The following is a 44,168-nucleotide window of genomic DNA, read 5'->3' on the forward strand; positions in this document are numbered from 1 at the left end:
TGTCGCCCTCCCACCCGAAACGCACGCCCAGGGCCTGACCTTTTGCAGGCTCCCCATGACATGGAATATCCCGGCAATCTCTTCGTCGTCGCCGCGCCCAGCGGCGCGGGCAAATCGAGCCTCGTCAAGGCCCTGCTGGAACTGGACGCCAAGCTGGCCGTCTCGATCTCCCACACCTCGCGCGCGCCGCGCGGCCAGGAGCAGCATGGCCGCGAGTACTGGTTCATCTCGCCAGACGAGTTCCGAGCCATGGCCGGGCGCAGCGAGTTCTTCGAGTGGGCCGAGGTGCACGGCAACCTCTATGGCACCTCACGCGCCGGCATCGAGGAGCGTTTGCAGCGGGGCGAGGACGTCGTGCTGGAGATCGACTACCAAGGCGCGCTGCAGATCAAGCAGCTCTTCCCCTATGCCGTGCTGATCTTCATCCTGCCGCCCAGTTGGGACGAGTTGCGCCTGCGCCTGAACCGGCGCGGCGACACCGAGCCCGAGGTCATCGCCAAGCGCATGAACAACGCGCGCATCGAGGTAGCCCAGGCCCGGCACTTCGATTTCGTGGTCGTGAATGCGGTGTTCGACACGGCCGTCTTCGACCTGAAAACCATCGTCCACGCGCAACGGCTAAAATACGCGGCTCAGCGCCGAAACCGCTCGGCCGTCTTTCAGGCGCTCGATCTGCCCTGATCGCGCACATCACAAGGAACACCATGGCCCGCATCACCGTCGAAGACTGCCTGACCAAGATCCCGAACCGCTTCCAGCTCGTGCTGGCTGCGACCTACCGCGCCCGCATGCTGAGCCAGGGTCACAGCCCGCGCATCGAGAGCAAGAACAAGCCCGGCGTGACCGCACTGCGCGAGATCGCTGCTGGCGAAGTCGGCGTCGAGATGCTGCGCAAGGTCCCGGTCTAAGCGACCAGACCTTCCCTGCTGACGGGCGCCACGCGGCGCCCGTTTGCATTTCGGGCCTCAACCCCGAGCCTCGGGCCGGCCCTGTGACATGCGCGGCAGCCCGGCCCGCAGACCAGCCAAGGTACTTCTTGAGCGAGGAGCGCCGACGACGGCATCGGATAAATTCGGGCCATATGGCCCAACGCTCTCTCACTGCCTGGTTCACGCTGCCCGGTCTGCGCCCGGCGGCTCCGCCGACGCCGGCGGAGGCAGCCTCCTTCGACGCGCTCGCCCCCAAGCTCGGCTATCTCAGCAAGGCCGAGGTCAAGCGCGTGCGCGAGGCCTACAAGTTCGCGGACGAAGCCCACCTGGGCCAGAAGCGCGCCACTGGCGAGCCCTACATCACCCACCCCATCGCCGTCGCCGGCATCTGCGCCGAATGGCGGCTGGATGCCCAGGCCCTGATGGCGGCGCTGATGCACGACGTCGTGGAGGACTGCGGTGTCTCCAAGACCGAGCTGATCGAGAAGTTCGACGCGACGACGGCCGACCTCGTGGACGGTCTGACCAAGCTGGACAAGCTGCAGTTCTCCACCAAGGAGGAATCGCAGGCAGAGTCCTTTCGCAAGATGCTGCTGGCGATGGCGCGCGACCTGCGCGTCATCCTCATCAAGCTCGCCGACCGCCTGCACAACATGCGCACCATGGGCGCCATGGCACCGCACAAGGCCCGCCGCATCGCTCGCGAGACCTTCGACATCTACGCCCCGATAGCGCACCGCCTGGGCCTGAACCAGACCTTCCGGGAGCTGCAGGACCTGTCCTTCCAGTACTTTCACCCCTGGCGTTACTCGGCCCTCAGCAAGGCGGTCGCCAAGGCCCGCGGCAACCGGCGCGACCTGGTGTCGCGCATCGAGGGTGAGATCCGTGCGGCCTTCGCCAAGGCCAGCCTGCGCGTCGAGGTGCAAGGGCGCGAGAAGACCGTCTATTCCATCTACAAGAAGATGCGTGAGAAGGGGGGGCTGTCCTTCGCCCAGGTCAGCGACATCTTCGGCTTTCGCATCCTGACGGAGGAGCCGCTGCAGTGCTACACCGCACTGGGCGTGCTGCACCAGCTCTACAAGCCGCAGGCAGGCCGCTTCAAGGACTACATCGCCACGCCCAAGGACAACGGCTACCAGTCCCTGCACACCACGCTGATGGGGCCGCTGGCCACGCCGCTGGAATTCCAGCTACGCACCGAAGGCATGCACCAGATCGCCGAGCAGGGCGTGGCCGCGCACTGGATCTACAAGAGTCGCGGCAAGCAGGCCTCGTCGCTGATTGCCCAGCAGGCCAACGCACGCTGGCTGCAGAGCCTCATCGACATCCAGGACGAGACACGGGACGCCAACGAGTTCCTGGAGCACGTCCGGATCGACCTGTTCCCGGACTCGATCTACGTCTTCACGCCCAAGTCCAAGATCATGGCCCTGCCCAAGGGTGCGACCCCGGTGGATTTCGCCTATGCCATCCACTCCGACGTCGGCGACCACTGCGTCGCCGCGCAGGTCAACGGCGAGGCCGTTCCGCTGCGCGCTGAGCTGAAGAGCGGCGACATCGTCGAGGTCATCACCGCCCCCGGCGCCAGCCCCAACCCGGCCTGGCTGAGCTTCGTCCGCACGGGCCGCGCCCGCTCCAAGATCCGCCACTACCTCAAGGACCTGGAGCAGGAGGAGTCGCGCGAACTGGGCGAGAAGATGCTGGCCCAGGCCATGCGCGGCGAGGGCCTTGCCCTGCCCAGCCTGGAGCTGGACGATCCGGCCGCGCCGATCTGGCACGAGCTGGCCACCTGGGCCGGCAGCGCCAACACCGAGCAGCTGCTCATCGACATCGGTGCCGGCCGCAAGATCGCCGCCATCATCGCCAAAAAGCTGGCCAGGCTGATGGCCGAGCAAGGCCAGAGACCCGACGCGCTGGCGCTGACGCTGGGCCGCTTCGCGGCGGCCCCCGTCGAGCAGCGCGGCATCACTATCGACGGCAGCGAAGGCGCCTCGATTCAATTGGCCAGTTGCTGCCGCCCCATCCCCGGCGACGAGGTGCGCGGCTACCTGGGCCGCGGAGAGGGCCTGGTCGTGCACACCTGCGAATGCGCGGTGGGCCGGCGTCTGTTCCAACGCGATCCCGAGCACTGGATCCCCGTCGAATGGGCCGAGGAACTGGCGCGCAGTTTCGAGGCCGGCATCGCACTGCTCATGAGCAACGGCAAGGGCGTGCTCGCCCAGGTCGCGCAGGCGGTGGCCCAGGCCGAAGCCGACATCACCCACATCTCGATGAGTGACGAGGCGCAACTGCGCGAGACGGCCGAGATGACACTGCTCATCGCCGTGCGCGATCGCCTGCATCTCGCCGAGGTGCTGCGGGTGCTGCGTCGCACCGCGCCGGTGCAACGCGTCTGGCGCGTCAAACCCTAGCGCCTTCGTCAGCGGACAGTCGCTCGGCCGATCACGGCCGTGATTGTTTCTGCGCGCATCCGCGGGTTAACCAGTGTTTCTGGGCCCGATATTTCTTTTCGGGATAGCAAACAGGCCAAAACGAATTTCTCCCGGTTACGGCGGCTGCTTAAGGTCGCGCCGCGGCTCGGGAAGGGGCTCCCAACCACCCCTTCCAGGCCATTGGCGACCGACCCACAACAAGCCCGGAATTCCACCGGAGCGCGGAGAGACACGTGAACAAGTTCAGCAAGCCGGCGGTGGCAACCGCCGTTTCCATGGCCCTGGCCCTGTGGGCCCAGCAGGCCGCGATGGCCCAGGACGGCCCCCCCGCCGCGACGCCCGAAGCGGCCAAGGCCGAGGGCCCCCAACCCGACGAGGCCAAGGCGGCCGCACGCAAGCCGGCCGCCCCTGTGCAGGAACTCGAGACCGTGCTGGTCATCGGCACGCGCAAATCCCAGCAATCCGCCATCGACCGCAAGAAGCGCGCTGCAACCACCCAGGATTCCATCGTCGCCGAGGACGTCGGCGCCTTCCCCGACCGCAACATCGGCGAAGCCATCTCCCGTGTTGCCGGCGTAGCACTGGACCGAGGCGACTTCGGCGAGGGCGTGAACGTCTCCATCCGCGGCAACGGCCCGGAACTGACCCGCGTCGAGATGGACGGCATGGCCGTGCGATCCGGCGCCGGCACCGACCTGCTGGGCGGCGGCGATGGCCGCGGCACGGAATTCCGCGAGTTGTCCTCCGACCTCATCAAGAGCGTCGACATCGTCAAGGGCTCCACAGCGGCCATGGTGGAGGGTTCGCTGGGCGGCGGCGTCATCATCACCACTCGCACCGGCCTGGACTTCGACAAGCCCTACTACTCGTTCAAGACGGAGCTCACCCGGAGCGATCTGAACAAGAAGACGACGCCCAACTTCAATCTCGTGGTGGCCGACAAGTTCCTGGACAAGCGCCTGGGCGTCATCGCCAACCTGAACCGGTCGTACTACAAGAACGAGCAGCACGGCATCGCGCAGGGCGGCAGCAACAGCTGGGAGGGCCTGTCGCGCTCGGCGGACTTCGACAACTCGCCCGAAAAGACCTTCACCTTCAACCCGTCGACGCTGTTCGGTGACACCATCAACACGCCGATCAACTCCGTCGCGCTGACCGGCGGCGGCGTCTTCAACTCAGCCACGCCAGTGGAGCTGCTGACCAAGTCGGCCTCCGCCCAGTCCAAGGCGGACTGCTTCACCCTGTTCCCGAATCTGACCCAGGCGCAGACCGACGCCATCAGCGGGACGACCAACCGCACGAATGCCTACACGGCACGCCAGAACGAGCAACTGACCTGCCTAAACCAGTGGAACGACTACTCTCCCTCGAAGACGGTCGGCTTCCGCTACACCGTCAAGAGCCAGGACGACAAACGCCGCGGCGGTGACATCCGCCTGGACTTCAAGGTCAACGACAAGCTCACTGTCTTCGGCAAGTTCGCGCGCAGCGAACGACATGTCGACGACACCGTCGGCTTCCTGGGGGTGGGCAGCACGCCGACCTTCAACGCAGCGGGCAGCTTCACCGACAACACCGCAGCCAATCAGCGCTCGCTGGCTAATGGCGTCAGCGGCTCCTTGCTGCCCAGCTACTCCTGGCGCGCCAGCAATGCACCGCTGGTCTACGGCACGACGACCAACATCCTGCCCGGCTACACGGTCGACGCCAAGCACCACCTGACAAGCTACACGACGGACGGCGGCATCCTCACGACCGACACCATCTTCAGCTCCATCGACACGACCAACAAGACGCTGACCGCGGGAGGCGAATACCGGGATGGCCGCTTCAGCGCCAACTTCATGGCCGGCTCGACCAAGTCGACGGCGCTGCGCTATGACCGCCGCGCGTCCTACAGCTACAACTACGGCAAGGCCACCTACTCGCTGCAGGACAACGGTCTGTGGGCGTTCACGCTGCCCGACGGCACGAACAACATCAACCAGTTCAACTATGCCGCCTACTCGACGCTGAACCCCGCGGTTCTGCAGGCCGCGACCTCTGCGTCCGCAACCCAGTTGGTGGGAACGCCGGCCTACTCGGCCGCCCAGCGTGCGCAATACACCAACAACTTGCTGCTGCAGGTCATCCGCTCGTTCGACAGCGAAAGCTCCGAACGCACCGCCAAGGCCGACTTCGCCTACAACCTCGTGGACAAGGTGCCCTTCCTGACCTCGCTGAAGGCAGGCTTCAACTTCCGCGACACCGGCGGCAAGACCTGGTCGGGCGCGGGGGGCACGCTGCAGGAGCCCGTCGGCACCTTTGGTGCGGCGGGCTTCAAGTACGGCGTCTACATGCCGCAGGTCAACACGCGCTGGAACGTCATCGGCTGCGAGAACACGGCCGGTTCTGTAGCCCCTGGCGGCCAGCCCTGCGCCTACGGCTACGTGCCCAACGGCAACGTGCTCAACGCCGGCATTGGCGGCACACCGGCCGGCACCACGACACTGACCCAGTCGCAGTACCAGCAACTGATCCAATCGACATTGACGCTGAATCCGGCGGCCCAGTTCTACGGCGGCTCCAAGGACCGCCCGGCCACGCTGCTCAACGGCTGGAACCAGATCGACATCGACAAGCTGTTCCAGCTGGCCGGCATCCCGGTGCGCTTGGACTGCTTCCGCCATTGCACGGCCACGGACGGCAAGGTCTACGACATGCCCTACTCCAGCTTCCGTGAGAAGTCCACGGCGGCGTACCTGATGGAGGAGTTCGAGATCCCGCTGTGGCGCGGCATGGAACTGGCCGGCAACGTAGGCGCTCGCGTCGTCAGGACCGAAGTGGAGGCGAGCGGCTTCATGGCCTTCCGCTCGATTCGAAAGAACCCGGACTGGCACCCCATCGACAATCCCAACGCCGTCTCAAGCTACGTGGTCAGCCAGAACACGGCGATCAAGGACAGCGCCACGGACGTGATGCCCTCGCTGAACCTGGCCCTCTGGCCGATCGAGGACAAGCTCGCGCTGCGCTACGCCATCGGCCGCACCGTCGCACGGCCTCCCATCTCCCGGCTGTTGCCCAGCGGCACCTGCACGATCAGCCAGGTCGTCGAGGAAACCGAGCCTGACGACCAGGGCAACTCGCCCAACCAGACCTGTTCGGGCACGATGGGCAACCCGGCGCTGAAGCCGCAGACCAACACCAACCAGAACCTGTCGCTGGAGTGGTATGCCAATCGCGACACCAGCATGTCGGTCAACGTCTTCCGCCAGCGCGGCCTGATCGGCGCACCCACCATCGGCGTGGTGCGCAACAACCAGCAGGTGTTCAAGAACAGCAACACGGTCGACCCGCAGACCGGGACGGCGCTGAAGGACTACGAGTTCTCGTACACCCAATGGGACAACGCCCCCCCGTCGACCCGCCGCGGCATCGAGTTTGGTGTGAAGACGGCGCTGACGTTTCTGCCGTCCGTCCTGCGCTACACGGGCATCGACGCCAACTACAGCCGCCTGCGATCCAGCCAGGGCATGCCGACGCTGGATCTGATCAGCGGCGACGTGCTGCCGGTGGTCAACGAGCCAAAGTACTCCTGGAACGCCTCGCTCTGGTATGACGACGGTGCCTTCCAGGCCCGCGTTGCGATGCAGGTCGTGGCCCCGCGCTACTACGTGTTCTCGCCGAACACAACCAGCAACCTGGGCGTGAACAACTATCCCTCGGTGGGCACCACCAGCTGGCGCACGGCCTACAACCCGGGCTACCCGCAATTCGGCAACAAGACCGCCTACGTCGACGCCAAGATGTCCTACCGCTTCAAGAACGGCTTGGAGATCTTCGCCGACGTGCGCAACCTGACGGGCGAACGCACGCAGAACTCGACAGGCGGCTATGAGGACTACGCCAACGGCATTCCGAATATCTACTCGGATGGCTACAACGGTCGCCGCTACACGATCGGCATGACGATCCGCAGCCCGCGCTAAGTCCGTACCGACAGGGAGAAACCCATGACCGGCTGCATCCGTCCTTTCTTCAACCGAAACTGGGCGGCGCAAGCCGGTCTGGCGCTCATCTGGGCCTTGCCACCCGCACATGCCCAGCAGGCCGCCAGTGCGCCTGCCGGGACATCCAACACGCTGGAGGCCGTCAAGGTGACGGGCCAGCGCAAGAACGGCGTCGACCCATCGGTGGTCACGGCCGCCAAGAGCAAGATCCTGTCGCGCAACTACGCCTCGTCCTGCGCCTTCATGAGCGGCTATTCCGCGGCCGAAGACGACGTCACGCTGGCCTACATGCGCGACTTCAACATGCTGGACAACCCGTCCAACGAGGCAGATCGCTTCAGCGACCTCAGCCCCGACGGGAACGCCAAGACCAACGACGTCGGCAGCGCCCTGGGCAACAGCACCGATACCGCTTCCGGCCTCGAGGCGCGGACTCCGGGCGTGGCGTGCTCGGGCGCTGACAGGCACTTCGCGGCCGGCCGCAATTGGATCGCCCGCAAGGACAAGTCGCTGGAGCAGGCCTTCGAGGCCTACGAGGCCGGCAACTACACCGAGGCGCGCACGCGGTTTGAGGAAGGCTGGCGCAAGCTCGGCTACGAAGAGGCGGCCATGATGCTGGGCCGCATCCACCTGCTGGGCTTGGGCACGCCGGCCAGCACCCCCAAGGCCATCGAATGGCTGCGCGAGGTCATCGACGCGCGCTACGACCCGGTCAGGGACCGCCTGAAGTTCGACCCGCAAATACCCGACAACATCAACACGCGCATCGAGGCGTCGCTGCTGCTGGCCCGCATCCACCTCACCGGCCAGGGCATCCAACGTGACCCCGTGCAGGCCTACAGATGGTGGAGCAAGGCGCTGGACTACGGGTTCGAGCCTGCCGGCACGCTGCTGGGCCAGGCTCACCTGAGCGGCATCGGCACCAAAGTCGACGTCAAGCCTGCGCTGGCCTACCTGGAGGCTGCCGGCGAAGCCGGCGACACGACGGCCCTCTACATGCTGGGCCAGCTCTATCGCCATCAATTGCCCAAGCAGCCGGCCGGCGTGCCCCTGGACCTCAACCGGGCCGGCGCCTACTTCGGTGCAGCCGCCAAGGCCGGTCATCTGCAAGCCACTTACGAGGCGGCCCGGATGATGGACCTGGGCGAAGGGACGGCCGCGCCGGCGCCCGAACGCGCCATCGTGCTCTACAAGGATGCCGCACTCAAGGGGCACCCCGACGCGCAGAACGCGCTGGCCACCTACTTCTACCGCGGCGAGGCAGTCGCCCAGAACTTCAACACGGCCCGCCAGCTTTTCCAGGCTGCGGCCCAGCGTCGCCAGCCGGACGCCATGTTCAACCTCGCCGTCATGCTGGCCCAGGGCCAGGGCGGAGCCAAGGACATGGCCGCCGCCTATGCCTGGTGCAGCCTCAGCAAGGGCCTGGGCCACGAGCAGGCCGCCGCCGCGCTGCCCGTGCTGGCCGCCCAGCTCACACCCGAGGAAAGAGCCCGCGCCGACGCGATGCTGAGGCCCACGCCGAAGAAGCCATCCTGAGCCTCGACACCGACGGCCCGGGCGGGTCGCCAGTCATCCGCCGGCCGGCGCCGGGTACGTGACCTCAACGACCTCGATCTTCTCCACGCCCACTGGCGTCACGAGGTTGAGCTCGTCGCCGACTCGTGCTTTCAGCAGCGTGCGCGCAATCGGCGAGACCCAGCTAACCTCACCGGCCAGGCTGTCGGCCTCGTCCAGTCCCAGGATGGTGATGGTCTTCTCCTCGCCTCTGGCGTTGGCATAGGTCACCGTCGCGCCGAAGTAGATCTGTTCGCTGCCGTGGTGGACGCTGGGATCAACGACCTCTGCGATGTCCAGCCGCTTGGTCAGGAAGCGCAGGCGACGGTCGATCTCGCGCAGCCGCTTCTTGCCGTAGAGGTAGTCGCCATTCTCCGAACGGTCGCCGTTCTTGGCAGCCCAGGACACCGTCTCCACCATCTTGGGCCGCTCCACGTCGATGAGCTGCATGAACTCCGCACGCAGCCGCGCGTAGCCTGCTGGCGTCATGTAGTTGCGCGTCCCGGCCGGCAGGCTCGGCAGCGAAGGGCCGTCGCCGTCGTCATCGTCGGCCGCGTCGGATTCCTTGGTGAAGGCCTTGTTCATGAGAGCATTGTCCAATGCAAGCCCCCTCCCCTGCCGGGCCGCTGACAGGCCTGCGCGTCATCGAAATGGCCGGCATCGGCCCCTGCCCGCTGGCCGGCATGCTGCTGGCCGATCACGGCGCGGACGTCCTCGTCATCGAGCGTCCGGGAGGCCAGGTGCTGGACACCGGCACCGCGCTGGAGCGCGGCAAACGGCGTTCCAGCCTGGATCTCAAGACGACCGAAGGTCTGGCCGAGGCGCGCCGGCTCATCTCGGGGGCGGACGCCCTCATCGAAGGCTTCCGCCCCGGCGTCATGGAACGCCTGGGCCTCGGCCCGGAGACCTTCGCCACCAGCCATCCCCGCCTCGTCTACGGTCGCGTGACGGGCTGGGGCCAGACCGGGCCACTGGCCCACGCGGCGGGGCACGACATCAACTACGTCGCGCTGACCGGGGTGCTGTCGGTAGCGGGTCGCGAGGGGGGCGTACCCAGCATTCCGGCCACGCTGATCGGCGACATGGGTGGCGGCGCGATGTTCCTTGCATTCGGGCTGATGGCGGCGCTGTGGGAAGCCCAGCGCAGTGGTCGCGGCCAAGTGGTGGACGCGGCCATGGTGGACGGCGTGGGCCTGATGTCGAGCCTGCTGCATTCGCTGCGCGCAGCGGGCCGCTGGAGCGACGCACCGTCACAGAATTTCTTCCTGCACAGCTCGCCCTTCTACGACTGCTTCGAATGCGCCGACGGCGGTCACGTGTCGCTGGGCGCGCTGGAACCGCAGTTCTATGCCGAACTGCTGCAACGCCTGGACCTCACCAACGTGGATCCCGCCACCCAACAGGACCACCGCCAATGGCCCGCACTGCGCGCCCAGGTGGCCGCGCGCATCCGTGAGAAAACCCGCGCCGAATGGACTGCCTTGCTGGAAGGCACGAATGTCTGCTTTGCGCCCGTGCTGACGCTGGCCGAGGCGCCGCTGCACCCCCATGCCCAGGCCCGGGGCAGCTTCACGAAGACCGACGCGGGCCACTGGCAGCCAGCCGCAGCGCCGCGGTTTTCCCGCGGCGGCTGAGAGGCTTCAGTTCACCCGGACTTTGTAGAGCAGCTTCGTGGTGCCCGCCAGGAAGTACAAGGTCTTGCCGGTGGTCAGCGCATCGGCAGCAGACACGTTACCCTCGACCGCGACAAAGGACTGGGTCTGCTGAGCATCCCAGCAATAGGTCTTGCCGCCAGCGCCGTAGAAGACGCGACCCGCCTCGTTGCCCAAGGGCCGGAAGCTGGCGCTCGTCGACAAGGTGCTGGTCCCGGTCGCCGTTGAAGCCTTGATGGAGAAGGAGTTCCCCGCCATGGCCTCCATCCATACCAGCACGCCATCCCTCAACGAGAAGTACGAGGCCAGGTTGGTCGTCACCACCGACACGGCGCCACCAGCGGCCGGTACCGACACGAGGGTGCCCTTGTCGCCGTCGTTCAGCGGACTCTGCATCCACGCCACCCGGGTGCCATCCGACGCGACATAGATGTCTTTGCGACTTCCGCTCGACAGGGTGACGGCGCTGCCCGTCGCCGCCGACCAGCGATAAACATCGAACGACTTGTACGCGTCACCCGAGTCCCCCCAATAGAACACGTTGAGCACCCCCCCGACCATCGCCATGTCGAAACGCAAATTGCCGACGGATGCGGCAGGGTCCGGCTTGATCTGTCTGTAGGTACCCGCGGCCACGTCATACAGCGTGAAGCTGAAAGCCCCGTTGGCCCAAAGGACGTAACCCGAACGCGCGATCGGGCTCTGTGGCGACTGGAACTGCGACCATGGATTGCCCGCGGCGAGGTCCTTGACGGAGCCGTCGCTGTCCCACTGATAGAGGCAGCCGTACGGGCACTTGCCGTCCGCGGTGTTCACGTAAATGCGCCCGTCGCTGATCAGCCCTTGCCCGCCTGGAACGTTGAGCCCACCGACCTGCAAGGTCAGGTCGGTGCCCACCGCCGTGTCGAGCAGATGCATGCTCTTGTCGCCGGCCATGTAGAGCACGCGATCACCCTCAACAGCCAGTAGTCGCGCATCCGCACCCAGCGACTTCACAGGCATGTACGCCAGTGCGGCGCTGGACGCCTTGATGATCTGCCGCTGCTCGGTCGTGGACACCCCAACGCTGTCGGTGGCCTTGACCGTCACCGTGTAAGCGCCAGGCGACAGCCCCGACACGTCGTAGCTGCCGCTGAAGGCCGGTCCCGTGCCCTGGATGATGGACAGGTCGCCCAGCCTGACGTCCACGGCGACGGCGCCGGCCCGGTCGGACGAGACCTGTCCCGACACGCTCAACTTGTCGTAGACGAAGCTGCCATCCAGCGGACCGTTGATCGTGAGCAGCGGCGTGTTGGCGACGGGCAGATTGACGCTCAACTCCTTGCTCAGGCCTTGGCCGTCCACCGCCACCACCTTCATGGTGTGTGCACCTGAACCCAGCGAGCGCCCGTCGACGATGAACTGGTAGTCGCGATAGGGTGGAGAGCAGCCGAAGCAGGCATTGGGGGCCGTCAGCGTGCCGAGCAACGCACCATCGACGCTGGCGGTGACGCTCGCGGTGCCGATCGGTGATTGGGCGAAGACTGTGACGGTGATCGCTCCCGATGTGCCCGAGACGTTGGCGGCCAAGGTCGTGAAGCTGGCATTCGCCACCGAGAGGTTGCGCTTCACGTCGACGGTACGGGTCCCGGCCAGCTGCAGGCGCGCCACCACCTGGCTCGTGCCGTTGGTGGCAGTGCCGGTGTCCCAGGCCACGCTGGCGCCGGTGCCGATCTGCTTCAGGTCGGCGTACCAGGTCACCTGCAGGCCTGCCACGGGGCCGGTAAGCGAGAGCGTGGTGGTGCCGGCCAGCGGCTCGGCCTTGTCGGCACTGATGCCGAGGCTGTCGACCCCCTGGGCCGTGACGGTCACGAGCGCCGGAGTGCTGCTCAGCCGGCCATCGCTGACGACGAGGCTGAGCACGTAGGCGCCTGCAACGTCGGGCACGAAGCTGGCCTTGTCCGTCGTGGACGTGGTCAGCGAGGCGGCGTTGACTGCGCTGCCCTCCGGCTTCGACGCCACGCTCCAGGCGTAGGTGATCGGATCGCCGTCGGCGTCTGCGCCGGTACCACTGACCTGGACGGTGGCACCTGCCAGCACCGTCTGAGCGGCCCCCACCGTGGCGGTGGGGGCGGTGTTGGGCCTGGTGGCTACGCCATCGCCGCCGCCGCCGCAAGCCGTCAGCGCAGTCATGACCAGAACGCCGGCAATCGCCCTGAAACCAATCCAATTCATAGGCATATACGCCCTCCCTCATGCGGCGCTATTTTGCAGGCCTGACTCACCAACTGCATGAACAAGCCACCGATGCACGTCGCTGGCGTGCAAGGAGCTGCACCGGCCAGAGAACGATGCATCGGTGGCGCCTCGTTGTGCAGATCGCCCCAGTGCTGGCATGGTCCCGTTCGCACGCCCGACCGAGCAGCCCCCCACTGCTCGCGTCGCGGCCGCAGGTTCACTTTCTGGAATACTGACCCTATCAACCCCTGGAGATCCATCCGATGAGCTCTCTTCGCGCCATCGTCACGGCAACCGATTTCTCGGCACATTCGAGGCATGCAGCGCAGCGGGCCGCCTTGCTGGCCCGGGCGACTGGTGCCGCCGTGACACTGGTGCACACGGTCGGCGGTTCGGCCCTGGAGGATCTGCGCCGCTGGCTCGCCGACGACAGCCAGGCCGCCAGCGCCATCGAGGCCGACGCAAGCACGCGCCTTCAGGAGCTGGCGGCGGAACTGGGGCAGGCCCAAGGCCTGAAAGTCGGCACCCACCTGAGCATCGGCCATCCGGTGGAACAGGTCACCCGACATGCGGACGACATCGATGCAGACCTGCTTGTCACCGGGACCCGCGGCGCCGGGTTCTTCCGCGGCGTGGTCGTCGGGTCCACCGCCGAGCGTATCGCCAAGCGCTCCGCGCGGCCGGTGCTGATGGTGCGCCAGCTGCCCCACGAACCCTACCGCCGCATCCTGGTGCCGGTGGACTTCTCCGACTGGAGCCTGGCCGCGATCCGGCAGGCACAACGGCTGGCTCCCCAGGCCACGCTCGTGTTGATGCATGCCGTGGAGGTGCCCTTCGAAGGCAAGATGCGTCTGGCCGGCGTGAGCGGTGACATCGTCACGCACTATCAGGACGCCGCGCGTCGCGAGGCGCAACAGCGGCTCAGCGCGCTGGCCGCCGAAGCCGGGTTGGGCGCCGACCGTGTGTGCCTGAGCACCCCCAGCGGCGGCGACCCCTGGATGTTGATCGTTCAGGAGGAGCAGGAACGCGACTGCGATCTCGTCGTCATCGGCCGCCAGGGCCGGCATGCACTGGACGAGTTCCTGCTCGGCAGCACCACGCGCATGGTCATTGCCGATGGCGCCGCTGACGTGCTGATCTCCTGCCGCCGTCCCGACTGATTCCGGCTTCCTGCGCCTTGCCGCGAGGGAGCGAAAGTAGACTCCGCGGCAATGTCGCTCCTCCTGCTTCTCTTTCTGCCCTTCATCGGCAGCGCCGTCGCCGCGCTGCTGCCGACCAACGCCCGCAATCTTGAATCACTGTGGGCCGCCGCCATTGCGCTGGTGGTGGCCCTTCAACTGGCCTCGCTATATCCGGACATCAATGCCGGCACGGTGATCTCCGAACGCCTCGCGTGGCTGCCCAGCTTGGGCATCGACGTCGTCGTGCGTCTGGACGGCTTCGCGTGGATGTTCGCGATGCTAGTGAGCGGTATGGGGTTGCTGGTCATCGTCTACGCCCGCTACTACTTGTCGGCCGACGACCCGGCCGCGCGCTTCTACTCGCTGCTGCTCGGTTTCATGGGCGCCATGCTGGGCGTGGTCGTGTCCGGCAACCTGGTGCAGCTGGTGGTGTTCTGGGAACTGACCAGCGTCTTCTCCTTCCTGCTGATCGGCTACTGGACGCACCGCAAGGACGCGCGCCGCGGCGCCCGCATGGCCTTCACCGTCACGGCCACGGGCGGGCTGGCGCTGCTGGCTGGCGTGCTGTTGCTGGGGCACATGGCCGGCAGCCTCGAGCTCGACGCCGTGCTGCGGGCGGGCGATGTGGTGCGCGCGCATCCGCTCTATCCACTGGCGCTGGGCTTGGTGCTGCTGGGCGCACTGACCAAAAGCGCACAGTTCCCCTTCCACTTCTGGCTGCCGCACGCGATGGCGGCGCCCACTCCGGTATCGGCCTACCTGCATTCGGCCACGATGGTGAAAGCCGGCGTGTTCCTGCTGGCGAGACTTTGGCCTGTGCTGTCCGGCACCGACGCCTGGTTCTGGATCGTCGGCGGGGCGGGGCTCGTCACGCTGCTGCTGTGCAGCTACGTGGCCATGTTCCAGAATGACCTCAAGGGGTTGCTCGCCTACTCCACGATCAGCCACCTGGGCCTGATCACGCTGCTGCTGGGACTGAACAGCCCGCTGGCCGCCGTCGCCGCGGTCTTCCACATGATGAACCACGCGACGTTCAAGGCCTCGCTGTTCATGTCGGTGGGCATCATCGACCACGAAACCGGCACGCGCGACATGCGTCGACTCGACGGCCTGTTCCGCTTCATGCCCATCACCGGCACGCTGGCGATGGTGGCCTGCGCAGCAATGGCCGGCGTGCCGCTGCTCAACGGCTTCCTGTCCAAGGAAATGTTCTTCGCCGAGACGGTGTTCGTCAGCGCCCATCCGGCCATCGAGTACGGCCTGCCGGCCGCCGCCACGCTGGCCGGCGTGTTCGCGGTGGTCTATTCGCTGCGCTTCGGCCACGACGTGTTCTTCGGCCCGCCGCCCACCGCATGCCCCCGCCGCCCGCACGAACCGACGCACTGGATGCGAGTGCCGGTGGAGCTGCTGGTGCTCGCCTGCGTCATCGTCGGCACGTTGCCCGCCTGGTCCATCGGTCCGGTGCTGGCGCTGGCCGCACAACCCGTGGTGGGTGGCACGCTGCCCGAGTACAGCCTGGCGGTCTGGCACGGCTTCAACACGCCGCTGTTGATGAGCGCAGTGGCAACCCTGGGTGGCCTGCTCGTCTACCTGCGTTTCGCTGAGAGCTTCAAGCGCCGCCAGGAGCGCAGCGCGCCGCTGCTGCAGGGTCTGGACGGCAAGCGCCTGTTCGAGACCGGCCTGGCCCGCATTTCGGCCGGCGCGCGCTGGCTGATCCGGTTGCTCGGCACCCGCCGACTGCAGCCGCAGCTGTTCGCGATGGTGGCGATCGCCGGCCTGGCGGGCCTGGGCTCGGCACTCATCGTGCCACTGACCTGGGGTGACCGTGCCCGCGTGCCGGCCACCCCCGAATTCGTGCTGCTGTGGGTGATCGCTGGCGCCTGCGCCATCGGCGCCGCCAAGCAGGCCAAGTTCCACCGCCTCGCGGCGCTGACGATGCTCAGCGTCGTCGGCCTGGCGCTGTGCATCACCTTCGCCTGGTTCTCGGCGCCGGACCTGGCGTTGACGCAGCTTGCGGTCGAGGTCGTCACGCTGGTGCTGTTCCTGCTGGGCCTGCGCTGGCTGCCCAGCCGCGTGGAGCAAGACGATCCGCGCACCGCCGCGCGCGGCGCGTGGCGCCGGGGCCGCGACCTCGTGCTGGCCGTGGCCATCGGCGTGGGCCTTGCGGCGCTGTCGTACGCGCTGTTGACTCGCCACGCCCCGCTGTCCATCTCGCCCTTCTTCCTGGAGAAGGCGCTGCCCGAGGGAGGTGGCACCAACGTGGTCAACGTGATGCTGGTCGATTTCCGCGCCTTCGACACGATGGGCGAGATCACCGTGCTTGGCATCGTCGGCCTGACCGTCTACGCGCTCCTGCGGCGCTTCCGCCCCGCGCAGGAGGCCATCGAACCGACGGCGCAGCAGCGCGCCCCCGTAGAGGCCACGGGCGAAGACCTGGTCGACCGCGATGGCGACGGCGATGCCCACCTGCCGCCCTATCTGGAGGTCCCGGCCGTGCTCGTGCGCCTGCTGCTGCCAGTGGCTGGATTGTTCGCCTTCCACCTCTTCATGCGCGGCCACAACGAGCCCGGCGGCGGCTTCGTCGCCGGCCTGGTGGTGGCCATCGCCTTCATCGCACAGTACATGGTCAGCGGCACGCGCTGGGTCGAAGCCCGCCTGCACCTCGTGCCGACGCGCTGGATCGCCACCGGCTTGCTGATTGCGCTGGCCACCGGCCTGGGCTCGCTGGCACTGGGCTATCCCTTCCTGACCACGCACACCGCTCACGTGACCTGGCCGCTGGTCGGCGAAGTGCACCTGCCCACGGCGGCCCTGTTCGACCTGGGCGTGTTCACCGTCGTCGTGGGCTCCACGCTGCTGCTGCTCATCGCTATCGCCCACCAGTCGCTGCGGGCTCACCGTCGCCGGGGGCTGGCGGCTGCCGAAGGGAGGGACGACTGATGGAAGGGGTGATCTCGATCGCCATTGGCGTGATGGCCAGCGCCGGCGTGTGGCTGGTTCTGCGACCGCGGACCTTCCAGGTGCTGATCGGCCTGGCCCTGTTGTCGTATGCCATCAACCTGTTCATCTTCAGCGTCGGCAGCCTGGCCGTCGACCGCGAGCCCATCGTGCAGCCGGGCCTGGCCGCCGACCTGGCGACCTACTCCGACCCGCTCCCGCAGTCACTGGTGCTGACGGCCATCGTCATCGGCTTCGCGACGACGGCACTGTTCCTCGTCGTGCTGCTGGCCCTGCGCGGCCTATCCGGCGGTGACCATGTTGACGGTCAGGAGGAGCGCCCATGACGGTGACACCCGACAAGCTGCTCGTCGCGCTGGTGCTGCTGCCGCTGGGCACGGCCGCAATGATGCTGCTGCTGGGCGATGGCCGGCGCGCGCTGAAGGCTGTGGCCAACGTGCTGTCGACGACGGCAGGCCTGGCCATCGCCGTGAGTCTGCTGCTGGGCGTGGCCGAACGCGACGCCCCGACGGCCTTCGCGATCTACCTGCCCGGCAACTGGTCCGTCCCCTTCGGCATCGTGCTGGTCGCGGACCGGCTGTCGGCGCTGATGGCGGTGCTGACCGGCTGCGTCGGCATGGCCGCGCTGCTGTACGCGCTGGCGCGCTGGCAGCACGCCGGTGTGTACTTCCACGTGCTGTTCCAGCTGCAGCTGATGGGGTTGTACGGCGCCTTCCTGACCGCCGACCTGTTCAACCTCTTCGTCTTCTTCGAGGTTTTGCTGGCTGCGAGCTACGGCCTGCTGCTGCACGGCGGCGGCGGAGCGCGGGTGCGCGCCGGGCTGCACTACATCGCCATCAACCTGGTCGCCTCGCTGCTATTTCTGATCGGCGTGGCTGTGCTCTACGGCGTCACCGGCACGCTGAACATGGCGGACATCGCGCAGAAGCTGCCCCTGGTGCCTGTGAGCGACCGCGGCCTGCTGCACGCTGGCGCCGCCATCCTCGCCATCGCCTTCCTGGCCAAGGCCGGGCTGTGGCCGCTGAACTTCTGGCTGCCGCCCGCCTATGCCGCGGCCAGCGCGCCTGCCGCGGCCGTGTTCGCCATCCTGACCAAGGTGGGCGTCTATGCAGTGCTGCGGCTGTGGACGCTGTGCTTCCCAGGTGACGCGGAAGCCGCCGCATCCGCCGGCTTCGGTAGCGGCGTGCTGGTCTGGGGCGGCATCATCACGCTGGCCTTCGGGGCGCTGGGCATGCTGGCCTCGCAGCAGTTGGCCAGGCTGGCAGGGTATGCGGTCATCACGTCTTCCGGCACGCTGATCGCGGCCATCGGTTTCGACGCGCCGGCCCTCAGCGCCGCCGCCATCTTCTACTTGGCCAGCTCCACGCTGGCGGGCTGCGCGCTGTTCCTGCTGGTAGAGCTGCTGGAGCGGGCGCGCCAGGTCGAGGTCGGCCCGCAGCAGATGGACGACGGCAACGATGCGCTGCCGTTCTTCCTCGACGCCGAGCCCCCCGCCGGCACCAACCTCGACGACAACGAGGAGGCGCTGATCGGCCGCGCGATCCCCGCGGCGTTGGCCTTCCTGGGCGTGGCCTTCATGATCAGCGCGCTGGTGACGGCCGGGCTGCCGCCACTGTCCGGCTTCGTGGCCAAGCTGGCGATGCTGTCGGCGCTCCTGGACATGAGCCGACCGGCCGCGTGGACCCTGTTCGCGCTGCTGATCCTGTCCGGCCTGTTCGGCGCCATCGCGCTGATGCGCGTGGGCGTGCGGCACTTCTGGACTTCGCAGGATCGCCCTGCGCCACGCCTGCGCGTGATCGAGACCCTGCCGATCGCCGGTCTGCTGGCGGCCTCGGTGGCCCTGGTGCTTCAGGCCGAGTCCGGCCTTGACTATGCCCGCGCCGCGGCCAACTCTCTGCACGAGCACCGGCTCTACATCGACGCCGTGATGGGCGTCCGCCCCATCGTGCGTGACGTGGAGGCCACGCCATGAAGCGCCTGTTGCCATCGCCCTGGCTGTCGCTGGGCCTGCTGGGCGGCTGGTTGCTGCTGACGCGCACCTTCAGCCTTGGCCAGTTGCTGCTGGGCGTGCTCGTCGCGGTGGTGATGCCGCTGCTCATGGCCCCGCTGCGCCCCCGCCCTGGTCCGCTGCGCCACTGGGGGGTGCTGGCCCGGCTGATCCTGCGTGTCGGCGGGCACGTCGTGCGGTCGGCGCTGATCGTTGCGGCCGGCGTGCTGCGCGCCAAGAAACGCCCGCCGCACGGCAGCTTCGTCACCGTGCCGCTGGATCTGCGCGACGAACATGGGTTGGCCGCCCTGGCGATGATTACCGCGGTCATCCCGGGCACCGTCTGGTCGGAACTCGCGCCCGACCGCAGCGCGCTGCTGATCCATGTGTTCGACCTCGACGACGAGGCCGCCTTCATCCACCACTTCAAGGCCGACTACGAGTGGCCGCTGAAGGAGATCTTCGAATGAGCGCCGTGCTGACGCTGGCCATCACTGCCACACTGATCCTGTATACCACCGCCATGGGCATCGCCCTGGTGCGCCTGTTCCGCGGCCCCTCCGCGCAGGACCGCGTGATGGCGATGGACTTCGTCTACGTGGTGGGCATGCTCGTGATGCTGGTGCTGGCCATCCGCTACGACAGCGAGATGTATTTCGAAGGCGCGCTGCTGATGGTGCTGTTCGGCTTCGTCGGCTCGGTGGCGATGGCCAAGTTCCTGCTGCGCGGCGAGGTGATCTGACATGCCCGTATTGGCTGACATCCTGGTGGCCGTCCTGCTGGTGGGCAGTGGCCTTGTCGTGCTCGTGGCCGCGCTGGGGCTGTGGCGGCTGCCCGACTTCTTCCTGCGCATGCATGCGCCGGCGCTGGCCTCCACGCTCGCAGCCTGGCTGGTCACCTTCGCTTCCATCGTCCACTTCAGCACCCGGGGCGCCGGCCTCGCCCTGCATGTGTGGCTGATCATCATCGTGCTGTCGATCACGGCGCCGGTGACGACCATCGTGCTGGCCCGGGCCGCACTGTTTCGCCGCCGCCAGGCGGGTGACGCGCTGCCCGCGCCGCTGCAGCCGCGCCCGTGAGTGGCGCGCTCACGCGGGCCAGGCGGGCTGTCCGAAGGCGCTGACCAGGAATTCGATCATCACGCGGACCTTGGGCGACAGGAACTTGCGGGTCGGGTAGACCGCGTAGACACCCAACTCGACCGAACGCCAGCCGGGCATGACCTCCACCAGCGTGCCGGCCATGAGATCCGGGCCGACGAGGAAGGTCGGTTGCAGCACGATCCCCTGATGGCGCAGCGCGGCGACACGACAGGTGTCGCCGTTGTTGGTCCTGAGGCGCGGGGTCACCTTGACCGTGGCGGCGCCCTCAGGGCCGGAGAACTCCCATTGGTCGCCCATGGAGAACAGGCTGTAGGTCAGCACGTCGTGGGAGGCCAGCTCGGACGGGTGACTCGGCCTGCCCCGCATGTGCAGGTACTCCGGTGACGCACATAGCACCAGCCGCGTGGAAGTCAGTGGCCGACTGACCAGCGACGATGTGGGCAGGCGGCCAATGCGCACCGCCATGTCGAATCCCTCCTCCACCAGGTCAACCACCCGGTCGGCCAGCGTCACGTCGAGCATGACGCGGGGATGCCTGGCCATGAACTCGGGCCACAGCGGCGCCAAGTGAAGGAGGCCGAAGGAGAACGGCGCATTGATGCGCAACAGTCCACTGGCCTCGCCGCTGTGCGACGAAACCTCCGCTTCGGCCTCATCGAGACCGCCCAGCAGTTCGCGGCAACGCACGTTGAAGACCTCGCCCTCGGGCGTCAGAGACAGCTTGCGAGTCGTGCGATGCAGCAGCCGCACGCCCAGCCGCGCCTCCAGCTCGGCAACGTAGCGGGACACCGCCGCCTTCGAGACCTCCAGAGCGTCGGCCGCTTTCACGAAGCTGCCGGCGTCGACCACGGCGGCGAAGGCCTTCATTTCAAGGAACTTGTCCATCCAAGCATATTGTCTTATTTTTCGAGACAGTAAAGCCAATGAAGCGCTATTTATCTCTATTCACGACATTCCTAAAGTTCACTTATCGCAGCACTCCCGCTGTACGAACCCAAGGAAACAGACATGAAGATCACAGTCATCGGTGCCGGCAACATGGGATCGGCGTTCGTGGCCCAGCTCACCCGTGCTGGCCATCAGGTCAGCGTGACGGCGCGTGACGGCGACAAGGCCGCCCGTGTCGCGGCAGCCCACCCTGGCGCCCGCGCCGTGCCGTCCGCCGGCGCCGCAGCCGGGGCAGACGCCGTCATCCTGGCGACGGGCTATGCCGACGCCGTGAGCGCCCTGCAGGCCCTTGGCGATCTGAAGGGGCAGGTGCTCATCGACATCACCAACCCGCTCACCGCGGACTACATGGGCCTGACCCTCGGCCACGACACGTCGGCGGCCGAAGAAATCGCCAAGGCCGTCCCGGGCGTCGAACTCGTCAAGGCCTTCAACACCGTGTTCGCGCAAGTGCTTGCCGAAGGCGCCGACTTCGGCAACGGCCAGCAGGCCAGCGTGTTTGTCGCCAGCGACAGCGAGCGCGCCAAGCAGACAGCCCGCGCCATCGCCGAAAGCATCGGCTTCGGGGTGATTGACGCCGGAGGCCTTCGCAATGCACGCTACCTCGAGCCGCTGGCCGGCTTGAACATCTATCTGGGCTACGGCGCGGGCCTGGGCACGGCCATCGCGCCGACGTGGATCCGCAAGTCCTGAACCTTCCGCCACCCAAACCTTCCAGGAGACCCTCATGAGCAACCGTCTACTCGACCGCGTCCTCTCCACCGACGCTGGCTGGAGCCCGCTGGCCCTGCGAATCCCCGTCGGCATCATCTTCGTGGCGCACGGCGCGCAGAAGCTTTTCGGCGCCTTCGGCGGTTACGGCCTGGAAGGCACGGGCCAGTTCTTCGCCTCACTGGGCCTGACGCCAGGCTATCTGATGGCCTTGCTGGCAGGCAGCGCCGAATTCTTCGGCGGCCTGGCGCTGCTGGCCGGGCTGCTGGTGAGGCCTGCCGCTGCGGCGCTGGCGTTCTCGATGATCGTGGCCATCTTCTCGGTCCACATCAGCCATGGTCTGTTCATGGACAAGAACGGCTACGAGTACGCGTTGGCACTGCTGGCGGCTTCTGTCTCGCTGCTGATCAGCGGCGCAGGCCGGTTGTCGGCCGACGCGGTGATCGCCGGACGGACACGCTGAGCCCCTCGCAACGCCGCCCTGGAGTCCCGCATCATGAGCCGTCTGCCCAGCGTGTTCGTCTCGCACGGCGCGCCGACCTTCGCCGTCGAGCCCGGCATCGCGGGGCCGCGCCTGGGCGCACTCGGGCGGGCACTGCCGCGGCCAAGGGCGGTCCTCGTCGTGTCGCCGCACTGGATGACAACATCTCCACGCGTGGGCATGGCGCTGCGGCCGCAGACGATCCACGACTTCGGTGGATTTCCCCCTGCCCTGTATGACATCGACTATCCCGTCGACGGCCATCCCGAGCTGGCGCGGCGCGCACTGGACCTGCTGGGGGATGCCGGATGGGCGCCGCAGGCCGACGAGCGACGCGGCCTGGACCATGGCACGTGGGTGCCGCTGCTGCACTTGTATCCGTCCGCCGACGTGCCCGTGTTGCAGGTGTCGCTGCCGTCGCGGCTGGATGCGGACGGGGCCTGGGCCTTGGGCGCAGCGCTGGCACCGCTGGCGGACGAAGGCGTGCTGATCATCGGCTCCGGCAGCCTGACGCACAACCTGTCCGAGTTCCGCTCAGGCACCGATGGCGACCAAGCCTATGTCGTCGAGTTCGCAGCATGGGTGCGGGAGGCAGTCGTCCAGGGCGACGGCGCACGCCTGCGTCGGACCTTGCTGGACGCACCGCACGCGCGCCGCGCGCACCCGTCCGCCGAGCACTTTTGGCCCTTGCTGGTGGCAGCGGGCGCGGCCGATGCCTCTCAATCGACCGCTGTCATCAAAGGCGGCATCACCCATGGCGTGCTGGTAATGGACTCCTTCGTATTCGGCCCTCCCCCGTCGTCAGGCAACGGCCTGGCCTGACCGAGAAAGAACCGTGAAAACCCAAGCCCTGATTGTGCAAAGCCCAGCCGTGCCGAAGCAGCTCGTGCTGCTGTTCCACGGCGTCGGCTCCAGCGCGCAGAACATGGCTCCGCTGGGCCACGCGCTGGCGCCACACATGCCCGAAGCGCTCATCGTCAGCGTGCAGGCGCCCGAGGCCGCCGGGCCCGGCTGGCAATGGTTCTCCGTGCAGGGCATCACCGAGGCCAGTCGGCCGGCGCGCGTCGCGGCGGCCATGCCAGGCTTCGTGCATGCCGTGCGGCAATGGCAGCAGGCAGTCGCCGTCGAGCCTGCGCACACGACACTGATCGGCTTCTCCCAGGGCGCGATCATGGCCCTGGAATGCACCCAGCTCGATGCCACGCTCGCCGGTCGGGTGATCGCACTGTCAGGCCGCTTCGCACACCCTCCACACCTTGCCCGCGAGGGACAGAGGATCCACCTCATCCATGGCGACGCCGACGCGGTGATGCCGCTGCGCGGTGCGGTCGATGCATTGGCCCAGCTGCAGTCGCTGGGGGCCACCGCCACGCTGGATCGCCTGCCTGGGCTGGGACACGGGTTCGACGCGCGCGTGGTCGACGCCATCGCGCGAAGGCTGAAGGATGCCAGTGCCCCCCAGGATCGCAGCCCCGCCGAACTCACGGCCGACTTTGCGGCCGTCGCCGGCCTCGCCTCGGCCGAGGGTCTGCACATGGCCGACCGGACCACGCTGCTGCACATCGGCGATGAGCAGCTCGTCCTGATCAGCGGGCAGGGCCAGCAGATTGAGACCACGCATCACCTCGACCTCGGCGCGGCACGCATGGCCAGAGACTTCTTCCGTCATGACCCGCCGACCGCGCACGAGATCGAGCAAGCCATTGACTTCACCGAAGACCAGATCATGCGACTGGGCCCACGGCAAGACGCCGGCAGGCTCTGGAGCCTGTCCGCGAACCTGCGCCCCTGGGCCGAGGTATCGGGCTCGACGATGTCCGTGGAGACCATTGAACTTTGGTTCGAACGCCTGGCACTGGCCGCCCAAGGTCGAGCCGACGCCCTGGACGGTTTGCCAAGGGGGTCCAAGGCGGCCGCGACACTGCTCGTGCTGCGTGAGTTCATGCATCACCGCGGCCATCCATCCCTCACGGTCGCGCAGGCGCGGCAGGCGCTTGCGGCCGGATCTGCATCGGCGTAGAAGGGATCCCCACGCCTTCAAACAGCCCGGAGCACGCCATGGCCACCTATCAAGTCGGGTATTTCGTCGGCAGCCTGTCCTCGACGTCGATCAACCGCCTGCTGGCGCAGGCCCTGGTGAAGCTGGCCCCGCCCGAACTGGTGCTGCGCGAGATCCCGATCAGGGACCTGCCGCTCTACAGCCAGGACTATGACGCCGACTATCCGCCGGTGGCCCTCGCCTTCAAGCAGGCCATCGCGGAGGTGGATGCGGTGCTCTTCGTGACGCCGGAGTTCAATCGCTCGATTCCCGGCGGCCTGAAGAACGCCATCGACTGGGCCAGCCGTCCCTGGGGCAAGAACTCATTCGCGCAGAAGCCTTCGGGCGTCATCGGCACGTCGCCGGGCGCCATCGGTACGGCAGTGGCGCAGCAAAGCCTGCGCGGCGTGCTGTGCTTCTGCAACTCGCCGCTGATGAACCAGGTCGAGGCCTACATCCAGTTCAAGCCCGGCCTCATCACCGCCGACGGCGAAGTCACCGACGAAGCCACGAGGCAGTTCCTACAGAAGTACATGGCCGAGTTGCATGCCTTCATCGTGCGCGTTCTGACCGTGCTGCCACGCAAGGCCTGACTCCACCGGTCCACGCGGCCCGTCGGCAGGGGCGCTCCGTCGGGCAACACGCCTCCGAACCCTCATCCTCAGCCGGCGCCCGATGGATCCATCAGGCGCACCCTTGCCGGTCGCCACGATCTTGCCGCGAGTCGACAGACCGAACGTTTGGCGTGCCCCTCGCGTCATTTGGCCACGACCGATCGGGGCGCCGGGCCTGCCTGCGGTGCAGGCTGGACAAGTTGCGCGGTCGCTGAAGTCAGCATCACGATCATCAGAACAACTGTCTTGGCCCCGTTGATGAACTCCTTCGCAATGCCATTGAGCTCCTTCAACACCTTCTAGATGGCCGCGAGGCGCACCTGGAAGGTGGACTTTGCGGGGGACGAGATCATGCCGCGCGCCTCGGGCTGACTGCCTCAGCCGGGGTGGCATGGCAGTTGCAGATGGCCAAGTGCCTCAACAAAGCCCAGACCCGCGCCGGCAATGCTCACGACGTGAACGCTTTCGCAAGCCTTTGATTCAAATGGGAATCTCGCGCCCACCCCAGCCCGCATCTGAACTGACACCATCTGCCTCGGCTCAGCCGGCCATGGCAGAAGATGGCAGTCGCCGCCGACGCCCACGCCATGTCCACCGAGTTCATCCCGACACCACAGGTCCAAACGCTTGTCTCTTACCTGGAGCACGAGGCCCAACCGATGATCGTGCTGGACCCGGACTACGGCATCCTTGCGGCCAACACGGCCTACCAGCGCCAGTACGGCACCGCGGACAGGCCCTACCTGGGCCACAAGTGCTTCCGCGTCTCTCACCACTACGACGTGCCATGCGACCAGTCGGGGGAGCATTGCCCGATGCGACGGGCCTTCGAGCTCAAGGGGCCGGATCGCGTGCTTCACATCCACCACACGCCGCGCGGCCCTGAACATGTCGATGTCGAGTTGCGTCCCATCCTCGACGCCGACCGCAAGGTGGTGGCGTATGTGGAGCGCCTGACGACGGTAAAGCATGCGTCCGCTCGCGCCAGCCAGGCTGGGCTGGTGGGCCGCTCGCCGGCCTTCAACGCGGCGCTGGAGTCCGTCCAGCGGGTGGCCCGCTCGCAGCTGCCCGTGCTGCTTCAGGGCGAATCCGGCACCGGCAAGGAGTTGTTCGCCCGCGCCGTACATGAGGCCAGCGACCGGCACGATGGCCCGTTCGTCGTCGTCGACTGTTCAGGCTTGCCGGAGACGCTGTTCGAGAGCGAACTCTTCGGCCACGAGAAAGGTGCTTTCACCGGCGCCTTGAATCGCAAACCCGGCTTGGTCGAGACGGCGGCTGGCGGCACGCTGTTCCTCGACGAGATCGGAGACGTGCCGCTGGGCATGCAGGTCAAGCTGCTGCGGCTGATTGAATCCGGCACGTTCCGGCGTGTCGGCGCCACCGAAACCCAGCAAGCCGACTTCCGCCTCGTCGCCGCCACCCACAAGCCTCTGCAACAGATGGCGGCGGACGACAGCTTCCGGCAGGACCTTTACTACCGCATCGCAGCGTTCCCGATCTACCTGCCACCGCTGCGTGAGCGCGCCGGCGACATCCCACTGCTCATCGACTCGTTCCTGCAGCGAGGCAGAAAAACCGTGCCCACCGTAGTCATCCAGCCTGCAGCGATGGCGCGACTGCTGGCCCACAACTGGCCCGGCAACATCCGCGAACTGCGCAACGTCCTGGAGCGCGCCCGGCTGTTCGCCGATGACAGCATCGTGCGGCCCGAGCACCTGCCGCAATGGCTGCATGCCCGCCCACATCCACTGCCGCCCGCGGCACCCGCAGCGGTCCCCAGCCCCCCACCTCCCGCGCCAGCGCGTGACCTGGATGCGCAGATCCGGCGCCTGGTGCGAGACGGCCACCTCAGCCGCCGCGAGATGGCAGACAGCCTCGGTCTCAGCGAGCGCACCTTCTATCGACGTCTCAAGGCGGTGGGCCTGGTTTGAGTCCCGCAACTGCCCGCCTGGTTGTCGTCATCGGCACCAGGGGCTGCAGGTGCAGGCCGTCTATCGACCAGGACCTGGCCGCGACAAAGACCTGCCGCGCGTCGAGGCGGTGCTCCCCGAGCGACTGGGTGGCGCCAGCCATGGAAGCCGAGCTCCCGTGCCCCCAGCGACTGCTGGTGACGTTGGTCCGAGGCCGGGATGGCAGCGTTGCTGCGGTCGCAGCCTGTCGACCGTTTCCCGAGGACGTTGAAGCCTTGCCGCGCGTGCTCTAGCGCCTCAGGGCCCCATCCACCCAGGCACCGAGCTGTGCGGCCGTCATGGCCCCGCCTTGGCGCGCCACCTCTCGACCGCCAACGAACAAGACCGTCGTCGGAATGCTGCGGATTTGCAGGGCGGCACTGCTCTGTGGCGCGGCATCACTGTCCACCTTCACGAGGCGCAGGTCCGGGCGGGCCGCTGCGAGTTGCGCGAAATGCGGTGCATAGGACCGGCAGGGGCCGCACCAGGCCGCCCAGAAGTCCACCAGCACAGGCGCTTCCGTGCCTTGCAGGTACGCACCGAGATCGGCGTCGCCGAGGGCTACCGGCTGACGAGGCGCAACGGAATGGCCGCAACGGCCGCAACTCGGGTCGTCGGCCAGTCGGTCATCGGGAACGCGGTTGCGAGTACCGCAATGGGGACAGACGAGCAGCATGGGAGGCTCCAAGAGGGACTGACGGTGCATATCGGGTGACGTGCTCGAAGTTAAAGGGGCCGCCCGGGGCTGCCCCACCACTGCCAGACCCCCTGCCATTCACGCCATGGCAGTCCGGACTGCCAGTCCCCCACAGCGTGGCAGTGGCGGACTGACAGTCTGAAACATCAACGGCGACAGCAGGTTAGTTCCGCGCGGCACCCGTCGGCGCAGCTGGCACGGTTCTTGGAATGACCCGGGCATGCCTCGCGATGAACACCGCCTCGTCCGCCACCTGGCCTGGGTGCTCGTCATCAAGCTGCTGGCGCTCGGCGGGCTCTGGTGGGTCTTCGTGCGAGACCAGCGGATCAGCACCGATGCCACCGCCGCCGCCCAGCACCTCGCTGCCCCTGCCCCTGCCCCTCACCAAGGAGAACCCCGGTGATCACGGAACATGTCGTCGACCTGTCGCGTCTGCAGTTCGCAGCCACGGCGATGTACCACTTCCTCTTCGTGCCCCTTACGCTGGGGATGGTGTGGCTGCTGGTCATCATGGAGACCGTCTATGTGATGACTGGCAAGACGGTGTGGAAGGACATGACCCGCTTCTGGGGCAAGCTCTTCGGCATCAACTTCGCGCTGGGCGTGACGACCGGCATCACGCTCGAGTTCCAGTTCGGCACGAACTGGGCCTACTACTCCCACTACGTCGGCGACATCTTCGGTGCGCCGCTCGCGATCGAGGGCCTGATGGCCTTCTTCCTGGAGTCGACCTTCATCGGCCTGTTCTTCTTCGGCTGGGATCGGCTGACCCGTCCGCAGCACTTGCTGGTCACCACCTTGATGGCGATCGGCACCAACCTGTCGGCACTGTGGATCCTGATTGCCAACGGCTGGATGCAGAACCCGGTGGGTGCCGAGTTCAGCTACCAGACGATGCGCATGGAAATGACCGACTTCTGGGCCGTGGTCTTCAATCCGGACGCCCAGGCCAAGTTCGTGCACACGGTGTCGGCAGGCTATGTGACAGGGGCGATGTTCGTGCTGTCCATCAGCAGCTGGTACCTTCTCAAGAAGCGGGATGTGGAGTTCGCCAGGCGGAGCTTTCGTGTGGCGTCGGCCTTCGGCCTGGCCAGCGTGCTGAGCGTCATCGTGCTGGGCGACGAGTCCGGCTACACGGTCGGCGAAGCCCAGCAGACCAAGATGGCCGCCATTGAGGCCATGTGGGAGACCGAGCCTGCTCCCGCCAGCTTCAACATGATCGCCTGGCCCAACGAATCGGCGCAGAAGAACGACTGGTCGGTGGAAGTCCCCTACTTGATGGGTGTCATCGGCACTCGCAGTCTCAGCAAGGAGATCCCGGGCATCCGCGACATCAAGGCCAAGAACCGCGAACGGATCGAGCGCGGGGTCCATGCCGTCATGGCGCTCGAGGCACTGCGCAAACACCGAGACGATGCCGCCTCGCTGGCCACTTTCGAGCAGTACAAGGCCGATCTCGGTTTCGGGCTGCTTTTGAAGAAATACGTCGTCGACGTCCGTCAGGCGACGCCCGAGATCATCGATCGCGCCGTCAATGACACCGTGCCGCGAGTTGCCCCGATGTTCTGGAGCTTCCGGATCATGGTGGGACTGGGCGTACTCATGCTGGCGCTGTTCGGGCTGTCGTTCTGGACCACGCTGAATGGCACCTGCACCTGCCGGCCCTGGCTGCTGAAGTGGGCGCTGTGGATGTTGCCTGCACCCTGGCTGGCCTGCGAACTGGGCTGGTTCGTTGCAGAGTATGGCCGCCAGCCATGGACGATCTACGGCGTGCTGCCGACGCACCTGAGCGTCTCGACGATCAGCGCCGCAAGCCTGTACGGCTCGCTGGCCGGCTTCGTGGGCTTCTACACCTTGCTGCTGATCGTGGAGGTCTACCTGATGGTCAAGTTCGCGCGCCAGGGCCCGGGCAGCCTGGGCACCGGCCGCTACCAGTTCGAACCCGCCCACTCCTGAGGAGACCCCCATGCTCGACTACGCCACCCTGAAGATCATCTGGTGGGCCCTCGTCGGCGTGCTGCTCGTCGGCTTCGCCATCATGGACGGCCATGACATGGGCGTCGGCACCCTGCTGCCCTTTGCCGGCCGCAGCGACGAGGAGCGCCGCGTCGTCATCAACACCGTCGGCCCGCACTGGGACGGCAACCAGGTCTGGTTCATCACGGCAGGCGGGGCCATCTTCGCGGCGTGGCCCCTGGTGTACGCCACGGCGTTCAGCGGCTTCTACTGGGCCCTGCTCGCCGTGCTGTGGGCCCTGTTCTTCCGGCCTGTCGGCTTCGACTACCGCAGCAAGATTCACGATGCCCGCTGGCGCAGCACCTGGGACTGGGGGCTGTTCATCGGGGGCGCGGTCCCGCCCCTGATCTTCGGCGTCGCCTTCGGCAATCTGCTCCAGGGTGTGCCCTTCCAGTTCGACGACTATCTCGTGAGCACCTACACGGGCAGCTTCTGGCAACTGCTCAACCCGTTCGCACTCCTGGCCGGTGTGGTCAGCAGCGCCATGATCACGATGCACGGCGGCGCTTACCTGGCGCACCGCACGGAAGGCGTGATCCAGTCTCGTGCGGTCTCTGGCGCGCAGGGCGCAGCGGCACTGACGGTGCTGGCCTTCGTCACGGCAGGCCTTTGGCTGCGATTCGGAGGCATCGATGGATTTGCCCTGGCCCAGTCCCCCGCGCCGAATGGTCTGCCAGACCCGCTGGCCAAGGTCGTGGTGCGCAGTGCGGACGGATGGTGGAGCAACTACCGGCACGTGCCGGCCCTGTGGGCCCTGCCAATGCTCGGTGTGTTGGGTGCCGCGGGGGCGGCCGCGCTGGTCGGCGCGCGGCGCACACTGTCGGCCTTCATCGCGTCATCACTGTCCATGCTGGGCATCATCGGAACAGCCGGGGCGGCGATGTTCCCGTTCATCATGCCCTCCTCCAGCATGCCGAGCGCCAGCCTCACCGTCTGGGACAGCGTCTCTAGCCCCATGACGCTCACCCTCATGCTGGGCGCCACGGTGATCTTCATGCCGCTGATCGTGCTCTACACGGGCTGGGCCTACCGCGTGATGCGCGGCAAGGTCACTGTCGAGCACATCCGCGCCAACGAACACACCGCCTACTGAAAGGAACTGCCATGTGGTACTTCGCCTGGATTCTCGGTGTCGGCTTCGCCGTACTGCTGGCCGTGATGAACGCGATGTGGGGCGAGATGGCCGAGGAGCGGCGCACCTCGCATCGGCAAGATGAGACCGCATGAACACGATGACGCCGTCGCGTCTTCACTGGCCCAGTCTCACGGCGGGCCTGGTGCTGATGTTGGCCGGGACGGCCTACCCCCTTGTCTTCGCGCACGCCGATGGGCGAGCCGACCACGGACTGGCCTTGCTGCTCTTCTGGGCGATGAGCGCCGGCTTCGTGCGCGGCGTGGGATTCATCCCGCGGCGCCGTGCCTTGCGGCTGCTGCTGTCAGGCTGGGCGTGTCTGGCGGCCCTTGCGTGGGGCGCCCTGAGCCTGGCCATCAGGACGTTCTGACCGGGCAATAGTGATTGGCGGGCGTCTCGCCGCGCCGGTAGGCCGATTCCTCGGCGTCAGTCGCTCGGCGCACCGAACGCAGTTGTGCGCGCGTGCCGTGGAGTGCGGCCAGCTCCGCTGTCATCAGGACCGTCGGGTCCTGGTCCCCGCGCAGGGCGCGGTACCAGCAGCGGGCACGGCCATCGAAGAGGTACTCGACAACCCAGAGCGTCGAAGTCTTAAAAAACTCAGCCATGGGTTGTCGCCTGTCGCCTTCAGCGCTGCCTGCCCTCGCGCGCTTCGTCCTCGTGCATGTGCCGCACGAAGTAGCGCACGTAGAACGCGCCAATGCCTAGCATGATGGCAAAGACGGCCAAGCTCAGCAGCCCGGCGTCGCTGGAGAAGATGTCCTTGAAGGCAGTCACGGTGCACTCCTTGTGCAGTTGGCGTGAAGATGATTTCAGAGGGATTGGCAGCCCAGCGCCTTGACCTGCCGCAAGACCTATTTTGATGTCGTCGCTACGCTGCTTCAGGCATCGCAAATGCACGATGGAATCCGTTCCGACACCCTCAGACACCCCCTGTGACGCACTCGATCGCGCAGCCCCTTTGCTTCGCGTTCTGGGCAACGCCGACCGCTTGCATCTGCTGGCGGCGCTGGCGGATGAAGAGCTCTGCGTGAGCCAGCTAGCAGAGCGGCTGTACATCCAGCAGCCGACGCTGTCGCAGCAACTCACCGTGCTTCGAAACAATCAGTTTGTTTTGACGCGCCGGGAGGGCAAGCGCGTGTTCTACCGTTTGGCCCCACGGCTCGTGCCGCAACTTGCGCTGGTCCTGGCGTTGGCCCGTGCGGTGTGATCAGCCCGCCGGCCGGGACGCCTTCTTTTCAGGAAGGTGCTGCGCTGCGCTCCATCTGCTGTCCGGTGCTGCCGTAGACCGAGTCGTCGGCAGTGTTGTAGCAAACGCAGAAGCCGCGCGACTCGCGCATGACCAGTCCTTGCTGCGTTAGTGCCGCCAGCTGCCGATGAATGTTCGCGGACGTGAAGCTGCAGGCCTGGGCAATCTCACCGACATTGCGCCTGGAAGGGCGCAACAGGTTGAGGATCTGCAGGCGCGTGGGCTCGGACAGCGCCCGGAAGTCGGCAGCCCCCTGCTGACGGGCTTCGCCGGTCAGGTCCTGCATGGCAACGCAAGGGCGGAGATCGACGTGCCCCGCACGCTTCCATTGGCGCCATATTCCAACCAATGCTCACATTTCCACTTGCCTATTTAACTACTTGGCTAAATCATATATAGTCATTTACGAGTGGCAACAACCCGCAGTTCACATGTCCCGCAGGTTGCAAAGCACGTCGCTTGATCCTCGACGACCCGATCTTCTCTGGTCTGGCCAGCTCGTTGATCCTCGACGTCTTCGTCAGGACGATCCCGACTACCGTGGTCATTCCGCTGCTCTGTTTCGTGCCCTATCGCCATTCATCGCTTAACGACACAAGGAGTGCTTCATGAGTTCCTGGCAGATCGTCCGGCTTGTCGCCGGCAGCTTCATCCTCATCTCGCTGCTGCTGGGGGTGCCGGGCAGCCCGATCTTCGTCAATACGTGGTGGCTGGCCTTAACGACTTTTGTCGGCGCCAACTTGCTGCAGAGCGCGATCACACGCTGGTGCCCGTTGGAGATCATCCTGCGCAAAGTGGGCGTCAAGGGTGGGTGCTGAGACGCTCGGGGCCCTGCGACGCTGGCTGCAGCGTCGCGGCGCGTCGTCTCCAGCGCCGGTTGAGCGCACTGCCGTCGCTTAGCTTCCCGGCGATGGACCGGCTTTGATCGATGTGCGTACCGCCCGGGAGCACCGCAGTGGAACGCTGACGGGCGCCATCAACGTTCCGCTGAGTCAGCTCGACACCTGGTTGCTGGCGGCGATCCCAGATCGCGCTCGACCGATCCAGCTCTTCTGCGCAAGCGGCGCCCGCTCTGAAGCGGCATGCCGCCTGCTGCGCCACCTCGGCTACCAGGATGCTCACAATGCAGGCGGCCTGCTCGCCGCGTCAGCCCGTTTGAACTTGCCCATCGCACCGCCATGAACCATCCGGCCTCGACACCGTGGGATGCCCGCTTCTCGACGCCGGACTACGTCTTTGGCACCGAGCCGAACCATTGGCTCGCCGCGCATGCCAACCTTTGGAAGCCAGGTGATCGTGTGCTGTGCGTGGCTGATGGCGAAGGACGCAACAGCGTCTGGCTGGCCAAGCACGAGCTGAAGGTCGATGCCTTTGATGTGTCGGCTGTCGGTTTGGACAAGGCGCGCCAACTCGCCAAGCAAGCCGGCGTGGAGGTCCGGTACGAACAGGCGAGCAGCGATGACTATCACTGGCCCCTGGAGCAACTGGATGGCGTCGCGGCCATCTTCGTGCAGTTCGCCGACCCCGACATGCGACTGCGCATGTTCGATCAGATGAAGCGCGCACTGAAGCCGGGAGGCACGCTGGTGCTGCAGGGCTACACGCCGGCTCAGTTGGCATTCGGCACGGGTGGGCCGCGTGAGTTGTCGCATCTCTACACGCAGGCCATGCTCGAAGCACACTTCAGCGACATGGACATCCTGGCGCTGGACAGTTATGAGCGCGAGCTCAACGAAGGGCCCGGACACCGTGGCCCGTCAGCTTTGATCGGCCTGGTGGCCAGGCGCCGCTGAACCGGGCCACCGCCGCCCCGGGTGTCAGCGGGAAATCATGAAGGTCGACTTCTCTCGCACGATGGCGGGCGCTTCGCTGCCCGTCGGCACCCGTTCGACATTGAACTGAGTCTCGCGGGCGTAGTGCGTCGACGCGTCGGCGGATTCGACGGGGCTCTGGCGTGTTGTTGGGGCTGCCATGGGGCGGCTCGCCTGACAGCCCAGCACTGCCGCATGCGTGGCAAGAGGCTTGCCAGCCGCGGCGGCCGCGAATCACTGATTGGCTGGTGCCTGCTTCGTGGATGGCTTGGGCACCGCCGCCCATCCCGCTGGTCGACCTTGCCGACTGCCGGACTGCCGTAGGCAGTAGAAGTGGCAGCGCGTGAACGTCGAAACTGGCAATACCGGGCTACTGCCGCCGTCAGCCTGGATGGAGTCCGAGTGCACGACATACGCCACACCTTCACATAGCGGCTGCGGGCAATCGGGGGCGAAGAAGGGCCGGGAGGCCGGGGCACGGATCAATGGACAGAAGTCAGCGCTACGCTGACCGTCCCATTGAGCATCGGGTGCAGGCGGGCAATCAGGCCAACGCGACGCGCCGCCCCGATCGGGCTGATGTAGGTGAAAAGGCCAGGGTGTCGCGAGATGCACGCAGGCATCACGCACATAGGAAAACGGGTTAGCGCCTTTCGGTGCTAACCCGTTGATTCTCTTCTTATTGTTGGTGCGGCTGGCAGGATTCGAACCCACGACCCCTTGGTTCGTAGCCAAGTACTCTATCCAACTGAGCTACAGCCGCTGAAGCCTCACAGTATAGCCAGATTTTTTGGTCCTCGGCAAGAGTTGGCCAGTTTTTTTCAAAAAAGTTCGCCGAGCCGCTCGAGCGGTGCTCAAGGCAGGCGCGCCGCGGCTTCGAAGCAGCGGGCGCGGCGCTGGTCATCACCTTCTTGTTCGGCGAGCGCAGCCAGCACCACCCAGCTGCGCCGGCGCGACGCGCTGGGCATGCTGACGTCATCGGCCACCGCCTCGAGCATCAGGCGGGCCTTGCCCCAGAGCTGACGTTCGGCCAAAGCATGTCCCAGCGCGAACGCCAGGCCCCGCTCGCGCGGGAAGCGCGACTGAGCCGATTCCAGGCGCTGCAGCCAATCGGGCCCACAGCCGGCCAGCACCGGCACGAGGGCGTGGGCCAGGGCCGCACGATCGTCAGGCTGCAGCTCGGCAAGGTCGTCGAAGAAGGGCCGCAGCCAGCCACGGCCGTCGTCGGGCGCGCCGAGCTGCCCGGCGCACTGCGCGGCTCGCGCGGCGACGAGGGGGTCACGTCGGTCGGCCGGATCGAGCTGCTGCCAGACAGCGCGCAATTGGTCGACGTCCCGTGCGCCGTCCAGGGCCTCGAAGGCGAGAGATCGCAGCAAGCTCTGGGCCGCCGCCTTGGAAAAGGCCTGGTGCTTGGCGAGCAGGCGTGCCGTGCGCAGCGCGTCCAGCGGCTGACGGGCCAGGCGCGAAGCCTGAAGCCGCAGCCGCAACGCCTGGGTGCGACGAGCGACGCCGGGTGCCAGTTCACCCAGCACGCTCAGGGCGCGCGTTGCGTCGCGGTCATCCAGGGCCCATTCGGCAGCCAGCAGGCGTGCGCCGTCCTCCTGGGCTCGCGCACCGCCGGCACGATGAGCCAGCTCGAGGGCACGACTGAGCTGCTCGTCGCGGTGGCGCCGGTCCTGCAGCCGATGCGCGCTTGCCGCGGCCAGCAAATGGGCCAGCGCCATGAAGGACTGGTCGGTCGCCAGTTCGGGCGTCGCGGCCTGGATGTTGAGCGCCTTCTGTGCGGCCTTCTGTGCGCGACTGAAGCGGGCGCCGAAAAGCTCCACGAGCGCCTCGCGCAAAGCCATCTGGGCGCTGCGTTCACGCTGGGCAAGGCGCCATTCGCGGGCACGCCTAGGCAGTGTAGTCAGCGCCTCGATGGCCTGGATGGCCGTGACGAGGGCGAAGCAGCCCGCGACGAGCAGCAGCAGAAAGAGATTGAGCGAGATGTCAACCCGCCAGCCGCTCCAGTAGAAGCTGGCTAGCCCATCGTTGGCACCGAGGGTCAGCGCCGCGACGACGGCGACGACGAAGAGCAGAACCAGCCAGATGACGAGACGCATGGTCGGCGCCTCCTCACCGACCGGCCGCGGCGGCGGTCAGCGCAGCCAGCGTGTCGTCGGGGCGCGGCACGCTGACCTGGCGCGCCTGGCCGGCGACCTGGCGCAGCAGCTCGGTCACGCTGGCCACCTTGCGCGAGCGCGTGTCGAAGTAGCGGTTCAGCATCTCCTGGCTGTCGCGCAGGTCGGCCTGGGCCGTGTCGAACTGGCGACTCAGGAGGGCCAGGCGCGCGTTGAGCAGGCGCAGCTTGAGGTTCTCGCGCAGGAAGAAGCTCTGGTCGGGCGAGATCAATGCCGCTTCAGGGTGGTCGATGCGGGTGACGCGCAGCAGCGTGCGCGCCTCGCCCCAGACCAGGCCGGTCCAGGTGGAAAGCTGTTGCGTGGCCTGCCACCACCACAGGGCCAGCTTGCCGTCCGCGGCTGCCGCAGTCTGCTCGCGCTGCAGTTTCAGGGCGCGCTCGCGTTCCCGCGCTGCCTCGGCGTTGCGCTCGTCGCGCGGGCGCGGCGCAGCCTCACTGCCGGACATCAGCGGCAACTCGTCCGCCATGCGCACGACCTCATCGAGCTTGATGGTCAGCGTGGACACATCGACGACCGCCACCGCCTTGACACGGTCCAGGTCCCGGGCGACAGCGCGGCGCACGCCTTCCATGCGCGGCTGCTTGTACCGCAGCAGGCGCTCATCAGCCTGCTTGAGCGCCGCCACCAGCGGCTCGGCGCTGCCGGTGATCTGGGTCTGCTGCAAGGCCACACGCAAAGCCGCCTCGATGTCGCCGACCACGTTCTCGTCCCGCGAGCGCGACATGGACTGGATCAGGTCCTCGAGCTGACCTCGCTGCAAGGCCACCTCGGCGAGGCGGGCCTCCAGCAGAGAAACCTTGGCGGCGGTGTCACGTACCAGTTCGCCCGACTGTTTGGCGGCCAGGCGCGCCTCGGTGGCCTGGGCCTGGCTGGCTTCCTGGCGGCGCACCAGTTCCTGTTCCAGCGACTGCTGGCGCGACAGGCTCTGCCAGGCCAACACCACGCACAGCAGCACGGCGATGCCCAGCAGCGCCAGCAGCCAAGGCAGCCAGGCCGGCAGGACGGATACGGAAGGGGGTGGCGGGGCAGCGGGCTCGGCCGCGGCAACGACAGGGGGATTCAGCTCAGGCTCACTCACGGTGCGTCAGATTCTGTCAGAGGCCTTTCAGGGCCTGAGTGACCGCTTCGGGGGCCGGTCGCGCCAAAACCACAGGCCCCAAACCAGCGGCGCGGGCCGCCTCGGCGATTCGGGCATGGGTGGCGATGGCACGCTGGCCGGTCAGTGCCAGGCCTTGGGCCTGCAGATGACCGACGGCCTCGGCACTGCTGAACAACCATACGAAGCGAAGGGGATCGGCTCGCACCGCGTCCAGCAAGGCCTGCTCGGCAGCGCTGAAATGCGGGCGGGCGCGGTGGTAGACGGTGACGGCTTCGACGTGGGCGCCCGCGGCCATCAGCCGCTCGGCCAGCCATTCACGGCCACCGTCGCCGCGCAGCAGCAACACACGCGCCCCAGCCCAGTCGCGGCGCGGCGCCAGTTGCTCCCACAGGTGCTCGGAATCGAGCGCCGCGGCGTCCACGGCAGGCTGGACGATCTGCCGCGCCGGAATGCCGTGGGTTGCCAGGGCCTGGGCGCTGCCGGGACCGACGCAGGCCGCCAGCGTGTGCGCGGGCCAGGTCGAACCCTGGCCGTGCGCGAAGAACTGCTCGACCGCATTGGGACTGACGAAGACAGCCAGGTCCACTGCCGACAGTGCGGCCCAGGCCGCGGTCACCGGCGCGGCATCGCGGGCCGGCAAGATCTCGATGAGGGGCAAGGCAGCCGCCTCCACGCCCAGCTCGGCCAGGCGCGCCAGCCAGGCTGCGCATTGCGGCCGCGGGCGGGTGACGAGCAGCGTGGGCGCCGTCATCCCGGGAGGTACGAGCCGGCGCCGAGTTCGCGCAGCCGGGCAGCGGCTTGCTGCCCCAGCGACCGAGCTGTATCGACATCGGCCACGTCGGCGGCGACACTGGCGCGCAGCAGGGGCGAGGCGTGCAGCTCGGCGTGGCCCAGCGCGGCGTCCAGGCACAGCGTGCCGCGCTGCCAGTGCGCATGGGCCGCGAGCGGCAGGCTGCAACTGCCGCCCAGCGCGCGCGACACGGCGCGCTCGGCCTCGCAGGCCATCAGCGTCGGCGCGTGGACCAGCTTCGCCAGCGCCTCGGCCAGCGCCGCATCGTCGGCGCGGATCTCGATGCCCAGAGCGCCCTGCCCTGCGCAAGGCAGCATCTGGTCGACCTGGAACAGTGCGCGCACGCGCGCGGCAAGGCCCAGGCGTTTGAGGCCCGCGGCGGCGAGCACGATGGCGTGGTAGCCCCCTTCGTCAAGCTTGCGCAGCCGCGTGTCGAGGTTGCCGCGCAGCGGCTCGACGCGCAGGTCAGGGCGCAGGCTCAGCAACTGGGTCACGCGGCGCAGGCTGGAGCTGCCGACGACGGCACCCTCAGGCAGCTCCGCCAGCGAGGCGTAGTCGTTGGAAACGAAGGCGTCGCGTGGATCTTCCCGCTCCAACACTGCGGCGAGGGCGAATCCATCGGGCAGCTCCATCGGCACATCCTTGAGCGAATGCACGGCGAGCTGGGCGCGACCTTCGGCGAGCGCGGCTTCGAGCTCCTTGACGAATAGTCCCTTGCCGCCGATCTTGGACAGCGTGCGGTCGAGGATCTGGTCGCCGCGTGTGGTCATACCCAGCAGCGCGGCCTGGATGCCGAGTTCGCCAGCGAGCCGGGCCTGCACATGCTCGGCCTGCCACAGCGCCAGGCGACTCTCGCGCGTGGCGATGGTGATGGAAGAGGTCATGCCCTGATTATCGAGGGCATGAAGGCGCGCCCTCAGGGTCGACGGCTTTTGAAGAATGCGTTCACCGTCAGACGCCCCAGCCCGGTCTGGTAGCCGGCCTTTCCGGCAGCCCACCGGATGTCGCCGGAGTGGAAGACGCCGCCGTCGTAGAAGATGGCTCGGTTCCACTTTGCGGGCACGCGGCCGATGACCTCGAAGTAGCGGTTGCTGTCGGTCATGTAGCCGGGCGCAATGCCGTATTTGTCGCCGAATGCGCTGGGATCCAGCGTGTTGGCGTCGCGCAGGAACTGCTGCGTGTCGGCGTCGGACATCAGCGAGCGAAAGAACACCGTGCCGCCGAGCTGCTCGTCCTTGAACAGGTAGTGGACACAGGCAGCGACCCTCTCGTCGAGGTCCAGGCCCGAATCGTCTCGATGACAGATGCGCTGGCGGCCGTCGAGCGTGGCGGGATCCTGCACGACGCGCGCGAAGCGCCCGAACATGCCAAGCGGGGTACCGAGATGCATCGCGGCGTCAAAACGTCGGCGAAAGAAGCCGTCCAGCTCGGCGGCCATGCTGTCCGGCAGCGCGAGCTGCGGGCCAGGATAGGGGTGCCCAGGCAGCGCTCGAAACTGCCCGCCCAGGGACTGCGCGAGCGCGACGAGTGCGTCCGGGTCCTGCACGAAATCATCGACAACGTAGGCCTGAGCCCCGTCAGCCAGCGGCATGACCTCCAGTCGGGCATCGGGGTTGACGCGCAGCGTGGGACCAGCTGGCTTGAGCGGGGGCAGATCGAGCCTCGGAGCAGGACTGAACTGATCGATGAACTGCTGGTGCTTGGGCAGCTTCATCAGCGTGCGCACCACGTCCTTGCGAATGTCGCCGAGGAAGTCGGCGAGATGCCGGTCGTCCATGTTGCGCGCGATAGGGTGGTGGCTGGCCGGCACGATGCCCTGGCCCATCAGGACCTGCACCCAGGAGTTTTCCGCGAACAGCTCGCCCGGGCGCAGCATGATGCGCGCCGAGTCGCGGAAGTGCTGAATGCGGTGCTTGAGCAGCGGCGGCACCTCCATCGCACGGCAATCGCGCCAGAAAGGCGAATCGTCGCGGTCCGTGACGTGATAGTGCAGGATGATGAAGTCGCGGATGACGTCGATGGCCTCCCGTGTCTGCAGGTTGTACTCGTCGATGTCGCTCTGGCGGATGCCATCGGTCGGGAACAGCTCGACCAGGCGGCTCATGCCCTTCTGGATGAGGTGAATGCTGGTGGACTCCAGCGGCTCCAAGAAGCCGCTGGACAGGCCGATCGCGACACAGTTCTTCTTCCAGACCTGCTCCCGCTGGCCAGGCGTGAACCGGATGACGCGCGGCTCGCGCAGCACCTCCCCCTCGATGTTGGCGAGCAGGGCCTGCTTGGCGTCCTCGTCGCTGATGTGCCGGCTGCTGAACACCACGCCGTTGCCGACGCGGTGCTGCAGCGGGATGCGCCACTGCCAGCCCCAGGGATGGGCGATGGAGCGGGTATAGGGCACAGGCTCGCCGACGCGCGTCGTTTGTACGGCCAGCGCGCTGTCGCAGGGCAGCCAGTGCGACCAGCTCTCGTAAGGCACGCCCAGCGTCTCACCCAGCAGCAGCGAGCGCATGCCGGTGCAGTCGATGAAGAAGTCCCCCTCGATCAGGGGTCCGCCGGCAAGTTGCAGACCTGTGATGTAGCCGCTTACTGCATCGGTGTGCACCTGGGCGATCTTGCCCTCGATGCGTCGCACCCCCATGGATTCGGCCAGACGACGCAAGTACTGGCCGTACAGCGTGGCGTCGAAGTGATAGGCGTAGTTGATGCCGTTGTCAGGCAGCAGCGCGAAGCGGTTGTCCATCGCCGCTCGCAGCTCCAGGCAATAGTCGCCGTAGTTGCTCGCCAGGCCGCGCTTGCGAGCCTCCAGCCAGAAGTGGTGGAAGCCAGCAGTCCAGTGGCCCCGGCCCGTCTTGCCGAAGGAGTGGAAGTAGTGCTCGCCGACGTTGCGCCAGTTCTCGAAGCTGATGCCGAGCTTGAACGTGGCCTGCGTGGCCTGGATGAACTCCTTCTCCTCCAGATCCAGGATCTCGTGCATGAAGTGCAACGTCGGAATGGTGGCTTCGCCGACGCCCACCGTGCCGATTTCCTCGGACTCCACCAGGCTGAAGTCGAACTGTTTGCCGAGGCATTTGGACAGTCCGGCGGCCACCATCCAGCCGGCCGTGCCGCCGCCAGCGATGACGATGCGTCGAATGGGTGGAGAAGCAAGAGTCATGGCGTGCGAAGCTTCATCGGTTGAGTCGGTTGCGGAGTGCCGCGCGCAGCTGGCGTGCACTGTCGTCATTCATCGGCGCGAGAACACCCCGTGCCGCCGGCGGGATGTGGCCCGCCGTTTGCTCGTCAGCGTCGAAGACGTAGTGGTCGAACAGCACTCGCCAAGCATCGCGCTGTGCTGGCGGCAGGTCGCGCAGCGACAGCAGCGCCATCATCAGCGTGTTCAGCGGCGTGTCCATGAAGGCGGGCGACTGCCGCCACCAGAAATTGACGAGCGCATTGATGGGCTCCAGCGACTCCACGCCGTGCCACCACTGGCTGGGAATGAAGAGCGCGTCGCCGGGCAGCAACTCGAAGGACTGGGCTTGCGCCAGCGCCCGCGCGTAACGCGGGAAGCGCTGGTGATCAGGCCGAGCCACGTCGACGAGGCTGACCGGCTGGCCGGCGGGTGTCAGGTCAAGGGGACCGACATACAGGTTGGCAACCTGGTCGGGCGGAAACAGCGTGAAGCGCCGTCGGCCAGCCACGACGCAGGCGACGTTGTCCGGGAGGTCGAAATGCGTGGCCACCTGCATACGGTTGCCCAGCCACAGGCTCACGTGCGGGTGCTGGCCGGCAAGGGCGGACAGGTCGTTGTGCAGGCGCAGGCCGGGGAAGGCGCTGTCGACTTCGGTCGATCCCAGATAGAGGGCGTCGGACGTGCCGGCCAGAAGCTCGTCCAGCAGTGCGCCGAAGGTCCTGACCTCGCTGTGGAAATTGAAGCCGGTGAAATCGTCGTTGTAGAAGAAGCGCCCACCGATCTCCGGCCCGCCGCGCCACAAGTTCAGCCGCGTGCCGGCGCCGAAGCCTCGCAAGTAGTCACACAGCGCCGTGTCGGAGCGCTGTGCGGCCTGCACCAGTGGCCAGTGCCCCACCAGGCCGCGCAGCAGCACGGGCTGGGTGGACTGGAGCACCTCGGCCGGGATGTGCCCCAGGTCCTCGGCGCCGACGCTTCGCTTCGACATGGGGCTCAGGCGGCTTCGCGGGCGAGGTGGCGCTTGATCAGCGCCGTGAAGTTGGACAGAGAGGCGATCGCCATGTATATGGGCTGCAGGTAATCCGCCTGATGCAGCATGCCCACCACGTCGGCGTCCAGCGCGGCCAGGCGTTCCTCGTGGATGACATAGAAGCCCAGCAACTGGCCGTGCGAGCCGTCCGGGCGCTCGACGTCCAGCACAAAGGACTCGAGCAGGTCGTGCGCTCGCAGCGTCTGGATGAAGTCCGGCGTGGCCTGCAAGCCCTCATGCAGCGCGCGCAGCACGGAATTGGCGTGCTCAGTCAGGTCGGTCGTGCCGCCCTGAGGCAGGAAGATGGCCTCCCCCTCTGCCCCCTGGCTGATGCGCTTGCTGGACAGGTCGACCATCATGCGCAGTTCGTCCTCCGCCACACCGATGGAGAACGGAAGGCGCTGCACGGACAGCGGCAGGTAGTCGGCGTCCCACCCGTCGCCGGTCAGGAACAGGTTCTGCCCCTCCTGCAGTCCAAACAGCGCGACCGGCACGAAGCCGCCGCTGCCATCGGGCTGGAAGACGATGGGGTAATGCGCCTGGACCTTGCGGAACTCGTCCGGCGTGACGGGCGCTGACATGAAGTCGTCCCCCCATTGCGCGCCGCGCCGGGTGATGACGCGCAGGTCCTTGTGCTGGATGTTGTTGAGCAGTTGCAGCATGGAGTTCGGTCTGAGAGAGTCACGCGGCCGGCGGCATGCCGTGCGCGTGGATATGTTGAATCAGGTCGCGGTGCCGGGGCAGGCCGCCCAGGAGGCGCCGCGTGAGGGTGGTCACGTCCTTCATGCAGGACTGCGCGGCGGCCAGCCTGTCGGCGCGCAACGGCCGCAGCGCAGGTTCGAACTGCATGCCGTAGAGCACGTACTGGTAGCTGGCAGCCGGGAAGACTTCCTCGACACGATAGAAGTCGTTGCGTGACGGCGCCCGGCGCGCCCACAGCTGGAGCAGCTCGCGCAGCGACTCGGGCTGGCTGGCGGCATTGCGGTGATCGCGCCAGTAGTCGGCGTCGTCTCGTCGGCTCAGCACGTAATGCAGCTTCAGAAAGTCGATGACGCGCGACCAGCGGTAGGCGAAGGCCTCGTTGAAGCGCTTGGCGACCAGGTCCATGTCGGAGCGGCTGGCCGGCATCTCGTCGCGGATGAATGCGGCCGACAGCTCGACCAGGGCCAGCGCCGAGGCTTCCAACGGCTCGATGAAGCCCGCCGCCAGCCCTACGGCGACGCAGTTGCGATGCCAGAACTGCTCACGGTAGCCAGGGCTGAAGCGCAGGCGCCGCGGCGCCATGTCGCCCGGCTCGATCCCGTTGCGGTCGAGATGGGCCATCAGCGCGCGCTCGGCCGCCGCGTCATCGGTGTGGCCACTGGAGTAGACGAAACCGAGGCCGCGCCGCGTGGGCAACCCGATGTCCCAGGTCCATCCCTCGGCATGCGCAGTGGCAATGGTCGCCGAGGCCAACGGCGCGTGCGCCTGCGGGTGTGGCACCTGCACGGCCAGCGCGCTGTCGTTGAAGAGCACGCCCCGCTCGGAGCGCAGGGCGACTCCATAGTGCTGTCCGATCAGCAGACTGGCCAGCCCGGAGCAGTCGATGAAGAGGTCGCCTTCGATGTCGCCGTGACTGCGGGTCGCCAGCGCGGCGATGTCGCCGTTCTCGCGCGAGCGAACGGCGGTGAAATGGTCGACGACGTGCCGGACACCCAGTCGCGTCGTCGCATGCCGCTGCAGCAGGCGGCCTAGCTTCACGGCGTCGAAGTGGTATCCATAGTTCATGACGCCGCCGAAGTCGGGCGTCGTGGTCTGCTTGGGCGCGAGATGCGCGTCGCACAGTTGGGCTTGCGGGCCCACGCTGGCGGCAAAGGGCTGTTCACGGGCGCCCTGCAGCCATGCGGCCGCGAACTCCGTATCGCCAGGGCCATGCGGCAGCGTGAAGGGGTGGTAGTAACGGTCATCGGCGCCACCACCGTGCAGCCAGCCGTCGAAGCGCGAGCCTTGCTTGAAGGCCGCGTCGCATTCACGAACGAGGTCGACCTCGCTGAGGCCGATGCGGTGCAGCGTGGCGCGCATCGTGGGCCAGGTCCCCTCGCCCACGCCGATGGACGGCACGTCGGGCGATTCGATCAGCGTGACTTGCATCGCGTCGGGGCCGCTGCCCCCCAGTTCGGCGGCCAGGGTCGCGGCCGTCAGCCAGCCGGCCGAGCCGCCGCCCAACACCACGAGTCGTCGCACAACGGTCGTCACCTCGGATTTCATGCCAGACAAGT

The 44,168-nt window shown here is 67.1% G+C and carries 45 protein-coding genes and 1 tRNA gene; 28 read left to right on the forward strand and 18 right to left on the reverse strand.

The annotated features are described in order from the left end of the window. The first annotated feature begins 60 nt into the window (after nucleotides 1-60). The 5 genes from gmk (at nucleotide 61) to VGF12_RS03585 (ending at nucleotide 8,886) form a co-directional block, all read left to right on the forward strand. On the forward strand, nucleotides 61-681 hold the full coding sequence (gene gmk, locus VGF12_RS03565) for a guanylate kinase (protein WP_331174674.1): 621 nt from the start codon (nucleotides 61-63) through the stop codon (nucleotides 679-681). A gap of 23 nt (nucleotides 682-704) precedes the next feature. Then, on the forward strand, nucleotides 705-908 hold the full coding sequence (rpoZ, locus tag VGF12_RS03570) for a DNA-directed RNA polymerase subunit omega (protein WP_268166323.1): 204 nt from the start codon (nucleotides 705-707) through the stop codon (nucleotides 906-908). 173 nt (nucleotides 909-1,081) lie between these two features. Further along, on the forward strand, nucleotides 1,082-3,340 hold the full coding sequence (locus VGF12_RS03575) for a bifunctional (p)ppGpp synthetase/guanosine-3',5'-bis(diphosphate) 3'-pyrophosphohydrolase (protein ID WP_331174675.1): 2,259 nt from the start codon (nucleotides 1,082-1,084) through the stop codon (nucleotides 3,338-3,340). Between the two features lie 254 nt (nucleotides 3,341-3,594). Continuing rightward, nucleotides 3,595-7,329, forward strand: a complete 3,735-nt coding sequence (locus tag VGF12_RS03580) for a TonB-dependent receptor (RefSeq protein WP_331174676.1) — start codon at nucleotides 3,595-3,597, stop codon at nucleotides 7,327-7,329. A 24-nt stretch (nucleotides 7,330-7,353) separates the two neighbouring features. Further along, complete coding sequence (locus VGF12_RS03585) at nucleotides 7,354-8,886, forward strand: tetratricopeptide repeat protein (protein WP_331174677.1); 1,533 nt, start codon at nucleotides 7,354-7,356, stop codon at nucleotides 8,884-8,886. Nucleotides 8,887-8,919: 33 nt separating this feature from the next. Here the strand turns inward: VGF12_RS03585 and greB are convergent, their stop codons facing one another. Further along, on the reverse strand, nucleotides 8,920-9,489 hold the full coding sequence (gene greB / locus VGF12_RS03590; protein ID WP_331174678.1) for a transcription elongation factor GreB: 570 nt from the start codon (nucleotides 9,487-9,489) through the stop codon (nucleotides 8,920-8,922). Between the two features lie 14 nt (nucleotides 9,490-9,503). On the opposite strand from greB, the gene VGF12_RS03595 reads away from it, so the two are divergent. Beyond that, nucleotides 9,504-10,538 (forward strand): CaiB/BaiF CoA-transferase family protein, encoded by a 1,035-nt coding sequence (locus VGF12_RS03595; protein WP_331174679.1) that lies wholly within the window; start codon nucleotides 9,504-9,506, stop codon nucleotides 10,536-10,538. Between the two features lie 6 nt (nucleotides 10,539-10,544). Here the strand turns inward: VGF12_RS03595 and VGF12_RS03600 are convergent, their stop codons facing one another. Next, nucleotides 10,545-12,728 (reverse strand): PKD domain-containing protein, encoded by a 2,184-nt coding sequence (locus VGF12_RS03600; RefSeq protein ID WP_331174680.1) that lies wholly within the window; start codon nucleotides 12,726-12,728, stop codon nucleotides 10,545-10,547. A gap of 308 nt (nucleotides 12,729-13,036) precedes the next feature. On the opposite strand from VGF12_RS03600, the gene VGF12_RS03605 reads away from it, so the two are divergent. The 7 genes from VGF12_RS03605 to mnhG are packed head-to-tail and all read left to right on the forward strand — an operon-like array spanning nucleotide 13,037 to nucleotide 19,978. Continuing rightward, entirely contained in the window at nucleotides 13,037-13,933 is an 897-nt protein-coding gene (locus tag VGF12_RS03605; RefSeq protein ID WP_331174681.1) for a universal stress protein, read from the forward strand. 51 nt (nucleotides 13,934-13,984) lie between these two features. After that, nucleotides 13,985-16,894 (forward strand): monovalent cation/H+ antiporter subunit A, encoded by a 2,910-nt coding sequence (locus tag VGF12_RS03610; protein ID WP_331174682.1) that lies wholly within the window; start codon nucleotides 13,985-13,987, stop codon nucleotides 16,892-16,894. Further along, on the forward strand, nucleotides 16,894-17,238 hold the full coding sequence (locus tag VGF12_RS03615) for a Na+/H+ antiporter subunit C (protein ID WP_331174683.1): 345 nt from the start codon (nucleotides 16,894-16,896) through the stop codon (nucleotides 17,236-17,238). Before VGF12_RS03610 ends, VGF12_RS03615 begins: the two co-directional genes overlap by 1 nt. Further along, nucleotides 17,235-18,884, forward strand: a complete 1,650-nt coding sequence (locus VGF12_RS03620; RefSeq protein ID WP_331174684.1) for a monovalent cation/H+ antiporter subunit D — start codon at nucleotides 17,235-17,237, stop codon at nucleotides 18,882-18,884. The genes VGF12_RS03615 and VGF12_RS03620 overlap by 4 nt, the downstream gene beginning before the upstream one ends. Further along, nucleotides 18,881-19,369, forward strand: coding sequence for a Na+/H+ antiporter subunit E (locus VGF12_RS03625; protein ID WP_331174685.1), 489 nt, complete (start codon nucleotides 18,881-18,883; stop codon nucleotides 19,367-19,369). The genes VGF12_RS03620 and VGF12_RS03625 overlap by 4 nt, the downstream gene beginning before the upstream one ends. Continuing rightward, nucleotides 19,366-19,641: a K+/H+ antiporter subunit F gene (locus VGF12_RS03630; RefSeq protein ID WP_331174686.1), complete on the forward strand. Its 276-nt coding sequence runs from the start codon at nucleotides 19,366-19,368 to the stop codon at nucleotides 19,639-19,641. The genes VGF12_RS03625 and VGF12_RS03630 overlap by 4 nt, the downstream gene beginning before the upstream one ends. Nucleotide 19,642: 1 nt before the next feature. Further along, nucleotides 19,643-19,978 (forward strand): monovalent cation/H(+) antiporter subunit G, encoded by a 336-nt coding sequence (mnhG, locus tag VGF12_RS03635; RefSeq protein WP_331174687.1) that lies wholly within the window; start codon nucleotides 19,643-19,645, stop codon nucleotides 19,976-19,978. A gap of 9 nt (nucleotides 19,979-19,987) precedes the next feature. Here mnhG and VGF12_RS03640 read toward each other — a convergent pair whose 3' ends face one another. Further along, nucleotides 19,988-20,887: a LysR family transcriptional regulator gene (locus VGF12_RS03640; RefSeq protein WP_331174688.1), complete on the reverse strand. Its 900-nt coding sequence runs from the start codon at nucleotides 20,885-20,887 to the stop codon at nucleotides 19,988-19,990. Between the two features lie 123 nt (nucleotides 20,888-21,010). On the opposite strand from VGF12_RS03640, the gene VGF12_RS03645 reads away from it, so the two are divergent. The 5 genes from VGF12_RS03645 to VGF12_RS03665 are packed head-to-tail and all read left to right on the forward strand — an operon-like array spanning nucleotide 21,011 to nucleotide 24,773. Continuing rightward, nucleotides 21,011-21,643, forward strand: a complete 633-nt coding sequence (locus tag VGF12_RS03645) for an NADPH-dependent F420 reductase (RefSeq protein ID WP_331174689.1) — start codon at nucleotides 21,011-21,013, stop codon at nucleotides 21,641-21,643. 34 nt (nucleotides 21,644-21,677) lie between these two features. Beyond that, nucleotides 21,678-22,124 (forward strand): DoxX family protein, encoded by a 447-nt coding sequence (locus VGF12_RS03650; RefSeq protein WP_331174690.1) that lies wholly within the window; start codon nucleotides 21,678-21,680, stop codon nucleotides 22,122-22,124. A gap of 33 nt (nucleotides 22,125-22,157) precedes the next feature. After that, complete coding sequence (locus VGF12_RS03655; RefSeq protein ID WP_331174691.1) at nucleotides 22,158-22,964, forward strand: class III extradiol ring-cleavage dioxygenase; 807 nt, start codon at nucleotides 22,158-22,160, stop codon at nucleotides 22,962-22,964. A gap of 13 nt (nucleotides 22,965-22,977) precedes the next feature. After that, nucleotides 22,978-24,162, forward strand: coding sequence for an esterase (gene ypfH, locus VGF12_RS03660; RefSeq protein WP_331174692.1), 1,185 nt, complete (start codon nucleotides 22,978-22,980; stop codon nucleotides 24,160-24,162). Between the two features lie 38 nt (nucleotides 24,163-24,200). Then, entirely contained in the window at nucleotides 24,201-24,773 is a 573-nt protein-coding gene (locus tag VGF12_RS03665) for an NADPH-dependent FMN reductase (RefSeq protein WP_331174693.1), read from the forward strand. A gap of 164 nt (nucleotides 24,774-24,937) precedes the next feature. On the opposite strand, the gene VGF12_RS03670 is transcribed toward VGF12_RS03665, so the two are convergent. Beyond that, nucleotides 24,938-25,087, reverse strand: coding sequence for a hypothetical protein (locus tag VGF12_RS03670; protein ID WP_331174694.1), 150 nt, complete (start codon nucleotides 25,085-25,087; stop codon nucleotides 24,938-24,940). 294 nt (nucleotides 25,088-25,381) lie between these two features. Between VGF12_RS03670 and VGF12_RS03675 the strand changes: the two genes are divergently transcribed. After that, entirely contained in the window at nucleotides 25,382-26,725 is a 1,344-nt protein-coding gene (locus tag VGF12_RS03675) for a sigma-54 interaction domain-containing protein (protein WP_331174695.1), read from the forward strand. A gap of 268 nt (nucleotides 26,726-26,993) precedes the next feature. On the opposite strand, the gene trxC is transcribed toward VGF12_RS03675, so the two are convergent. After that, entirely contained in the window at nucleotides 26,994-27,419 is a 426-nt protein-coding gene (gene trxC / locus VGF12_RS03680; RefSeq protein ID WP_331174696.1) for a thioredoxin TrxC, read from the reverse strand. A gap of 241 nt (nucleotides 27,420-27,660) precedes the next feature. Between trxC and cydP the strand changes: the two genes are divergently transcribed. The 5 genes from cydP to VGF12_RS03705 are packed head-to-tail and all read left to right on the forward strand — an operon-like array spanning nucleotide 27,661 to nucleotide 30,958. Then, nucleotides 27,661-27,843: a cytochrome oxidase putative small subunit CydP gene (gene cydP / locus VGF12_RS03685; protein ID WP_331174697.1), complete on the forward strand. Its 183-nt coding sequence runs from the start codon at nucleotides 27,661-27,663 to the stop codon at nucleotides 27,841-27,843. Further along, complete coding sequence (locus VGF12_RS03690; protein WP_331174698.1) at nucleotides 27,840-29,396, forward strand: cytochrome ubiquinol oxidase subunit I; 1,557 nt, start codon at nucleotides 27,840-27,842, stop codon at nucleotides 29,394-29,396. Before cydP ends, VGF12_RS03690 begins: the two co-directional genes overlap by 4 nt. Nucleotides 29,397-29,406: 10 nt before the next feature. Next, complete coding sequence (gene cydB, locus VGF12_RS03695; protein WP_331174699.1) at nucleotides 29,407-30,549, forward strand: cytochrome d ubiquinol oxidase subunit II; 1,143 nt, start codon at nucleotides 29,407-29,409, stop codon at nucleotides 30,547-30,549. Nucleotides 30,550-30,560: 11 nt separating this feature from the next. Next, the gene (cydX, locus tag VGF12_RS03700) at nucleotides 30,561-30,683 is read left to right on the forward strand and encodes a cytochrome bd-I oxidase subunit CydX (protein WP_331174700.1); all 123 of its coding nucleotides are present in this window, start codon (nucleotides 30,561-30,563) and stop codon (nucleotides 30,681-30,683) included. Then, on the forward strand, nucleotides 30,680-30,958 hold the full coding sequence (locus tag VGF12_RS03705; RefSeq protein ID WP_331174701.1) for a cyd operon YbgE family protein: 279 nt from the start codon (nucleotides 30,680-30,682) through the stop codon (nucleotides 30,956-30,958). The genes cydX and VGF12_RS03705 overlap by 4 nt, the downstream gene beginning before the upstream one ends. Here VGF12_RS03705 and VGF12_RS03710 read toward each other — a convergent pair. Then, complete coding sequence (locus VGF12_RS03710) at nucleotides 30,945-31,193, reverse strand: hypothetical protein (protein ID WP_331174702.1); 249 nt, start codon at nucleotides 31,191-31,193, stop codon at nucleotides 30,945-30,947. The genes VGF12_RS03705 and VGF12_RS03710 overlap by 14 nt on opposite strands. 19 nt (nucleotides 31,194-31,212) lie before the next feature. After that, complete coding sequence (locus VGF12_RS03715) at nucleotides 31,213-31,362, reverse strand: DUF3149 domain-containing protein (protein ID WP_331174703.1); 150 nt, start codon at nucleotides 31,360-31,362, stop codon at nucleotides 31,213-31,215. 124 nt (nucleotides 31,363-31,486) lie between these two features. On the opposite strand from VGF12_RS03715, the gene VGF12_RS03720 reads away from it, so the two are divergent. Then, nucleotides 31,487-31,795, forward strand: a complete 309-nt coding sequence (locus VGF12_RS03720; RefSeq protein WP_331174704.1) for a metalloregulator ArsR/SmtB family transcription factor — start codon at nucleotides 31,487-31,489, stop codon at nucleotides 31,793-31,795. A 28-nt stretch (nucleotides 31,796-31,823) separates the two neighbouring features. Here VGF12_RS03720 and VGF12_RS03725 read toward each other — a convergent pair whose 3' ends face one another. Then, nucleotides 31,824-32,120, reverse strand: a complete 297-nt coding sequence (locus VGF12_RS03725; protein ID WP_331174705.1) for a metalloregulator ArsR/SmtB family transcription factor — start codon at nucleotides 32,118-32,120, stop codon at nucleotides 31,824-31,826. A 322-nt stretch (nucleotides 32,121-32,442) separates the two neighbouring features. On the opposite strand from VGF12_RS03725, the gene VGF12_RS03730 reads away from it, so the two are divergent. From VGF12_RS03730 to VGF12_RS03740, 3 genes are all read left to right on the forward strand, one after another. Then, the gene (locus VGF12_RS03730; RefSeq protein WP_331174706.1) at nucleotides 32,443-32,652 is read left to right on the forward strand and encodes a DUF2892 domain-containing protein; all 210 of its coding nucleotides are present in this window, start codon (nucleotides 32,443-32,445) and stop codon (nucleotides 32,650-32,652) included. A 103-nt stretch (nucleotides 32,653-32,755) separates the two neighbouring features. Continuing rightward, nucleotides 32,756-33,016 (forward strand): rhodanese-like domain-containing protein, encoded by a 261-nt coding sequence (locus tag VGF12_RS03735; RefSeq protein ID WP_331174707.1) that lies wholly within the window; start codon nucleotides 32,756-32,758, stop codon nucleotides 33,014-33,016. Further along, entirely contained in the window at nucleotides 33,013-33,627 is a 615-nt protein-coding gene (locus VGF12_RS03740) for a class I SAM-dependent methyltransferase (protein WP_331174708.1), read from the forward strand. The genes VGF12_RS03735 and VGF12_RS03740 overlap by 4 nt, the downstream gene beginning before the upstream one ends. Nucleotides 33,628-33,651: 24 nt before the next feature. On the opposite strand, the gene VGF12_RS03745 is transcribed toward VGF12_RS03740, so the two are convergent. The 10 genes from VGF12_RS03745 to VGF12_RS03790 all read right to left on the reverse strand — a co-directional run. Then, complete coding sequence (locus tag VGF12_RS03745; protein WP_331174709.1) at nucleotides 33,652-33,807, reverse strand: hypothetical protein; 156 nt, start codon at nucleotides 33,805-33,807, stop codon at nucleotides 33,652-33,654. Nucleotides 33,808-34,331: 524 nt separating this feature from the next. Further along, nucleotides 34,332-34,408, reverse strand: a tRNA-Arg gene (locus VGF12_RS03750). Nucleotides 34,409-34,499: 91 nt separating this feature from the next. After that, nucleotides 34,500-35,747: a heme biosynthesis HemY N-terminal domain-containing protein gene (locus tag VGF12_RS03755; protein WP_331174710.1), complete on the reverse strand. Its 1,248-nt coding sequence runs from the start codon at nucleotides 35,745-35,747 to the stop codon at nucleotides 34,500-34,502. Nucleotides 35,748-35,760: 13 nt separating this feature from the next. Further along, nucleotides 35,761-36,903 carry a uroporphyrinogen-III C-methyltransferase gene (locus VGF12_RS03760; protein ID WP_331174711.1) on the reverse strand — a complete coding sequence of 381 codons (1,143 nt, stop codon included), beginning with the start codon at nucleotides 36,901-36,903 and terminating at the stop codon, nucleotides 35,761-35,763. Between the two features lie 16 nt (nucleotides 36,904-36,919). After that, on the reverse strand, nucleotides 36,920-37,675 hold the full coding sequence (locus VGF12_RS03765) for a uroporphyrinogen-III synthase (RefSeq protein WP_331174712.1): 756 nt from the start codon (nucleotides 37,673-37,675) through the stop codon (nucleotides 36,920-36,922). Continuing rightward, nucleotides 37,672-38,598, reverse strand: coding sequence for a hydroxymethylbilane synthase (gene hemC / locus VGF12_RS03770; RefSeq protein ID WP_331174713.1), 927 nt, complete (start codon nucleotides 38,596-38,598; stop codon nucleotides 37,672-37,674). The genes VGF12_RS03765 and hemC overlap by 4 nt, the downstream gene beginning before the upstream one ends. 32 nt (nucleotides 38,599-38,630) lie before the next feature. After that, nucleotides 38,631-40,865 (reverse strand): DUF6445 family protein, encoded by a 2,235-nt coding sequence (locus VGF12_RS03775; RefSeq protein WP_331174714.1) that lies wholly within the window; start codon nucleotides 40,863-40,865, stop codon nucleotides 38,631-38,633. 13 nt (nucleotides 40,866-40,878) lie between these two features. Then, on the reverse strand, nucleotides 40,879-41,868 hold the full coding sequence (locus VGF12_RS03780) for a cupin-like domain-containing protein (protein ID WP_331174715.1): 990 nt from the start codon (nucleotides 41,866-41,868) through the stop codon (nucleotides 40,879-40,881). 5 nt (nucleotides 41,869-41,873) lie between these two features. Then, complete coding sequence (locus VGF12_RS03785) at nucleotides 41,874-42,572, reverse strand: SapC family protein (RefSeq protein ID WP_331174716.1); 699 nt, start codon at nucleotides 42,570-42,572, stop codon at nucleotides 41,874-41,876. A 19-nt stretch (nucleotides 42,573-42,591) separates the two neighbouring features. Continuing rightward, on the reverse strand, nucleotides 42,592-44,168 hold a 1,577-nt coding region (locus tag VGF12_RS03790; protein WP_331174717.1), incomplete at its 5' end, for a tryptophan halogenase family protein.

Source organism: Roseateles sp. (assembly GCF_036404855.1).
Lineage (GTDB): Bacteria > Pseudomonadota > Gammaproteobacteria > Burkholderiales > Burkholderiaceae_C > Pelomonas.

Excerpts from the sequence above, each read along its gene's own strand:
- cydB (WP_331174699.1), top strand. The coding sequence starts at position 29,407 with ATGCTCGACTACGCCACCCTGAAGATCATCTGGTGGGCCCTCGTCGGC.
- hemC (WP_331174713.1), bottom strand. The coding sequence starts at position 38,598 with ATGACCTCTTCCATCACCATCGCCACGCGCGAGAGTCGCCTGGCGCTG.
- VGF12_RS03755 (WP_331174710.1), bottom strand. The coding sequence starts at position 35,747 with ATGCGTCTCGTCATCTGGCTGGTTCTGCTCTTCGTCGTCGCCGTCGTC.
- VGF12_RS03665 (WP_331174693.1), top strand. The coding sequence starts at position 24,201 with ATGGCCACCTATCAAGTCGGGTATTTCGTCGGCAGCCTGTCCTCGACG.
- VGF12_RS03575 (WP_331174675.1), top strand. The coding sequence starts at position 1,082 with ATGGCCCAACGCTCTCTCACTGCCTGGTTCACGCTGCCCGGTCTGCGC.
- VGF12_RS03605 (WP_331174681.1), top strand. The coding sequence starts at position 13,037 with ATGAGCTCTCTTCGCGCCATCGTCACGGCAACCGATTTCTCGGCACAT.
- VGF12_RS03740 (WP_331174708.1), top strand. The coding sequence starts at position 33,013 with ATGAACCATCCGGCCTCGACACCGTGGGATGCCCGCTTCTCGACGCCG.
- cydX (WP_331174700.1), top strand. The coding sequence starts at position 30,561 with ATGTGGTACTTCGCCTGGATTCTCGGTGTCGGCTTCGCCGTACTGCTG.
- VGF12_RS03730 (WP_331174706.1), top strand. The coding sequence starts at position 32,443 with ATGAGTTCCTGGCAGATCGTCCGGCTTGTCGCCGGCAGCTTCATCCTC.
- VGF12_RS03785 (WP_331174716.1), bottom strand. The coding sequence starts at position 42,572 with ATGCTGCAACTGCTCAACAACATCCAGCACAAGGACCTGCGCGTCATC.
- gmk (WP_331174674.1), top strand. The coding sequence starts at position 61 with ATGGAATATCCCGGCAATCTCTTCGTCGTCGCCGCGCCCAGCGGCGCG.
- VGF12_RS03585 (WP_331174677.1), top strand. The coding sequence starts at position 7,354 with ATGACCGGCTGCATCCGTCCTTTCTTCAACCGAAACTGGGCGGCGCAA.
- VGF12_RS03710 (WP_331174702.1), bottom strand. The coding sequence starts at position 31,193 with ATGGCTGAGTTTTTTAAGACTTCGACGCTCTGGGTTGTCGAGTACCTC.
- VGF12_RS03615 (WP_331174683.1), top strand. The coding sequence starts at position 16,894 with ATGGAAGGGGTGATCTCGATCGCCATTGGCGTGATGGCCAGCGCCGGC.
- VGF12_RS03610 (WP_331174682.1), top strand. The coding sequence starts at position 13,985 with ATGTCGCTCCTCCTGCTTCTCTTTCTGCCCTTCATCGGCAGCGCCGTC.
- trxC (WP_331174696.1), bottom strand. The coding sequence starts at position 27,419 with ATGCTGCTCGTCTGTCCCCATTGCGGTACTCGCAACCGCGTTCCCGAT.
- VGF12_RS03720 (WP_331174704.1), top strand. The coding sequence starts at position 31,487 with ATGGAATCCGTTCCGACACCCTCAGACACCCCCTGTGACGCACTCGAT.
- VGF12_RS03765 (WP_331174712.1), bottom strand. The coding sequence starts at position 37,675 with ATGACGGCGCCCACGCTGCTCGTCACCCGCCCGCGGCCGCAATGCGCA.
- VGF12_RS03595 (WP_331174679.1), top strand. The coding sequence starts at position 9,504 with ATGCAAGCCCCCTCCCCTGCCGGGCCGCTGACAGGCCTGCGCGTCATC.
- VGF12_RS03630 (WP_331174686.1), top strand. The coding sequence starts at position 19,366 with ATGAGCGCCGTGCTGACGCTGGCCATCACTGCCACACTGATCCTGTAT.
- mnhG (WP_331174687.1), top strand. The coding sequence starts at position 19,643 with ATGCCCGTATTGGCTGACATCCTGGTGGCCGTCCTGCTGGTGGGCAGT.
- VGF12_RS03625 (WP_331174685.1), top strand. The coding sequence starts at position 18,881 with ATGAAGCGCCTGTTGCCATCGCCCTGGCTGTCGCTGGGCCTGCTGGGC.
- VGF12_RS03620 (WP_331174684.1), top strand. The coding sequence starts at position 17,235 with ATGACGGTGACACCCGACAAGCTGCTCGTCGCGCTGGTGCTGCTGCCG.
- VGF12_RS03640 (WP_331174688.1), bottom strand. The coding sequence starts at position 20,887 with ATGGACAAGTTCCTTGAAATGAAGGCCTTCGCCGCCGTGGTCGACGCC.
- VGF12_RS03600 (WP_331174680.1), bottom strand. The coding sequence starts at position 12,728 with ATGACTGCGCTGACGGCTTGCGGCGGCGGCGGCGATGGCGTAGCCACC.
- VGF12_RS03650 (WP_331174690.1), top strand. The coding sequence starts at position 21,678 with ATGAGCAACCGTCTACTCGACCGCGTCCTCTCCACCGACGCTGGCTGG.
- VGF12_RS03745 (WP_331174709.1), bottom strand. The coding sequence starts at position 33,807 with ATGGCAGCCCCAACAACACGCCAGAGCCCCGTCGAATCCGCCGACGCG.
- VGF12_RS03705 (WP_331174701.1), top strand. The coding sequence starts at position 30,680 with ATGAACACGATGACGCCGTCGCGTCTTCACTGGCCCAGTCTCACGGCG.
- VGF12_RS03780 (WP_331174715.1), bottom strand. The coding sequence starts at position 41,868 with ATGTCGAAGCGAAGCGTCGGCGCCGAGGACCTGGGGCACATCCCGGCC.
- VGF12_RS03675 (WP_331174695.1), top strand. The coding sequence starts at position 25,382 with ATGTCCACCGAGTTCATCCCGACACCACAGGTCCAAACGCTTGTCTCT.
- cydP (WP_331174697.1), top strand. The coding sequence starts at position 27,661 with ATGCCTCGCGATGAACACCGCCTCGTCCGCCACCTGGCCTGGGTGCTC.
- greB (WP_331174678.1), bottom strand. The coding sequence starts at position 9,489 with ATGAACAAGGCCTTCACCAAGGAATCCGACGCGGCCGACGATGACGAC.
- VGF12_RS03645 (WP_331174689.1), top strand. The coding sequence starts at position 21,011 with ATGAAGATCACAGTCATCGGTGCCGGCAACATGGGATCGGCGTTCGTG.
- VGF12_RS03775 (WP_331174714.1), bottom strand. The coding sequence starts at position 40,865 with ATGACTCTTGCTTCTCCACCCATTCGACGCATCGTCATCGCTGGCGGC.
- rpoZ (WP_268166323.1), top strand. The coding sequence starts at position 705 with ATGGCCCGCATCACCGTCGAAGACTGCCTGACCAAGATCCCGAACCGC.
- VGF12_RS03725 (WP_331174705.1), bottom strand. The coding sequence starts at position 32,120 with ATGCAGGACCTGACCGGCGAAGCCCGTCAGCAGGGGGCTGCCGACTTC.
- VGF12_RS03655 (WP_331174691.1), top strand. The coding sequence starts at position 22,158 with ATGAGCCGTCTGCCCAGCGTGTTCGTCTCGCACGGCGCGCCGACCTTC.